Genomic DNA, 41,361 nt, shown 5'->3' on the forward strand with positions numbered 1-41,361 from the left:
CGCTCGCGTCGATCTCGTCGTACCGCACCGGTGCGGGCAGGTCACATGTCCAGGCCGATGTCGAGCACCCGGACGGAGTGGGTCAAAGCCCCCACCGCCAGGTAGTCGACGCCGGTGGCGGCGTAGGCGGCCGCACTGTCCAGGCTCAGTCCGCCGGAGGACTCCAGCCGCACGCCCGGGGCGCGGGAGTCGCGGCGTTGCACGGCGGTCTGGGTCTGCCAGACCGGGAAGTTGTCGAGCAGCACCAGTTCCGGCCCTTCGGCGAGCACCTCGTCGAACTGCTCCAGGGAGTCCACCTCGACCTCGCACGGGATGTCCGGCGCCGCGGCCCGGACCGCCCGCAGCGCGGCGGCCACCGACCCGGCTGCGGCGACATGGTTGTCCTTGATCAGGGCGGCATCTCCCAGCCCCATCCGGTGGTTCACCCCGCCACCGGCGCGCACGGCGTATTTCTGCAGGCCACGCAGGCCCGGCAGCGTCTTGCGGGTGTCGCGGATCTTCGCCGAGGTGCCGTCCACCGCATCCACCCAGGCCGCGGTGGCCGTGGCGATCCCGGACAGGTGGCAGACCAGGTTGAGCATCGTGCGCTCGGCGGTGAGCAGCCCGCGGGTCGGCGCCCGCAGCGTCAGCACCGCGGCGCCCGCGGCGACCCGGGCGCCGTCGTCCACCCGGCCGAGAACCGTGTACCCACCCTCGCCCAGCACCTCGTCGAGCACCAGCAGGGCCACGTCGATCCCGGCGATCACCCCCGATTCGCGGGTCACCATCGCCGCCTCGGCGACCGCGTCGGCGGGCACCGTCGCGATCGTGGTGATGTCGGGCCCGTAGCGCAGGTCCTCGTTGAGCGCACGGGTGATGAGTTGGCGGGTTTCGGTCACCTCCGCGTCGGACAGTCGCATCAGCAGGCCACCGCCATCGCGTCGCCGGCGAGCCGGTAGATCCGGCTGTGCGCCTGCGCCGGATCGGCGTCCGGTTGCTCGGCGCGGTGGTGGCAGCCCCGGCTCTCGGTGCGGGCGTCCGCCGCGGCGGTCACGACCCGCGCGGCCAGGGTCAGCGCCACGTTCTCGAAGTCGCTGCGGCCCAACACCTTCCGCGGCTCGGCCGAGGCCAGCAGTTCGGCGAGCCGGTGCAGCCCGGCGGCGTCGCGGACCACCGAGGCGTCCCGGGACATCGCCGCCTGCAGCACGTCGCGCTCGAGTGCGACGTGCTCATCCTCGGCGGGGACGCTGGCCTGCACCGGCCCGGCCGACGCCGCGTGCGCCGCCGCGGCCGCGCCGGCCCGGTCCCCTACCACCAGTCCTTCGAGCAGGCTGTTGGAGGCCAACCGGTTGGCGCCGTGCATGCCGGTGCGGCCCACCTCACCGGCGGCGAACAGCCCCGGCAGTTCGGTGCGCCCGGTGACGTCGGTGACGACGCCGCCGCAGCTGTAGTGCGCACCCGGGACCACCGGAATCGGCTGCCGAGTCGGGTCGACGCCAGCCGCCAGGCAGGCCGCCATGACGGTCGGGAACCGCCGCGGGAAGTCGTCGATGCGGCGGGCGTCCAGGTACACGCAGGGGTCGCCGGTCTGGCGCAGCCGGGTGTCGATGGCGCCGGCGACCACGTCGCGCGGAGCGAGGTCGCCCATCGGGTGCACGCCCTCGGTGACCGAGCGGCCGGCGGCGTCGATCAGGGCCGCGCCCTCGCCGCGCACGGCCTCGGTGATCAGTGGCCGGCGGCCTCCAGGACCGGGCCCGGTATCGGCGCTGTACAGCATGGTCGGGTGGAACTGGATGAACTCCACGTCGGCCACCGCGACGCCGGCCCCCAGCGCCAGCGCCAGCCCGTCGCCGGTGGCGCCGTCCGGGTTCGTGGTGGCCCGGTAGAGGTGCCCGAGTCCGCCGGTGGCCAGCACCACCGACGGCGCGTGGATGACGCCGATCCCGTCGGCGTTGGCCACCAGCACCCCGGTGACTGCACCGCCGTCGCGCAGTACGCGAAGTGCGGTGTGACCGCGCCGGATGTCCAGTGTCGCGGTCGCGTGATCGAGTGCCCGCTGCACCTCGGCGCCGGTGGCGTCGCCGCCGGCGTGGATGATGCGGCGCCGGGAGTGCCCGCCTTCGCGGGTCAGCGCCCAATCACCGTCGGCGCCGGCGTCGAACGTCGCCCCGGTGCCGACCAGATCGGTCACCGCCCGGTAGCCGTCGGCGATGATCGAGGTGACCGCGGCACGGTCGCACAGCCCGCCACCGGCGGCCAGCGTGTCGGCGACATGCGCCTCGACGGAATCGTCGGTGCCCGGCAGCACCACCGCGATGCCGCCCTGCGCGTAGTGGGTGGCGGTGACCCCGGTGACGCCGCCGGCCTTGTTGAGCACCGCGACACGGCGCCCGGACCGCTGCGCGACGCGAGCCGCGACCAGCCCACCGACGCCGGTGCCGATCACGACGACGTCGGCTCGGTCGTGCCAGGCCAGACCGGTGGTCACTTGCTGACCGGCGCCGAGTGCCCTATCGAGACCATCCGCTGCACGCTGCGCTCGGCCAGCTTCGCGGTCTCCGGGTCGACGTGGATCTCGTCGGCGCCCTCGGTCAGGCAGCGCAGCAGCGCGGCCGGGGTGATCATCTTCATGTACTTGCAGAACGCCTTGGAGTTCACGGCCTCGAAGTCGACCTCCGGCGCCGCTTTCTGCAGCTGGTAGAGCATGCCGATCTCGGTGGCGACCAGCACCTTGCTGGCGTTGGTCTTGCGGGCCTCCTCCAGCATTCCGCCGGTGGACAGGATCTTGACCCGCTCCTCGGGGAAGTGACCCTCCCCGACCAGGTACAGCGCCGAGGTGGCGCAGCCGCACTCCGGGTGCACGAACAGCTCGGCGTCCGGGTACAGCCGCGACTTCTCCTCGAGCTCGTCGCCGTTGATCGCGGCGTGCACGTGGCACTCGCCGGCCCAGATGTGCATGTTCTTGCGGCCGGTCACCCGCTGGACGTGCTGGCCGAGGAACTGGTCCGGCAGGAACAGCACCGGCCGGTCCGGGTCGATCGAGTTCACGATGTCGACGGCGTTCGACGACGTGCAGCAGTAGTCGGTGAGCGCCTTCACCGCGGCGGTGGTGTTGACGTAGGAGACCACGACGGCGCCCGGGTGCTCGTCGCGCCACTCCTGCAGGTCCTCGGCGGTGATCGACTCGGCCAGCGAGCAGCCGGCCCGGTCGTCGGGGATCAGCACGGTCTTCTCCGGCGCCAGGATCTTGGCGGTCTCGGCCATGAAGTGCACGCCGCAGAACACGATGGTGTCCGCGTCGGCCTGCGCGGCGACCCGGGCCAGGCCCAGCGAGTCCCCGACGTGGTCGGCGATGTCCTGGATCGGCGGCAGCTGATAGTTGTGGGCGAGGATCACCGCGTTGCGTTCTTTTTTCAGCCGCAGGATCTCGGCCACCCATTCCTCGTCCGCCTCGATGCCGCTGTAGCCGGCCGGCGAGTTGACGATGCGGTCGACCAGCTTGCCGGTGTCGGTGAGGGTGGTCATGGGGTGGCTCCTCTCGCCAATAGGTTTTCGACTTATAATCGAAAACATGGTTCATACTAGCACTGCGCATGAAGTGCTCACCGTCGTCTTCCGGGTTGGCGACCTCGGGAGCCGACAGCCGGGACTCAACGTGCTGCTGTGGCAGCGGGCCCGCGACCCCCAACTGGGCCGCTGGTCACTGCCGGGCGGCGTCCTGCGCGACGACGAGGACGTGATGGCCTCGGCCCGGCGGCAACTCGCCGAGAAGGTCGATCTGCGTGAGGTCGCCCACCTCGAGCAGCTAGGTGTGTTCTCCGACCCGGGCCGGGTTCCCGGCACGCGCACCATCGCCTCGACGTTCCTGGGCCTGGTCCCCGCCCCCGCCGACCCGGAACTGCCGGCCGACACCCGGTGGCACCCGGTCGACGCACTGCCGGAGATGGCGTTCGACCACGCCGTGATGGTGGCCGACGCCCGCGCCCGCCTGGTCGCCAAGATGTCCTACACAAATATCGGGTTCGCTTTGGCCCCAACGGAATTCGTACTGTCCGCACTGCGCGAGATCTACAGCGTGGTGCTCGGGTACCAGGTCGACGTCACCAACCTGCAGCGGGTGCTGGTGCGCCGCGGGGTTATCACCGGCACCGGCACCACAGCCCGATCCGGGCGCAGCGGCGGCCGGCCCGCCGCGGTCTACCGGTTCACCGATTCCGAACTGCGGGTGACCGACGAATTCGCCGCGCTACGCCCGCCAGGGTGAGTCGGACTGGATTCTTACTGGTCCCTTAAGCAACAATGCCTGGATGGACTACGACAGTCTGACTCGCGAAACGCCGGTTCCGTGGATCGGACAGGCCCCGCACCAGGAGTTGCAGCCGGGAGCACACCCGCTCGCCCCGGCCAATGATCCGTTCTACGAGCCGCCGGCCGGCTTCCAGCACGCACTGCCCGGCACGGTGCTGCGCTCCCGCGACGTCGAACTGGCGTTCCTGGGGCTGATCCCGCAGCGCCTGCACGCCACCCAGCTGCTCTACCGCAGCTCGGACCGCTACGGGCTGCCGCAGGCCGCGGTGACGACCGTGCTGGTCCCGGCCGAGTCGAACGCCACCGGCGCCCGCCCGATCGTGTCCTACCAGTGCGCGATCGACGGCGTCGACGCGCGAGCATTCCCCTCCTACGCGCTGCGCCGGCGCGCCGGCCTCAACGGCTCGTTCACCCAGCTGGAGTTCGTGCTGATCGCGGCGCTGCTGGAGCAGGGCTGGGCGGTCTCGGTGCCCGACCATGAGGGCCGGCACGGTCACTGGGGCGCGCCGTACGAACCCGGTTACGTCGTGCTGGACGGCATCCGCGCCGCACAGGCCAGCGACCGGCTGGACGTCGCGTTCGACGCGCCGGTCGGCATGTGGGGGTACTCCGGCGGTGGGCTGGCGACCGCCTGGGCCGCCGAGGTCAGCGCCGACTACGCGCCGGAGCTCAACATCGCCGGAACCGCGCTGGGCTCACCGGTGGGCGACCTGGGCAACACCCTGCGCCGGCTGGACGGCAGCTTCTGGTCGGGATTGCCGGCCATGATGATCGCCGCACTGACCCACAGCTACCCGGACCTGGATCAGGTCGTTCAGGAGCACGCCACCGCCGACGGTCGGGCGCTGATGAACTCGCTGGAGTCGATGACCACCGGGACGGCAGTGCTCAAGATGCACCACCGCACGCTGAACGACTACATCGATCGGCCACTCGACGAGCTGATCGCGACGGCCGCCGTCCAGCACGTCTTCGACGACACCCGGCTGGGGTCGACGGCCCCGTCATGTCCGGTGCTGCTGTTCCAGGCCACCCACGACCAGGTGATCTCGGTCGACGACATCGATGCGCTCGCCGACGCCTACGCGGCCGGCGGCACCCGGCTCACCTACCACCGCGACCAGATCAGCGAGCACATCCTGCTGCACCCGCTGTCGACGCCGATGGTGCTGGAGTGGCTGCGCGACCGGTTCGCCGGCCGGCCGATCGCGAGCGGCGCGGTGCGAAGCGGGTGGCCGGCGCTGCTGAACCCGAAGACCTACCTCGGCCTGGCCCGGCTGGGCCTGATCGCCGTCCGGGTGATCACCGGTCGAGCGGCGCAGCACTCTCCGCACTGAGCGCCGGAGCCGGGGCGATGCCGCCGGGTGGGTTGGCGCCCAGGTCGTCGCGGGTGCTGACGGCCGCACACAGGCCGTAGACCAGCGCCGCCACCGCGGCCGGCAGCAGCAGGGTGGCCGCGATCTGCAGCGGCGAATGCCCGAAGAACACCGGCGGGGCGTCGGCCACGTAGAACACCCGGTGCTCCGGCGTGACCGGCACGGCGTCCACGTCGACGACGCCGTAGCGGCGGTGCACCAGTTGCCCGCCGACCAGAACGGCCACCGCCGCGGCCCCGGTCAGACCGACCGACAGCGCCGCCACCATCCCCGGCCCGCGGTACCTGCGCCACTGCCAGGCCAGCGTCGCGGCCAGCACGGCGACCACGCCAAGGATGCTCAGCAGCAGCACCGGCGCGACGAAGAAATGATCGGCCTCGTTGCCCAGGTAGGCCTGCACGCGTTCACCGCTGCGGGTCAGCGCCACCACGCCGTGCACCGGCGGCGCCAGTTGCGCCCAGCCGAATCCGACAGCCGCACCGACGGCGATCGCCGCCACCGCGATGCCGCCGAACCCGGTCACCCGCAGGATCCGCGGTGCACCGGCATCCGGCACCGGGGCCACTACTTCGCACCCAGGTCCGCCGAGTCGACCGTGCCGTGCCGGGAGCAGCGCGCCCACCAGCCGCTGGGCCGGACCTGCACCGCCATCTTGCGGCCGCAGGCGGCGCAGAACCGGGGCGGCCGCAGGGCCAGCTGGGCGGCGGTCTGATGCACGACCTCGGTCGAGTCGCCGATCAGGGCGCCGTTGTGGACGTTGTAGACGCCGGCCCCGACCAACTCCGGCAGTTCTGCGCTCATCAACGCCTCGCTCATCAGTACCCGGGTCCCTTACAGGCTCTCGCTGAGGACCTTGATCGGCATCTTCAGCTCCTCGAGCATCTCCAGGTCGTCGTCGATGGAGCGGCCCAGGGTGGTCAGGTAGTTGCCGACGATCATCGCGTTGGCGCCGCCCATCAGGCTGCGCTTGGCGCCCAGGTCGCCCAGGGTGATCTCGCGACCGCCGGCGAACCGCAGCGTGGTGCGCGGCAGCACCAGCCGGAACGCGGCGATGATCGTGAGCGCCTCCACGGCCGACAGCGGCGGCATGTCCTCGAACGGGGTGCCGGGCTGCGGGTTGAGGAAGTTGATCGGCACGTCGTCGGGGTTCAGTGCGGCGATCTGGCTGGCGAACTCGGCGCGCTGCTCCAGGGACTCACCCATGCCGAGGATGCCGCCGGAGCACAGCTCCATGCCGTTGTCACGGACCAGTTCCAGGGTCGCCAATCGCTCGTCCCACTCGTGGGTGGTGACCACCGACGGGAAGTAGGACCGGGCGGTCTCCAGGTTGTGGTTGTACTTGTGCACGCCGATCTCTTTGAGCTTCTTGGCCGTGCGCGGGGTCAGCAGCCCCAGCGAGGCCGCGATCGGGATGTCGATCCCGGCCTCGCGGATCGCCTTGATGCCGTCGTCGACCTGCTTGAGCAGCTTGTCGTCGGCGCCGCGCACCGCCGCGACGATGCAGAACTCGGTGGCGCCGGTCGCGGCGGTCGCCTTGGCGGCCTCCACCAGTTCGTCCTTGTCGAGCCAGACGCCGCGCACCGGCGAGTCGTCGAAGACCGCCGACTGCGAACAGAAGTTGCAGTCCTCGGTGCAGCCGCCGGTCTTGAGGCTGATGATGCCCTCGACCTCGACCTCGATGCCGCACCAGCGCGTCCGCACCTCGTGGGCCAGGTCGAGCAGCTCGTCGAGACGCTCCTCGCCGAGTCGCAGCACCGCCAGCACCTGCTCCTGGTTGAGCCCTTCACCGCGGCCCAGCACCTGCTCGCGGGCGATCGCCAGGATGTCGGTGCTGTCGGTATCGGTGCTGGATACGGCTGCCTGAGTCACCTGATGCTCCTTGTTACTCGAGTGCGGCGGACCGGCCGCCTTGAACGCTGTTCAGGCTATGGTAGCGGTGTGCAACCGCACCAACGCGACCACCGTCACGATATCGTCACCGCGGCCGCCGCGATCCTGGACAACTACGGGATCGCGGACCTGACCATGCGCCGGCTGGCACGCGAACTCGGAGTCTCCCCCGGCGCGCTGTACTGGCATTTCGCCGACAAACAGCAGTTGCTCGGCGCGGTCGCCGACCGGGTGCTGCAACCGGTGTCCACCAGCGCCGACGCGGCCGACTGGCGCCAACTGGCTATCACGGTCTGCACGCAGATGCACGACGCGCTGCTGTCGCACACCGACGGCGCCGAACTCGTCGCGGCGAGTTTCGCGGCCGGGCAGTCGCAGCGCGTCGTCGCGATCCTGCGGGTCCTCGCGCAGGCCGCCGGCCTGGCAGGCCTGGGCACCGAGCAGGCGGCGCTGGCGGCCCGCAGCCTGGTCTACTACGTGCTGGGCGCCACCATCGACGAGCAGTCGCGGTTGCAGTTCGACGCCGCCGGTGCGCTGGCGCACGGCACCGCGTTCTCGCCGACGGCTGTGCCGGCCGCCGACTTCGCGTTCGGGCTGCGACTGCTGATCGACGGCGTGGCCGTGCACGGCGGTGTGCCGGTCAGCTGATCGGGTGCTCAGTGCGCGTGTCCCCCTGCCAGCGTCGCAGTCCGGCGAACCGGCCCTGAATCTCGCTGGGGCGCCCGGTGATTCGCGCGGCGCGGGCCAGGTGCGCCGGGCCGACGTGCCGGGCGCAGGTGACGTGCGGTGTCCACTGGCCGGGGGCGGTGTGCGGCAGCGGGTGCGGCACCAGGTGCGGCAGGCTCAACCGGTACACCTCGGCGTGCACAGCCAGCAGGTCGGCGCTCGGCACGACCAGTCGGGCGAGCACTGTTCCGCCCTTCCCGAACAGCACCGGCGGCCCCAGCGTGCAGGCCGGCGGATCGGCGACGACGCCTGTCAGCACCTCCTCGACCTGCGGATCGATGCGCTGCGCCACCACCAGGGTGACGTGCGGCCGGGCCGCCGGGGCCTGGCTGGGCACTCCGGCGCCGGCCAGGCCCGCCCAGATCCGCCGGATCGCCGCCTCGGTGTCGGCGTCGAAGACCAGCTCGATCGAGTGCACCATCGCTAGCCGGCCAGCGTCGCGACCCAGTCCGGTGCGAAGGCGGCGGCGCTCATCGCGGCGAAGTCGGCGACCGGCAGCGCACCGCTGCCCGCGGGCAGCATCGCCCGCACCGGTGCCAGCCGGGCCAGCGCCGTCCGATTCGACGTCTCCGCGGCGTCGGGCCGTTCCGGCCAGCTGCCGATCACCAGCCCGGCGCACGGGATCCCCTGCCCGGCAAGCGATTCGACAGTCAGAGCGGTGTGGTTGAGGGTGCCCAACCCGGCGGCGACCACCACCAGCACGGCCGCACCGCACTCGGCGGCCAGATCCCGCAGGGTGGTGCCGTCGGCGGTGAGTTCGACCAGCAGCCCGCCGGCGCCCTCAACCAGCGTCAGGCGGCCGGGGCGGTCGACGGCGTCGATCAGGGTCAGCAAATCCCGGCGGGTCGGCAGCGTCGCGCCGGCATCTTCTGCCGCGGCCACCGGGGCCAGCGGCTGCGGGTAGCGGGCCAGCCCGACCAGTTCGGTGACACCGGTGAGCCGACCGATCTCGGCCAGGTCGTCGTCGCCGTCGATTGTGCCGGTCTGCACCGGTTTGCAGACCGCGACGTCCAGGCCGGCCTGCCGGGCGGCGGACGCCAGCGCCGCAGTGGCGATCGTCTTGCCGACGCCGGTGCCGGTGCCGGTGACGATCAGCGCGGTCACGTCCGCGCCGCCGACAGCACGCCGGCCAGCACCCGCCCGGCCATGTCGAGTTCGTCGCGGGTCAGCGACGCGCGGGCGGTCAGCCGGAGCCGCGACGTGCCGACCGGCACCGTCGGCGGCCGAAAGCAGCCGACCCGGACACCCGCGTCCAGGCAGGCGGCAGCGGCGGCCACCGCCACCTCGGGGTCCCCGAGGATCACCGATATCACCGCTGATTCCGGCGGTTTAGCGAGGCTCGACGAAGGAGAGGCGAAGCTGGAACCGCCGCATTGACCCAGCGGTTTAGCGAGGCTCGACGAAGGAGAGGCGAAGCTGGAACCGCCGCATTGGCCCGGCGGTTTAGCGAGGCTCGACGAAGGAGAGGCGAAGCTGGAACCGCCGCATTGACCCAGCGGCTCACACACCCCGCAGGCCTCGGCCAGGACGCGCGCGTTGTCCAGCACCGCCGCCGGCAGCGCCGGTTGCGCCACCAGCACCCGCAGCGCCGCCAACGCAGCGCCGACCGCGGCCGGGGCCAGCCCGGTGTCGAAGATGAAGGTCCGGGCGGCGTCGATCAGGTGATCGCGCACGGCGGCCGGGCCGAGCACCGCACCGCCCTGGCTGCCCAGCGCCTTGGACATGGTGGTGGTCAGGACGATGTCGGGGGCACCGGCCAGGCCGACCTCGTGCACCAGGCCCTGTCCCCCGGCGCCGCGCACCCCCAGACCGTGCGCTTCGTCGACGATCAGCAGCGCCCCGTGCCGCCGGCACACCGCGTGCAGTTCCCGCAGCGGCGCGCGGGTTCCATCGGCGGAGAACACCGACTCGGTGACCACGACCGCACGCCGTTCGGTGCGGGCGGCGAGCGCTGCGGCGACCGCGTCCACGTCGCGGTGCGGGGTCACCACCACCCGTGCCCGCGACAACCGGCAGGCGTCGACCAGGGAGGCGTGCGAGTAGCGGTCGGAGACCAGCAGCGCGTCTGGTCCGGACAGGCTGACCACCGCGCCGATGTTCGCGGCGTATCCCGACGAGAACACCAGGCCGGCCTCGGCGCCGACGAAGGCGGCCAACTCCCGCTCGAATTGCTGGTGCAGGTCGGTGTCACCGGTGACCAGCCGCGACCCGGTGGCACCGGCACCCCAGGTCCGCAGCGCCGCCACCGCCCCGTCGACGACGGCCGGATGCGTCGACAGGCCCAGGTAGTCGTTGGAGGCGAGGTCGAGCAGGTCGCTGCTCGGCGGCCGCGGCCGCAGCGCACGGCGCAGCCCGGCTGCGCGGCGCTGCCGCTCCACGTCGGCCAGCCAGCTCAGCGCACCGGTCCCGTTCTCTGCACCCATCATCGGCTTGCAGCCTAAAGCGGCGACGGGTCCACACATGCGGCGACCTCGACCATCGCGGCGGCGATCTGAGCGGTTTCGGACGGCGTGCAGATCAGCGGCGGCATGGCGTAGATCAGGTTGCGGAACGGGCGCAGCCACACACCGCGGCGCAGCGCGGCCGGTGTGGCAACCGCCAGGTCCACCGGCTCATGGCATTCGATGACGCCGATCGCCCCGCACACCCGCACGTCGGCCACCCCGGGCAGCGCCCGGGCCGGCGCCAGTCCGGCGCTGAGTTCCCCGCTGATCCGGGCGACCGTCGTCCGCCAGTCCGAGGCCAGCAGCAGCTCGACGCTGGCCACCGACACCGCGCAGGCGAGTGGGTTGGCCATGAACGTCGGCCCGTGCATCAGGGCCCCGGCGGCGCCGGTGCTGATCGTCCGGGCGATCTCCGTGGTGCAGAGTGTGGCGGCCAGCGTGAGGTAGCCGCCGGTCAGCGCCTTGCCGACGCACATGATGTCCGGGCTGACCTGCGCGTGGTCGGCGGCGAACAGTTCACCGGTGCGGCCGAATCCGGTCGCGATCTCGTCGAAGATCAGCAGCACGCCGTGCCGCCGGGTGATGTCGCGCAGGTCGGTCAGGTAGCGCGGGTCGTGGAACCGCATCCCGCCGGCGCCCTGCACGACGGGTTCGACGATCACCGCGGCGATGTCGTCGGCGTGGGCAGCCAGCTGGGCCTCGAACGCCTCGCTGTAGGACGGGTCGTAGTCGTCGGGCACCTGGGGTGCGAAGATCTGCTCGACCAGGGTGCCCCGCCAGAGCGTGTGCATGCCGCCGTCGGGGTCGCAGACGCTCATCGGGGCGAAGGTGTCGCCGTGGTAGCCGCCCCGCCAGGTCATCAGCCGCCGTTTGCCGGGCCGGTCGCGTCCCCGCCAGTACTGCAGCGCCATCTTGATCGCGACCTCCACCGACACCGAACCGGAGTCGCTGAAGAAGACGGTCTGCAGGTCCGGCGGGGTGATCTCGACCAGCAGTTGGGCGAGCCGGGCGGCGGGTTCGTGGGTGAGGCCGCCGAACATGACGTGGTTCATCACCCCGAGCTGGGCGGTGATGGCCGCGTCGAGCACTGGGTGGCCGTGGCCGTGGATCGCGGTCCACCAGGAGCTCATCGCGTCCAGCACATCGACCGGGACATCGTCGACCAGCACCGTCAGCCAGGCGCCGTGCGCGGCCACCGCCACCACCGGGGCCTGCCCCGCGACGCCGATCGTGCTGTAGGGGTGCCACACGTGCGCGGCGTCGATGGCCCGGATCTGCTCGGGAGTCAGGGCGGACATGAGCACTGAGGGTAGGCGCAGACCCGGCCGGCGCCCGAACAGCCCGTCACCGTTCGGTCACGGAACTCCTAATTTCTCCCCGGCGAGACCGGACCGCGACTAAACGCCACTAACCTCTGTGACAGAAGTGATTGAAGTGGCCGTTGAGTATCGACGGCCGGGAGGGGGAACCACCGATGAAACGCATCTGCGCCACCGCGATCGCGCTGTCCGCGGCGCTGGCACCGGTCTGGGCCGCAGCCGGCCCGGCCACCGCCGATCCGCGCCCCGGGTCGACCGGCTACGGCCAGCCCATCGACACCGTGATCCAGCGCGCCCTCTCCCAGCGCGGTGTGCCCTACGTCTACGGCGGCGGCAACATCGCCGGTCCGACCGCCGGAGCCCCCTCGCGGCCGACCCTGGCCCCCACCACCTTGGGCCCCACCCTGGGCACCGCAGCCACCCTGCCCGGCCTGTCACCCGCACCGGCCGTCGGGGGACCGGCCATCGGGAGCCCGGCCCTGGGAAGTCCGGCCATCGGGAGCCCGGTCAGCGCTCCGGCCGGCATCCCGGGCCTCGGCCTGCCGCAGACCGTCGGATTCGACGCATCCGGGCTGATCCAGTACGCGTTCGCCGGCGCCGGGATCAAGATGCCGCGCACCTCTGGTGAACAGTGCAGCGTCGGCCACAAGGTGGCTCCGGCGCAGGCCCGCCCGGGCGACCTGCTCTGCTACGGCCCCGGCGGCACCCAGAGCGTCGCGCTGTACCTGGGCAACAACCAGATGATCGAGGGCACCAACCCCGCGGTCACGGTCTCACCGGCCCGCACCAGCAACATGGTCCCCTACCTGACCCGCGTCATCGGCCAGTAGGCGCAGCGGTCCGCAACGTGTGAGCGGGCGATCTCACAGCGCAGCTCACAGCGTTGGAATGCCGTTTAGACAGGCTGATTAGGTAGATTGTCGGGCGATCATGGTTGCCCTGTCCCCGCCCCGGCCGGCGTCAGCGCCCGTTGCGGGGCCGGCGTCGACCACTGCGATGGGCACCCGCAAGGCCGGTTTCTACCGACACGACCTCGACGGGCTGCGCGGTGTCGCGATCGCGCTGGTCGCAATGTTCCACATCTGGTTCGGCCGGGTCTCCGGCGGGGTGGACGTGTTCCTGGCGCTGTCCGGCTTCTTCTTCGGCGGCAAACTGCTGCGGGTCGCACTGAACCCGCACTCGTCACTGTCGCCGGTGCCGGACCTGATCCGGCTGGTCCGCCGGTTGCTGCCGGCGCTGGTGGTGGTGCTGGCCGCGTGCGCGGTGCTGACGATCCTGGTTCAGCCGCAGACCCGCTGGGAGACCTTCGCCGACCAGAGCCTGGCCAGCCTGGGCTACTACCAGAACTGGGAGTTGGCCCGCACCGCGTCGGACTATCTGCGCGCCGGTGAGGCGGTCAGCCCGCTGCAGCACATCTGGTCGATGTCGGTGCAGGGCCAGTTCTTCGTGTCGTTCCTGGCGTTGATCTTCGGTTTCGCGTTCCTGTTCCGCCGGCTGCTCGGCCGCCGCCTGCGCAGCGCGTTCGTGCTGCTGCTCGCCGGGCTGACGGTGGCGTCGTTCGTGTACGCGATCATCGCCCATCAGGCCGACCAGTCGCAGGCCTACTACAACAGCTTCGCCCGTGCCTGGGAGCTGCTGATCGGTGCACTGGCCGGCGCCGCGGTCCCCTACATCCGGTGGCCGCAGTGGCTGCGCACCACGATCGCCATCGTCGCCCTCGCCGCGATCTTGAGCTGCGGCGCCCTGATCGAGGGCGTCAAGGAGTTCCCCGGCCCGTGGGCGCTGGTGCCGGTCGGCGCGACGGTGCTGTTCATCCTGACCGGGGCCAACCGGCACGCCCACCCCAGCACCCGCGGGCAACTGCCCTGGCCGAACCGGCTGCTGGCCGCCGGACCGCTGGTCACGCTCGGCGCGATGGCCTACTCGCTGTACCTGTGGCACTGGCCGCTGCTGATCTTCTGGCTGTCCTACACCGGTCACCGGCACGCGTCGGTGCTCGAGGGCACGGTGATCCTGCTGGTCTCCGGCGTGCTGGCCTACCTGACCAGCAAGCTGATCGAGGAGCCGCTGCGCTCCCGCAAGGCGGCCGGCCTGGGCCCGACGCCGGTGCTGACCATTCCCTGGCGTACACCGTCGCCCGGCTGGTGGCGCCGGCCCACGCTGGCGCTGGGGTCGACGGTGGTGCTGCTGGGCGTTGCGCTGACGGCGACGTCGTTCACCTGGCGCGAGCACGTCACCGTGCAGCAGGCCAACGGTAAGGCGCTGGTCGGACTCAACCCGCGGGACTACCCGGGGTCACGCGCGCTGACCGGCCACGTCCGGGTCGCCAAACTGCAGATGCGCCCGACCATCCTGGAGGCCAAGAAGGATCTGCCGTCCTCCACCCGTGATGGCTGCATCAGCAGCTTCAGCAACGGCGCCCTGCTCAAGTGCGACTACGGCGACACCGAGGCCACCCGCACCATCGCGCTGGCCGGCGGCTCGCACGCCGAGCACTGGCTGCCGGCCCTGGATCTGTTGGGTCGCGAGCACCACTTCAAGGTCGTCACCTACCTCAAGATGGGCTGCCCGCTGTCCACCGAGGAGGTCCCGCTGATCATGGGCAACAACGCCCCGTATCCGCAGTGCCACACCTGGGTCGAGAAGACCATGGCGCAGCTCATCACCGACCACCCGGATTTCGTGTTCACCACCTCCACCCGGCCGTGGAACATCAAACCCGGCGATGTCATGCCGGGCACCTACATCGGGATCTGGAAGAAGCTGTCCGAGAACAACATTCCGATTCTGGCCATGCGGGACACCCCGTGGCTGGTGCACGACGACAACAGCCCGTTCGAACCGGCGGACTGCCTGGCGTCCGGCGGTGACGCGGTGTCCTGCGGGATCAAGCGCTCCGCGGTGCTCGCCGACCACAACCCGACCCTCGATTTCGTGAAACAGTTCCCACTGCTCAAGCCGTTGGACATGTCCGATGCGGTGTGCGACGTCGACATCTGCCGGGCCATCGAGGGCAACGTGCTGGTCTACCATGACTCGCATCACCTGTCGGCGACCTACATGCGCACGATGGCCGGTGAGCTCAGCAAGCAGCTCGGCACCGCCACCGGCTGGTGGTGAACCGGCCCGCGGTTTCATCCACCTACCGGCTGCAGCTGCGCAGCCCGGGCAGCGGCGCCGGTTTCACCTTCGCCGACGCCGAGAATCTGCTCGACTACCTCGACGCGCTCGGGGTGTCCCATCTGTACCTGTCGCCGATCCTGACCGCGGTGTCCGGGTCGGCGCACGGTTATGACGTCACCGACCCGACGACGCTGTCGGCGGAACTCGGTGGCGCACCGGGTTTCACAAGGCTGTCGGCTGCGGCACGGGCCCGCGGCATGGGGTTGATCGTCGACATCGTGCCCAACCACCTGGGTGTCGGCCGACCGGAGCAGAACCGGTGGTGGTGGGATGTGCTGCGGCACGGGCGATCATCAGACTACGCAGACTTCTTCGACATCGACTGGGAACTCGACGACGGCCGGATCGTGCTGCCCGCGTTGAACTCCGGCACCGACCTGGCCGGCCTGACCGTGCACGACGACAGGCTGGTGCTGGGCGGGCTGATGCTGCCGATCGCGCCGGGCACCGGGTCGGGCACCGCCGCGCAGGTACTGGACCGCCAGCACTACCGGCTGGTCGACTGGCGTTCCGGAGCCTGCGGCTACCGCCGGTTCATGACGGTCGATTCGCTTGCCGCACTGCGGCAGGAGGACCGGGCCGTGTTCGACGCGACGCACGTCGAAGTGGCCCGCTGGTTCGCCGAAGGCCTGGTCGACGGCATACGGATCGACCATCTCGACGGCCTGCCCGACCCGATCGGGTACCTGCGCTGGCTGCGCGAGTTGACCGGGTCCGACGCCTGGATCGTGGTGGAGAAACTGCTGGCCCCCGACGAGCCGCTGGAACCGACGCTGCCGGTGGCCGGCACCACCGGGTACGACGTGCTGCGCCTGCTGGACGGCGTGTTCGCCGACCCTCGGGGCGAACCGGCGTTGACCGCACTGGCGGCCGCGGCCCCGGCCGTGCCGCTGGCCGAGCTGAGCCGACAGGTGCTGACCGGCCCGCTCGCAGCCGACCTGCACCGGCTGCGACGACGGGTGGCCGCCGCGACCGGCGACGAGCCCCTCCTGCAGCAGGCACTGGTGGCGCTGATCAGCCGGATCGGTGTCTACCGCGACGACTATCCGATACTGGCACCGATCCGGGCCGCGGCGCTGGCCGAGATCGCCGCGGCCGCACCGGAGTTGGCGCCTGCACTGGCCCTGGTCGAGACTGCGGTGGGCACCGGGCGCGAGCTGGCGGCGCGGCTGGCTCAGGTGTGCGGGGCCACGCGCGCCGGCGCCGTCGAGGGGCGGCTGATGCACGGCGACGCCCGGCTGGTGTCGGTGAACGAACTCGGTTGCGATCCGACCCGATTCGCGGTGGACGCCACCGAGTTCCACACCCGGATGCGGGCGCGGGCCGCGCATCGGCCGCAGGCGATGTCGACGCTGTCCACCCACGACACCCAGCGCGGCGAGGATGTGCGGGCGCGCATCCGGGTGCTGTCGCAGGTGGCCGAGCGGTGGGCGGGCTGCGTGACCCGGTGGGAGGAGATGGTTCCCTCCCCCGATGCCGGCACCGGGTTGTTCCTGTGGCAGAACATCTTCGGGGTGTGGCCGGTCGACGGGGTGATAACCGGCACGCTGCGCGAACGGCTGCACGCCTACACCACCAAGGCACTGCGGGAGGCCGGGCGGCACACCTGCTGGGCGGATCCGGCCGTCGACTTCGAGGATGCGGTGCACCGGTGGCTGGCGGGGGTGTTCGACGGCCCGGCAGCCGCCGAGTTGACCGCGTTGGCCGCCGAACTGGCGCCGCACGCCGAGAGCGACGCACTGGGACAGAAGCTGCTGCTGCTCACCGCACCCGGTGTGCCCGATCTGTATCAGGGCACCGAACTGTGGGGGGACAGCCTCACCGATCCGGACAACCGCCGCCCGGTGGATTTCGCCGAGCGCCGGGCCGCGCTGAGCGCCCTGCGCCATCCGAAGATCCGGGTGGTGCACGCCGCGTTGCGGCTGCGGCGGGACCGCCCGGCGGCGTTCGGCGACGTCTACCGCCCGGTGCGCGCCACCGGGTCGTCCGCCGGCCACCTGCTGGCGTTCCGGCGTGGAGAGGACGTGCTGGTGGCGGTCACCCGGTTCACCGCCCGGCTGGGTGAGACCGGTTGGGGCGACACCGCTCTGGGGCTTCCCGACGGCCGGTGGACCGATCGGCTGACCGGTGCGGACTTCGCCGACTCCCCCGTCGCAGCCGCGCTCTTCGCTGAACTGCCGGTGGTGCTGCTGGAGCGCACCCCTGTGGATGAGTGACTGGCCGGATCGGCACCGTCCGCCGATGATGCGTCGCATGACTCATCCCGAACCACCTCCGATCCCGCCGATCGAGACCGCCGAAGATCCGATCCACTCCCCAGCCGACCTGCAGGAGCGCTGGCGGGCGCTGATGGGGCCACTGGGCTTCGGTGAACGACTGCTGTGGCTCGGCTTCATCGGGCCGGATCACCGATTCGTGAAGATGCTGAGCCGGGTTCCGCTGAGACCGCGACCGCAGGCCCGGGTGCTGCACGAGTTGATGTCCGCCGTGCACAGGCTGCTCGACCGGGACGACCTCACCGGCAGCAGGGTCGCGCTGTTGCTGACCGGACCCGGCCGCGGCGGCGTCAGCCCGGCGGACCGCATCTGGTCAGCCCGACTGGTCGAGGCCGCCGCACGGTTCGACATACCACTGGAGCCGATCTTCGCGGCGAACGACGAAGTGCTGCTCCCGGTCGATGCCGCCTGACCAGGAAGAATTGACTGTGAAACTGTGATTCGGTGATATTGTATGGACGTGCGGAACATCACGGTGGCGGTTCCCGACGAGGTGTACAGAACGGCCCGGATCCGGGCGGCAGAACTCGGAAAGTCGGTCAGCGCACTCGTCGGTGAGTTCCTGACCTCGCTGTCCGACCGTGAGGCGGAATTCGCAAGGCTGCTGGCCCAGCAGCAGCGTGTGCAGGGTGAGATCGACCGATTCCGGGCAGCCGATCGGCTGTCCCGTGACGAACTCCACGACCGTGCGATTCGTTGACACCAACATCTTGCTGTACGCGATCTCCACGGATTCCGCGGAAGCGGGGAAAGCCCAGCGCGCCAACGAGATCCTGACGTACCGCGATCTCGCCCTGTCGGTTCAGGTGTTGCAGGAGTTCTACGTTCAGGCGACGCGACAGGGCCGGCCCGACGCCCTCACCGGTGAGCAGGCCGGCGAGTTGGTGGAGTCGTTCATGCGCTTCCCGGTGGCGCCCTTGACGACCGCGGTGATGCAGGCTGCATTCACAACCCAGCAGCGCTGGCGGATCTCCTATTGGGACGCGGCGATCATCGAGGCGGCCCGGGCACTCGGTTGCGGCACCGTGCTTTCCGAGGATCTAGCCGACGGCGCCGACTACGGCGGGATCCTGGTGCAGAACCCGTTCAGCGGTCTCTAACGGCTCCGCCGAAGCGCCGACTTCAGAGCAGGTAGCGGTACGCCGCCGACCCCGGCTCGAGCGGTTCGACGTGGATCTCCGACGAGCGCATCCGGGCCACCAGCCCGGGCAGGTCGGCGGCCGACCCCAGCTGCACGCCGACCAGCGCGGTCCCGGTCTCCCGGTTGTTGCGCTTGACGTACTCGAACAGTGTGATGTCGTCGCTCGGTCCGAGCACCTCGTCGAGGAACCGGCGCAGCGCACCGGGCGCCTGCGGGAAGTCCACCAGGAAGTAATGCTTGAGACCCAGGTGCACCAGCGAGCGTTCCAGCACCTCGCCGTACCGGGAGACGTCGTTGTTGCCGCCGGAGATCAGGCAGACCACCGTCGAGCCGGGCTCAACCTCAGCCTCCAGCAGGCCGGCGACCGACAGGGCGCCGGCCGGTTCGGCGATGATGCCCTCGTTCTGGTACAGGTCGAGCATCGCAGTGCAGACCGCACCTTCATCGACGGTCGTGACCGACACCATGTCGCCGGCTGCGGCCAGCGCCGCATACGGTTGCGCGCCAGCCCGGGCGACCGCGGCACCGTCGACGAACTGATCGACGTGATCGAGCGTGACCGGTTCGCCCGCAGCCAGTGCGGCCATCATGTCGGCGGCGCCGGCTGGTTCCACCCCCAGCACCGCGGTGTTCGCGGTGCGCTCGGCCAGGTACGTGGTGACGCCGGAGATGCAGCCGCCGCCGCCGACCGGGACGATCACCAGATCCGGGGCGGTGTCGAGCTGCTCGAGGAGTTCGACGGCGATGGTGCCTTGGCCGGCCATCGTCCGCAGGTCGTCGTAGGGCGGCACCAGCGTCGCCCCGGTGCGGGCGACGTCGTCGCGGGCGGCTTCAGCCGCCAGGTCGTAGGTGGCGCCGCCGACGATCAGTTCGATGAAGTCGCCGCCGTGGTAGCGGATCCGGTCGCGCTTCTGCTGCGGGGTCTTCGCCGGTACGTACACCCGACCGTGGATACCCAGCGTGCGGCAGGCGTAGGCGAAGCCCTGAGCGTGGTTGCCCGCCGAGGAGCACACCACCCCGGCCGTGGTCTCGGCCGCCGACAGCTGCACCATCAGGTTGTAGGCGCCGCGGATCTTGTAGGACCGCACCGACTGCAGGTCCTCACGTTTGAGGTACACCCGCGCGCCGGTGATCATCGACAGCCGGTCGTTGAACTGCAGCGGGGTCGGGCTGACCACGCCAGCGATCCGCGCCGCCGCCGCGTCGATGTCGGCCGCGGACAGCAGCGGGCCGGTCACGGACTGGTTCGGTTCGGCGGACACCGGTTCATGGTGCCACCCAACCGGCGGTTCACCCCACCGGGGTCAGCACGAACACCGGGATCTGCCGCTCGGTCTTGGCCTGGTACTTGGCGTAGTCCGGCCAGACGGTGACAGCGCGCTCCCACCAGATCGCCTTCTCGTCGCCGAACACCTCGCGGGCGTCGTAGTCGCCGGTGACGGTCTTGTCCTGCAGTTCCACCCGCGGATGTGCCGTGATGTTGTGGTACCAGACGGGGTGGGTGGGCTGCCCGCCCATGGACGCGACGACGGCGTACTCGCCGTCGTGCTCCACCCGCATCAGCGGGGTCTTGCGGATCTTGCCGGTCTTGGCCCCGATCGTGGTCAGCAGGATGACCGGCTTGCCCTGCATCTCGGTGCCCTCGGTGCCCCCGGACGCCATGTACTGCTCGGCGTTCTTGCGGGCCCAGTCCACCGTGCTCGGTGCGTATTCTCCGGAAAGTGGCATGTCGACCAGCCTAGACCTCTGGAGGCGACGGGCGGTCGTAGACGAGCACGTCACCGTCGACCCGCGCCTCGACGGTCGGCCGGTGTTCGCGCAATTTCCCGTCGTGCATCAGATGGCGCACGTCGACGCCCCGCACCAGGGTCAGATAGTCCGCGATCAGCTTGCGATGGCAGCGCCACCACACCGTCTCCGCGCACATCACCGCGACCTGCTCCACGGCGGCGAGTGTCAGCAGGTCGTCGATTCCGGCCCGGAACTCCGGTGTGCGCATGTAACCGGCGTACGAGCGGAACGACTCGTTGCGCAGTCCGACATCGGGGCTCTCCCCCTTCACCCGACGCCACCCGCCCAGTCGCGGCTCCCACTGGTAGGCGATCCCCGCCTGCGGCAACCACTGCCCCATCGCCTCGCGGGAGCTGTCCGGGTTGTGCCGGCTGCCCGGCGCGGTGCGGACGTCCACCAGACGCGCGACACCGGCGCCGGTGAGCAATCGGGTGATCTCACCGGCGTCGGCGGTCCCGTGCCCGAAGGTGAAAACCGTTGGCGCCGTGGCACTCCCCCTTCAGACAGTGACCGGGGCGGCCGCGGGTTCCCGGACGGCCGGACCGGGGTCGGTCGCGTAGAGTTCGTCGATCTCCGCGGCGTACTTGGCGGCGATGGGACGGCGTTTGAGTTTCATGGTCAGCGTCACCTCGTCGCCGCCCGGCTCCCACAACGCCGGCAGCACCCGGAACCGCTTGATCTGCTCCACCCGGGAGAGCCGGGTGTTGCCCTCGGCCACCCCGGCAGCGATCAGCGACAGCACGCCCGGATCGGCGGCCAGCGCCGCCGGGGTCGCCTCGGTCAGTCCGTGCGCGGCCGCGTACGGGGCGATCGAGTCAGCGTCGAACACCATCAGCGCGGTGTTGTACGGCCGGGAATCGCCGATCGTGACCATCGCGCCGATCATCGGGCAGGCCGCCAGGATGGCGTTCTCGATGTTCGCCGGCGACATGTTCTTGCCGGCCGCGTTGATGATCAACTCCTTTTTGCGGTCGACCACCCGTAGGTACCCGTCGGCGTCCTCGACGAGGATGTCGCCGGTGTGCAGCCAGCCGTCGGCGTCGATCGCCTCGGCGGTCTTGGCCGGCTCCCGGCGGTAACCGCGCATCACCAGGGGGCCGCGGACCAGGAACTCGCCGTCGTCGGCGATGCGACTCTCCAAGCCGGGCAGCAGCTTTCCGACCGTCCCGAGGCGGGCGTCGCGCGGGTGCGCGGTGGACGCGACGCAGCTCAGTTCGGACATCCCCCACACCTCACAGATCGGGACGCCGATGCCGGCGAAGAATCCCAGGGTCTCCTTGGGGATCGGCGCCGCCCCCGACACCGCGTACCGCAGTTGGTCCAGGCCGATCTTCTCCCGCAGTTTCGACAGCACCAGGTCGTCGGCGGTGGCCCATTCGGCGGCGATCGCGTCGGAGACCGGCTCCCCGGCGATCAGCGCCGCGGAGCGTTTCGCGCCGACGCCCAGCGCCCACTGCAGGGCGGCCTGCCGATTCTGGTCGGGTTCGGCGGCCACCGCGAATTCGATTGCGGCCTTGAGCTTCTCCCACACCCGGGGCACCGCCGCCCAGGTGGTCGGCCGCACGTCGGGCAGTGCCGCGGCGATCTCCTTGACGTCCGGGACGACGGTGATCTGGGTTCCGAACACCTCCTGGTTGTACAGCGCCATGACCCGGTCGGCGATGTGCGCCGACGGCAGGTACGACGTGGTCCGGTCACCGAACTGAACGCCGAGGACCTCGTCGACGGCGGCCGCCTCGAACAGCAGATTCGCGTGGGTCATCTCCACGCCCTTGGGCGCGCCGGTGGTGCCGGAGGTGTAGATCAGGGTGACGACGTCATCGGGTTGCACTGCCCGCCAGGTGGATTCGAAGTCGAAATCCTCCCGGCCGGCGGCGATCAGATCCTCCACCGACATCGTTCCCGGCGGCGTCCCGTCGATGCAGATGATGTGCTCGAGCGCCGCATCGCTGGCCCGGATCCGGTCGACGTACTGTGCTTCGCAGATGACCACCCGGGTGCCGGCGTTGGCGAAGACATAGCTCAATTGTTCGGCGGGCAGCGTGTTGTACACCGAGAACGACGTCGCTCCGACGTGCTGGGCGCCGACCTCCAGCGGGTAGAACTCGATGCGGTTCGCCATCATCAGCGACACCGTGTCGCCGCGCTGCACTCCGATGCCGGCCAGACCGGCTGCCACCTGACGGACCTGCGCGGCGTACTCCCGCCAGGTCAGCGTCTGGGTACCGCCGACCGTGCGCAGGGTGACCGCGTCCGGGTCGATCGTGGCGGTGCGCTGGAAGGCCTCGCACAGCGTGACCGGCGCCTGCATACTGCTCATCGCTGATTCTCTCCTGATGTCCGATTCGGTCAGCGACGGCTGACCCGCTCCAGATACGCCGTTGCCGCCGCCCGTGATTCGGGATCGTTGACCGCAGTGACCAGCGCGTCGGCGTCGTTCCAGCAGCGGGCCGTGGCAACCATGCCCTCGGTGACCGCGTTGGTGTGGCGTTTGGTTCCCGTCAGTGTCAGGGCGGACTTGGTGACCAGCAGCCCGACCAGGTCTTCGACCTCGGCGTCGAGGTCGGCCGCGGGTACCACCCGGTTGACGAACCCGGCCGCTTTCGCCTCGTCGGCGCCGAACGGCCGGCAGGTCATCACCAGTTCCTTGGTGAGCGCCGGGCCGATCTCGCGCACCAGGCGGGGAATGCCGCCCCACGCCAGCGGGATGCCCAGGTCGACCTCGGGGATCGAGAAGCGGGTGTCGGCGGCCGCCACCCGAAGATCGCAGGCGGCGGCCAGCACCAGCCCGCCACCGACGCAGTGGCCGTGCAACCGGGCCACGGTCACCGCCCGCATTGCCTCCAGCGCGTCGGCCATCCGCCGGCCGGCGTCGGCCGCCTCGCGCATGGCGCCGGCCCCGTCGGCCACGGCGGCGAACGCGGCCAGGTCGGCGCCGGCGGAGAAGGCCCGCCCGGCCCCGGCGACGACCACGACCTTGACCTGCGGCCGCTCATCGAACCAGCGGGCGGCCGACACCAGTTCGGTGAGCGTCTGGGTACCGAGCGGGTTGAGTTTCTCGGGGCGGTTCAACGTGATCGAACCGCGCGCGCCATCGGCGATCACCTGCAGGCTGCTCGCCTGCTGCGTTTCCATGCGTTCGACGTTAGCGGCCGCAGCGCGACTGCGGCAGGTGTTTGACTCCGCGTGTCCGGGTGGATCCGGGCGGTAGCGTTGCGGGCATGTCGATTTCGATCACCGATTTCACCCCGCTGGAGCAGACGGCACTGCTGACCGAGTACGCCCGCGCCCTGGACAGCCGGGACGCGCACTCGATCCTGCACGACACGCTGGCCGATGAGGTCGTCGGCCAGATCGACTACGACTTCGCCGGTTTCCGCATTCCGGCGAACGTGGTGCGTCAGACTGCACTGCGCGCCAAGCTGCTCGACACCAGGGTGGCGAAGTTCATCGCCCAGCACCCCGATGCGGTGGTGGTCGACCTCGGCGCCGGTCTGGGCACTCCCCGGCAGCGGGTGGCGCCGCCGGCCGGGGTCGACTGGTACAGCATCGACCTGCCGCGGGTGATCACACTGCGCACCAGGCTCGTTCAGCCCGCTGCCGGCGACCACCCGGTGGCGGCCGATCTCACCGGCGGGGAGTGGGTGGACGCCGTACCGGCGGGCCGGCCCACGATCGTGATCGCCGACGGCCTGTTCGCGTTCCTGTCCGAACAGCAGGTGATCGAGCTACTGGGCCGGGTCATCGACCGATTCGGTTCGGGCCAACTGGCCTTCAACGACTACGGCCGGATCGGCCTGCTCAGCCGGCTCTCGATGAAACTCGCGCCGCGGGGCATGTTCCGCATGCTGAATCAGGTGTGGGCCAACCCCGGCTTCAGCGATCCGCAGACCCCGCAGCGCTGGGAGCCGCGGCTGCGCCTGGTGGAGCAGGCGTGCCTGGCGCACGCCGCGGAGGTCGACGACTTCCCCGGCGCGGCCCGGCGCCTGACCAAGCTGTCCGGGAAGGTCAAGTCGATCGCCCAGCGAGCCCGGGTGCTGCGCTACCGGTTCTGAGCCGGGCCGCTACAGGTTCGCGAGGATGCCGCCAAGGAAGTCGTTCGGGTCGAAGTCCAACCCGGCGAACGGGTCGGCGGGCAGCAGGTAGTCCGGCACGGTGGGGATGTCGGAATGGAACAGGCTGTTCCACAGCAGTTGCGGGGCCGCGTCACCGATCTGGACGAAGTCCGCCGACACGTGGTTGACGTTGTCGGTCACCACGGTGTTGGTGTAGTCGCCGAACGTGAAGACCCAGTAGCTCAGGTCGTGCTCCCCGACGTTGTTGATCGTCAGATTGCTCATCAGGCCGTCGAGCATGGTGACCTTGTACATCGAAGCCCCGGACAGGAATTCGAACTTGCCCAGATCCAGGTCGTCGGAGGCGTCGGGGTTGGCCGTGAAGTCGCCGAACTGGTAGGCCGAACTGGTGAACGTCGGGTTCCAGAAGTCCTCGATCTTGACGTTGTAACTGCCGGCGTCGGTCACGGTGCCGTCTTCGTGGGTGTACTCGACGGTGTAGGCCTGGTGGTCGGCCTTCCAGTCGGTGAGCAGCGGGCGGATCCCGCTGTAGGTCCAGCCACCGTCGCGCGGGTTGTCCATCACCAGGCAGACCGCCCCGTCGCAGTTCTCGAACGGCCCGGCGTCACCGCCCCACGGGTCCACCGCATGGGCGGTCGCGGTCGGCAGCACGATTGCAGCGAACGCGGCGGCGGCACCCATCCCGACAAGTGTGAGGACACGACGGGGGTTCAACATGACGGCTCCCAAAAATTACTGTGACAGATGCGAACGATGAAACCAAATGTATCAGACGTTACACCGATGACATCCAGCAGATACCCAGGTTAGATGTAAATGCGCTAAACCGCCGCGAATGCCGGCCGTCGGCTATAGCGACGCGACCGACCCGTCGAGGAACTGACTCGGGTCGAAGTCGATACCGGAGTACGGGTCGTCGGGGATGAGGTAGTTCGGCACCGAGACGAAGGTGGGATCGGTCAGGCTGTTCCACAGGAAGCTCGGGGCGGCATCGCCGGTGTGCTGGATGTAGTCCTGCGAGGCGCCGTCCATGGTCACCACGGTGTTGACGAAGTCCGGTGTGGTGACGATCCAGTACGTCGCGCCGTTGGAGGCGTCGATCGTCACCTGGTGGAAGTCGCCGACGGTGGTGGTGTAGACCGACGTCCCGGTCAGGTCGGCGAATGCGCCCAGGTCGGCGCCGGTTTCGCCGGCAGCCGGAGTGAAGTCGCCGTAGTGGTAGGTGCTGCTGGAGATCAGTGGGGTCCAGAAGTCCTCCACCTTCACGTCGTAGCTGCCGGCGTCGGTGGACGTGCCGTCGGCGCCGCTCAGGTCGACGTTGTAGGCCTGGTCACCCTTCCAGTCGGTGAAGTACGGCCGGAAGCCGCCGTAGGTCCAGGTGTCGGGATTGTCGACACCCATCACCAGACACGTGCCGTCCGCACAGGTCTCATAGGGACCGCCGCCCGCAGTGTCGGCGTGAGCGAGTGCCGCGGGCACAGCGAACAGTGCGAACGCCGCGGCAGCGGCTCCCCCGATCAATGCCAGCACACGGCTTTTCTTCAGCACTGGAACCGCCCCTCCCCGGTGACAGAACATACAAACCAAGCGTGAAGTTTCAGACGTTACACCAGGGATGCCGGACCGTTACTGGGAATTGATCTAAAGCTCCACTGGAGGTGCAGCCCAACCGGTTCACGCCCCGTCTGCTACCCGCCGAGGCAGCCCGGCCCCAGCAACGCTTTCAGATCGCCCATCAGCGCCGAGGACGGCGTGACCCGCAACGACGGATCCAGTTCCAGCACGGTGATCCGGTCCCCGCTGATCAGTCGCAGCTGCACCTGCGCGGTGCCCGGGTGCCGCGTCAGCACCTGCTTGAGGGCGGTGACCTTGTCGATCGTGCACTGCCGGGTCGGCAGGCTCACCGCCAGCGGCCGGTTCGCCGAGGCGCTGGTGAAGTCCGGTACCACCACCTCGTTGGCGATCAGTGAGATCCGGTCGTCGCGGATGTTGACCTTCGCCCCGACCAGCACGACGGCGTCGTCGGTGATGTCGGCGCCGTAGGCGGAGTAGGTCTGCGGGAAGAACATCACCTCCACCCCGCCGGTGAGGTCTTCCAGCTGCGCCGACGCCCAGGGCAGCCCGTTCTTGTTGACCCGCCGGTTCACCGACGCCAGGATGCCGCCGATCCGGACCTGGCTGCCGTCCTTGACGTCGCCGTCCAGGATCGCCGGTATCGCGGTGTCGATCTGGGCGGCCAGCAGGTGCGCCACCCCGTTCAGCGGGTGCCCGGAGACATACAACCCGAGCATCTCGCGTTCCAGCGCCAGCTTGTGCTTGTCGGCCCATTCCTCGTCGGGCACCTTGACGCCGAACACCGAAACGGACTCGCCGGCGTCGTCGTCACCACCGCCGAACAGGTCGAACTGGCCCATCGCCTGCGCCTTCTTGGTGCCCAGCACCGAGTCGACGGCCTCGGTGTGCACCAGGAACAGGCCTTTGCGCGGATGCCCCAGCGAGTCGAACGCACCGGCCTTGATCAACGACTCGGTGACCTTCTTGTTGCAGGCCGCGATGTCGATCTTGTTGAGGTAGTCGGAGAAGTCGGTGAATCTTCCCTTCTGCGTGCGGGTTTCGATCAACGAACCCACCACGTTCGCGCCGACGTTGCGGACCGCGCCCATCCCGAACCGGATATCCTCGCCGACCGAGGCGAAGTTCACCACCGACTCGTTGACGTCCGGCGGCAGCACGGTGATGCCCAGCCGCCGGCAGTCGGCGAGGTACACCGCGGCCTTGTCCTTGTCATCGCCGACAGAGGTGAGCAGCCCGGCCATGTACTCGGCCGGATAATTCGCCTTGAGGTAGGCCGTCCAGTACGACACCAGGCCGTAGCCGGCAGCGTGCGACTTGTTGAACGCATACCCGGCGAACGGAAGGATGGTGTCCCACAACGCTTTCACGGCCTTCTCGGAGAACCCGTTGGCCGTCATCCCCTCATAGAAGCCCTTGTACTCGGCTTCGAGCACCTCCAGCTTCTTCTTGCCCATGGCCTTACGCAGCGCGTCGGCCTTACCCATCGTGTAGGAGGCGACCTTCTGCGCGATGAACATGATCTGCTCTTGGTAGACGATCAGGCCGTAGGTCTCCGACAGGATCTCTTTCAGCGGCTCTTCGAGCTCGGGGTGGATCGGCTTGATCGCCTGGCGGTCGTTCTTCCGGTCGGCATAGTCGTTGTGGGCGTTCATGCCCATCGGCCCGGGCCGGTACAGCGCCAGCACCGCGACGATGTCGTTGAACTCGGTGGGCTGCATGCGGCGCAGCAGGTCTCGCATCGGGCCGCCGTCGAGCTGGAACACCCCGAGAGTGTCGCCGCGGCTGAGCAACTCGTAGGTGGCCGGATCGTCGAACGGCAGCGCATCGAGGTCCAGGTCGATCCCGCGATTGGCCTTGATGTTCTGCAGGCAGTCGCCGATGATCGTCAGGTTCCGCAGCCCCAGGAAGTCCATCTTCAGCAGGCCGATGGCCTCACACGACGGGTAGTCCCAGCCGGTGATGATCGCGCCGTCCTGCGGGCGCTTCCACAGCGGGATCGCCTCGATCAGCGGCTCGGAGCTCATGATCACCGCGCAGGCGTGCACGCCGGCGTTGCGGACCAGGCCCTCCAGGCCGCGCGCGGTCTCGTAGATGGTGCGCACATCGGGGTCGGTGTCGATCAGGCCGCGCACCTCGGCGGCTTCCTTGTACCGCTCGTGGTTGGGGTCGGTGATGCCCGACAGCGGGATGTCCTTGGCCATGATCGGCGGCGGCAGCGCCTTGGTGATCCGGTCGGCGATCGCGAAACCCGGCTGCCCGTAGTTCACCCGGGCCGAGTCCTTCAGTGCCGCTTTCGTTTTGATGGTGCCGAAGGTGATGACCTGGGCGACGCGGTCGCTCCCCCACCGCTCGGCGGCGTACCGCACCATCTCACCGCGGCGGCGGTCGTCGAAGTCGATGTCGATGTCGGGCGCCGACGGCCGCTCCGGGTTCAGGAAGCGCTCGAACAGCAGCCCGTGCGGGATCGGGTCGATGTCGGTGATCCGCATCGCGTACGCGACCAGTGAACCGGCCGCCGAACCGCGGCCCGGCCCGACCCGGATGTCGATCGAGCGGGCGTAGCTGATCAGGTCCGCGACGATCAGGAAGTAGGACGGGAAGCCCTTGCCGCAGATGACGTCGATCTCGTAGTCGGCGCGGCGGGTGTACTCCTCCGGCACACCGCCGGGAAAACGCCGCTCCAATCCGGCCTGCACCTCGTGGCGCAGCCAGGACTCCTGGTCGTGGCCGTCGGGCACCGGGAAGATCGGCATCCGATCGCGTGGAGCCCACACGTCCTCGTAGGACTCGACCCGCTCGGCGATCAGCAGGGTGGAGTCGCAGGCGCCGGGGATCTCGTCGTCCCACAGCGCCCGCATCTCGGCGGCCGACTTGAGGTAGTAACCGTCGCCGTCGAACTTGAACCGGGTCGGGTCCGACAGCGTCTTGCCGGTCTGCACGCACAGCAGCGCCTCGTGGTTGTGCGCGGCTTCCCGCGTGACGTAGTGGCAGTCGTTGGTGGCCAGCGCCGGGATGTTCAGCTTGCGGCCGACCTCCAACAGCCCTTCGCGCACCCGGCGTTCGATGGACAGGCCGTGATCCATCAACTCCAGGAAGTAGTTCTCGGCACCGAAGATCTCCCGCCACTTCGCTGCCGCCTCCAGCGCCTCGGCGTCCTGGCCGAGCCGCAGCCTGGTCTGCACCTCCCCGGACGGGCAGCCGGTGGTGGCGATGATGCCCGTCGCGTTCTCGGCGATGATCTCGGCGTCCATCCGCGACCACTTGCCCAACTGGCCCTCGAACGACGCCAGCGAGGACAGCTTGAACAGGTTGCGCAGCCCGGTGGCGTTCGCCGCCACCATTGTCATGTGCGTGTAGGACCCACTGCCGGAGACGTCGTCGCTCTTCTGGCCGGGGTCACCCCAGAGGATCCGGCGGGTCTCGAACCGCGACGCCGGCGCGATGTACGCCTCGACCCCGATGATCGGTTTGATGCCCGCCTTGGTGGCGGCGTTGTAGAACTCGCTGGCACCGAACATGTTGCCGTGGTCCGTCATGCCGATCGCGGGCATTTCAAGGCGCTGCGCCTCGGCGAGCATCGGGGAGATCTTGGCCGCCCCGTCCAGCATCGAGTACTCGGTGTGGTTATGCAGGTGCACGAAGGACCGCGAGGCAGAACTGTCCATAGGACCGCCAGTCTATGACCGGCCACCGACGGGTCGCGGCGTGTCGGCGGGTGTGTCCGCCGAACGGTGTAGCCGCGGACACGGCCGCCACCCGTTGTGCTGCATTTTCACCGTACGGCGGTGCACAGTGATTAACGTTGCGCGTGGGGGGCGATGGGCGAAGGGACCTTCACCATGCACCTCGCAACGATGACGACCGCCCTGCTGATCGCCGGCGGTATCGGTGCCGTCGGCCCGGTGCCGGGCCCGGCCGTCGCCGCGATCGAGTGGACGCTGACCGCGGGCCTGGGCGACGGCGTCGCGCTGATCCTGGGCCCGATGGGCACCGTGATGCCCAACGACACGCTGATGGCCAGCGCCGACCGGATCTTCCTGGAACCGCTCGGTTTCACCGGTCACACCGAAGGGGTGGCAACTCCCTACTCCTTCAGCTTCAGCGGCTACGACTGGGACGCCACGGTCGCGCAGGGCGTCACGAATCTGGTCGACGCGGTCAAAACGCAGATCGCCGACGGCCACGTCAGCGCCGAGGATCCGCTGGTGATCTTCGGCTACTCGCAGGGCACGACGATCGCCACCCAGGCGATGCAGCAACTCGTCGACGCCGGGGTGCCCGCCGACTACCTGCATTTCGTGCTGACCGGGCACGCCGCGTCGGCGTTCGGCGGGTTCCTGAACGCGTTCGTGCCGTCCCTGCCGGACTGGCTGCAGGAACCGGTCCGGCAATTCCTGGACTTCATCAACCTCGGCGACCTGATCGGCGCCACCACCCCCGATGGTCCGTACGCCACCGACGTGTACACGCTGCCCGGCGACGGCTGGTCGGACTGGCCCAGCAGTGTCACCGCCGACCCGTCAGCGACGTGGGATGCCCTCATCGGCGCGTTCAGCGTGCATCTCGCGTACTTCGGGCTGACCCCGGAGCAGGTCGGTGACGCGGTGCTGACGCACACCGACGGCACCGCCGACTACTTCACGATCCCCGATGCGCACATCGATTGGCTGACGACGCTCTGGAACTCGGCGATCAACGTCGGGGACATCCCGGCGTGGCTGGCCGGGCTCTGAAAAGCGGGGCGGGGAAACCGTTTCCGGGACAGCGGCGACTGGTGTGCACTACGTTGAGTTTTCGTGGAGCGGAGGAGACACACATGAGCGTGTACCGGGTGATCGACATCATCGGGACCAGCCCGTCGTCGTGGGAGAACGCCGCAGCCGAGGCGATTCACCGGACCAAGCAGACCATCGATGACATCCGGGTCGCGCAGGTCGTCGAGCAGGACCTCACCCTCGACGACAAGGGCGGCATCATCTACCGCACCAAGCTGCGGGTGTCGTTCAAGATCCGGCCGCCCAAGGGCTCCTAGACCACCTCCGCAGCGGACCGCCTGACGCGTCGGCTGCGGCACTGGCGAATAATGCCGGGCATGGCGCGTAGCTTCGATGAACTGGTGTCCGAGGCGGCCGCCGCCGCGGTCGACGGATGGGATTTCTCCTGGCTGGACGGGCGGGCCACTGAGCAGCGCCCACCCTGGGGCTACCAGCGGATGATCGGCGAACGGCTCGCCGGGGTGTCGGCCGCCCTTGATCTGCAGACCGGTGGCGGCGAGGTGTTGGCCGGGGCCGGCCAGTCCGGCGGATTCCCGCGCACCATGGTGGCGACCGAGGCGTGGCCGCCGAACGCCGCCCGCGCCACCGCCCGGCTGCATCCGCTGGGCGTCGCGGTGGTGTCGGTGCCGGAACGGCCGCCGCTGCCGTTCGCCGACAACGCGTTCGACCTGATCACCAGCCGGCACCCCAACGAGATCTGGTGGACCGAGATCGCCCGGGTGCTGCGATCCGGCGGAACCTACCTGTCCCAGCAGATCGGCCCGGCGTCGATGATCGAGCTGACCGAGTTCTTCCTCGGGCCGATGCCCGGCAAGGGCGCCGGCTACGCCCCGGACGTCCAGCGCGCGCAGGCGGTCGAGGCCGGTCTGGAGGTCGTCGACGTCCGCGCCGAGCGGCTGCGGGCGGAGTTCTTCGACGTCGGCGCCGTCGTCTATTTCCTGCGCAAGGTGATCTGGACGGTGCCGGGCTTCACCGTGGAGCCGCACCTGGACCGGCTGCGCGAACTGCACCAGCGAATCCTCGACGACGGCCCGTTCGTCGCGCACGCCACCCGGGTGCTGATCGAGGCCCGCAAGCCGTAGGCCGCGGCGTTGACTCTGCGCCCACGGCGGGGGCCACTCGCACTTGTGCGCCGTGGCCGCAGAGTCAACGCGAAACGTCGCGCAGCACGTCCAGCGCGTGCTGCAGGTCCGCCGGGTATTCGCTGGTGATCTCGATCCACCGCCCGTCGTCGGGGTGGGCGAACGCCAGTGAGCGGGCGTGCAGCCACTGCCGCTCCAACCCCAGCTTCTTGGCCAGCGTCGGGTCGGCGCCGTAGGTCGCATCACCGCAGCAGGGGTGGCGCAGCGCGGCGAAGTGCACCCGGATCTGGTGGGTGCGGCCGGTTTCCAGGTGCACGTCGAGCAGGCTGGCGGCGGTGAACGCCTCCACCGTGTCGTAGTGGGTGATCGAGTGTCGGCCGTCGGCGGTGACGGTGAACTTCCACTCCGGCCCGTGGTGACGGCCGATCGGCGCGTCGATGGTGCCGCTGGACGGATCCGGGTGGCCCTGCACCAGCGCGTGGTAGCGCTTGTCGACGGTGCGTGCCTTGAACGCGCGCTTGAGCACGGTGTAGGCGCGTTCCGAGATCGCCACCACCATCACCCCGGACGTGCCGACGTCCAGCCGGTGCACGATGCCCTGCCGCTCCGGCACCCCGGAGGTGGTGATCCGGTAGCCGGCGGCGGCCAGCCCACCCAGCACCGTCGGCCCAGTCCAGCCCACCGAGGCGTGCGCGGCGACCCCCGGCGGCTTGTCGACGGCCACGATGTCGGCGTCGGAGTACAGGATCTCCATGCCCTCGATCTCGACCGGGGTGTTCTCGATCGGCGCCGGCGCCTCCGGCAACCGGACCTGCAGCCAGGCGCCGGCGGCCAGTCGGTCGGATTTGCCGGCGGGCGCCCCGTCGAGTTCGACGTCACCGTTCTCGGCGAGCGTCGCCACCACGGTCCGCGACAGGCCCAGCAGTCGGGACAGCCCGGCGTCCACCCGCATCCCGGCCAGCCCCTCCGGCACCGGCATCGACCGCGAACTCATCAGGGCTGGTCGGCCTTCTGCCGGCCGACGCTGTCGAAGTCGAAACCGAACACCGAGAGCCCGACCAGCAGCATCGCGCCGCCCACCACGGCCGGGTCGGCGACGTTGAACACCGGCCACCAGCCGATCGACAGGAAGTCCACCACGTGGCCCTGCAGGTGGCCGGGGGCCCGGAAGAACCGATCCACCAGGTTGCCCAGCGCCCCGCCGAGGATCATGCCCAGGCCGACCGCCCACCACGGCGACACCAGCCGCCGCGACATCCAGATGATGCCCAGCACCACCGAACTCGCGATCAGCGTCAGCACCCAGGTGTAGCCGGTGGCCATCGAGAAGGCGGCGCCGGAGTTGCGCACCAGCGTCCAGGTCACGGTGTTGCCGATGATCGGCACCGGCTGACCGGGGGTGAGCATCCGCACCGCGAGCACCTTGGTGATGACGTCGGCGACCAGCACGACCGCGGCCACCGACACCAGCAGCGCCAACCGGCGGCGCGGCTTGGCGGGTGGTTCGGCGGCTTCGGCCGCGTCATCCACCACCACGGCCGGCTCGCTGGAGTCGGTTGTTTCCTCGGTCACGCCACCATCATCCATGAGTCCGGGTGCGGCATGATCACGGCATGGCGCCGCCGTCCCCATATCTGACAGTCATCACCACCGGCGGAACCATCGCCACCAGCACCGATGCGGCCGGTGTGCGCCGGCCCACCCGACACGGCGCGGACCTGATCGCGGGCCTCGGGGCGGGGCTCGAGGTGCGCGTGCTGGACCTGATGGGCAAGGACAGCTCCGAGCTGACCCCGGCCGACTGGAACCGGATCGCCGCGGCGGTGCGCGACGCAGTGGAAGGCGGCGCCGACGGGGTGGTGGTCACGCACGGCACCGACACCTGCGAGGAGACCGCGCTGTGGCTGGAACTCGGCTACGCCGGGGACGCGCCGGTGGTGATCACCGGGGCACAGCGCAGCGCCGACGCCCCCGACGCAGACGGCCCGGGGAACCTGCGCGACGCGATCATGGTGGCGGCGAACCCGGCGGCCCGCGGACTGGGGGTGCTGGTCTGCTTCGCCGGGCGCCTGCTGGCGCCGCTGGGCCTGTACAAGGCGAGCACTCGGGATCTGACCGGATTCAGCGGTGACCTGATCGGTACCGTCGCCGACGGCCGGGTGGAGTTGACGGCCGGCAAGACCCGGCCTCAGCTGGGTGCGGTGGCCCCGGACCCGCGGGTGGACGTCGTCGCGCTGTACGCCGGCGCCGATGCCGTCGCCCTGGATGCGTGCGCGGCCGCCGGGGCGCGCGCGGTGGTGCTGGAGGCGCTCGGCTCCGGCAACGCCCCGGCCGCGGTGATCGACGGCGTGCGGCGGCACTGCGCCGACGGACTGGTGGTCGCGGTGTCCAGCCGGGTACCGGGCGGGCGGATCGGACCGGATTACGGGCCGGGCCGGGCGCTGGTGGACGCCGGCGCGATGGTGGTTCCCCGGCTGCGGCCGGCGCAGGCGCGGGTGCTGCTGATCGCGGCGGTGGCCGCCGATGCGCCGGTGGGCGACGTCGTCGACCGGTGGGGCTGAGCCCGCCTCAGTCGTCGTGGTCGGCCAGCGCGGCGAGGTAGTCCGGCCAGGCCAGGCTGTCCCGCGGATCCGCGTCGGCGAGGTCGGGGGTGTCGGCGGGGAACGTTCGGGCGCGGCCCGGTCCGGTTGCCCGGGTCTCGAACCGCACGGTCACCACCCCGTGGCCGGCGCCCTGCACCCAGCCGTGCCCGAACTCGGGGTGTGCGACGTCGTCGCCGATCTGCCAGCCGCCGTCGTCCCCACCGACCTCAACAACCGCATCGGGGGCCGGCCCGGTGTCCGGCGGCGGCACCTGGTCCGGTTCGGTCGGATCCCCGGCCGCGTCATCGGAGGCCTCGGGGGCCTCGAACAGCGGTTCCTGACGGACCTCGTCGAGCCGCGTCAGCCCGGAGAACCCCACCCCGAGCAGCCGGATCGGGCCGACCTCCCGCGGGTCGAGCAGCAGGCGGCGGGCCGCGGCGATCAAGGTGGCCGCATCGGTGGTCGGCAGGCCCAGGGTCACCGACCGGGTCAGCACCGACATGTCGGATTTGCGGAGTTTGACGGTGACGGTGCGCGCCCCGCGGCCGTCGGCCAGCAGCCGCCGGTGGGTGTGCTCGCCGATCGGCCCGACCGCGGCGTGCAACTGATCGAGCGTGGTCAGATCGGCCGGAAAGGTGGACTCGGCGCTGATCTGTTTGGCCTCCGCACGTTCGGCGACCGGTCGGTCGTCGACACCGTGCGCCAGCCGGTGCAGGGCGACGCCGGTGGTGGCGCCCAGGATGCTGCCGACCTCGGCCTCGGTCAGCGCGGCGAACTGGCCGATGGTGTCGATGCCCAGCCGGTGCAACCGCTCCTCGGCGACCGGGCCGATCCCCCACAGTCGGCGCACCGGCAACCCGTGCAGCAGCGTGCGTTCCTCGGCGGGGTCCACCACCGTGATGCCGTCCGGCTTGGCCAGGTCGGAGGCGATCTTGGCGATCTGCTTGCCCGAACCGGCGCCGACCGAGGCCACCAGCCCGGTCTGCGCGCGGACCCGTCGGCGCAGGTCCTCGCAGAACGCTGCGACGTCGTCTTTCGCAGTCCCGGCCAGCTCGGCAGGCTCACCGAACGCCTCATCGAACGAGAGTTGCTCGACGATGGGGATCACCGCCCGCACCGTCTCGAAGACCCGCCGGCTGGCGACCCGGTACACCCCGCCACGCGGCGGCAGCACCACTGCCGGCGACCCCACCAGCCGGCGCGCCTGATGCATCGGCATCGCCGACCGGGCGCCGAACACCCGCGCCTCGTAGCTGGCCCCGGCCACCACGCCGCGCCCCCCGAGTCCCCCGACCAGTACCGGGCGGCCGGCCAGCGTCGGACGGGTCAGCTGCTCGACGGACGCGAAGAACGCGTCCATGTCCAGGTGCAGGACCCAGCGATCAGCCACCGTTCAATGCTATTGGGCTAGCGTGGAAATCATGGCGATGAACCTCCTGCACCGGAAATGCTGTAGTTCCCAGCGGTGGGCCAAGCAGGTCGAAGACCAGATGATCCCGTGGGCACTGCACGGGGTGGACCTCGGCGACGACGTCCTGGAGATCGGGCCGGGCTACGGGGCCAACATCCGGGTGCTGATCGAACGGGCGCAGCGTTACACCGCCGTCGAGATCGACCCGGTGATGGCGCAGCGGCTGGACGCCGAGTTCGGGTCCCGCGCGACGATCATCAACGGCGATGGCACCGACACCGGGCTGCCGGCCGGACAGTTCAGCTCGGTGGTGTGTTTCACGATGCTGCACCACGTTCCGACCGTCGAGTTGCAGGATCGGCTGTTCGCCGAGGCGTTCCGGGTGCTGGCCCCCGGCGGGGTGTTCGCCGGCAGCGACGGAGTGCCGTCCTGGCATTTCCGGCTGATCCACTTCCGCGACACCTACAACCCGATCCCACCGTCGACGCTGGCGGATCGGTTGCGGGCAGCCGGCTTCGCCGAGGTGCGGACCGATGTCGGCGCCGGCCGGCAACGCTGGCGGGCGGTCAAGCCCGGGTGACCCATGCACGCACGGGTGCCGTAGCTTTGCTGCGGCGTCAAGACAGGCACTACCAGCGAACAGGAGATGGAATGACCGGTCCCTCAGCGGCAGCCGACGGATTCCCTTCGTGGATCGGCCGGTTCGCCGACACCTCGCCCACCGCCGTACCGACCCTGGTGTTCCCCCACGCGGGCGGTGCCGCGGTCAACTATCGCCCGTTCGCGCTGGCGTTGACGGCCGCCGGCGCCAACGCCTACGTCATGCAGTACCCGCACCGGGCGGACCGGTACCGGGAACCGGCCGCCGAGACGCTCCCCGACCTGGCGGCCAGCCTGTTCGACGCCGCGCCGTGGCACACCCTGGGCCCGCTGCGTCTGTTCGGCCACAGCATGGGATCGGTGGTGGCGTTCGAGTTCGCGCGACTCGCCGAAGCACGCGGCGTCGAGATTCAGCGGCTGTGGGCATCCGCCGGTCCAGCCCCCGCAACGGTCGCGGGCCTGCGCAAGCCGTCGACCACGGATGCGGCACTGCGCGCCGAACTCACCGAACTCGGCGGCACCGACCCGCGCATCCTGGCCGACGAGGAATTCCTCGCCATGCTGCTGCAACCGGTGCGCGCCGACTACCTGGCGTTCAACCGCTACCAGTGCGCCCCCGGTGTGACGATCGGCGCCCCGATCAGTGTGCTCGGTGGCCGCACCGATGACCGGATCCGTCCGGATCTGTTGCAGGGCTGGACTGATCACACCACCGGCGACTGCACCGTGACGATGTACGACGGCGGGCACTTCTACCACTACGAGCACATCGAGACGCTGGCCGGGCGGGTCGTCGCCGACTCCTGACCCGGGGCTCACGCCTTCGCGATCGACACCCGCACCCCGTCGCCGATCTCGGCGGCGCCCTCACCGGGTTCACCGAACTCGAAGCCGGTGGCGAGGATCTCCCCCGCCATCAGTTCGCGATGCGTGCGCGCGCACTCAGCCCGCGCAGGCGGCACCGCCATCACCACGGTGATCCGGTCGGAGACGTCCAGGCCGGAGGACTTGCGCAGTTCCTGCAGTTCCCGAATGCGGTCCTTGGCCCAGCCCTCAGCTTCCAACTCCGGGGTGACGGTGCCGTCGAGCACCACCAGGCCCGCGCCGGCGGGCAGTGCGGTGGTGAACTCCGGGTCGGCGGCAACCAGTTTCGAGGTGAACTCACCGGGTTGCAGGGTGACCGGCCCGGCGGCCAGGGTGCCGTCGGCGTTGACGACGCCCTCGCCGGCCTTCACCGCCTTGATCGCGGCCTGCACGTCCTTACCGATCCGGGGCCCGGCGACCTTCGCGTTCACCGCCAGTTCGAACCTGGCGTAGCCGGCGACGTCGTCGGTGAGCTCAACGCCCTTGACGTTCAACTCGTCGGCGATCAGCTCGGCGAACGGTGCCAGTCGCTGCGAATCCTCCACGGCCACCGTGATTTTCGGCAGCGGCAGCCGGACCCGCAGCTTGTGCGCCTTACGCAGCGACGACGCCGCCGAGCACACCTCGCGCACCTGGTCCATCGTGGCGGCCAGGTCCGGGTCGGCCGGGATGATGCCGGGCTCCGGCCAGTCCGTCAGGTGCACCGACCGCTGCCCGGTCAGCGAGCGCCAGATCTTCTCGACGGTCAGCGGCAGCAGCGGGGCCGCCAGCCGGCAGATCACCTCCAGCACAGTGTGCAGGGTGTCGACGGCGTCGGCGTCCTCGTCCCAGAACCGTTGCCGTGAGCGCCGCACGTACCAGTTCGTCAGCGCCTCGGTGAACAGCCGCAGGTCCTCACACGCCCCGGAGATGTCGCAGACGTCGAGCCTGGCGGTCAGGTCGTCGCGCAGCACTGCCAGCTTCGCGAGGATGTAGCGGTCCAGGACATGCTGCGAATCGGTGCGCCACACACCGACTTTCGGGGCGTAGAGCGCCAGGAAGCTGTAGGCGTTCCACAGCGGCAGCATCACCTGCCGCACGCCCTCGCGGATACCGGGTTCGGTGACGATCAGGTTGCCGCCGCGCAGGATCGGCGAGGCCATCAGGAACCAGCGCATGGCGTCGGAGCCGTCGCGGTCGAAGACCTCGCTCACGTCCGGGTAGTTGCGCAGCGACTTGCTCATCTTCTGACCGTCGCTGCCGAGCACGATCCCGTGCGACACACAGGTTTTGAACGCCGGCCGATCGAACAGCGCGGTCGCCAGCACGTGCAGCGTGTAGAACCAGCCGCGGGTCTGCCCGATGTACTCCACGATGAAGTCGCCCGGATAATGCGAATCGAACCAATCGGTGTTCTCGAACGGGTAGTGCACCTGGGCGTAGGGCATCGAACCGGAGTCGAACCACACGTCGAGCACGTCCGGGATCCGGCGCATCGTCGACTTCCCGGTCGGGTCATCGGGATTGGGCCGGGTCAGCTCGTCGATGTAGGGCCGGTGCAGGTTGTCCGGGCGCACCCCGAAGTCGCGCTCCAACTCGTCGAGGCTGCCGTAGACGTCGATGCGCGGATAGGCCGGGTCGTCGGAGCGCCACACCGGAATCGGAGTGCCCCAGTAGCGGTTCCGCGAGATCGACCAGTCCCGCGCCCCGGCCAGCCACTTGCCGAACTGACCGTCCTTGACGTGTTCGGGATACCAGGTGATCTGCTGGTTGAGCTCGACCATCCGGTCGCGGAACTGCGTGACCTTGATGAACCACGACGACACCGCCTTGTAGATCAGCGGATTCCGGCACCGCCAGCAGTGCGGGTAGGGGTGCTCGTAGGTCTCGTGACGCACCAGCACCGCGCCGCCCGCCGCGGCAGGACCGGCCGAGTTCTTCAGGTCGGCGATGATCGCCTTGTTGGCGTCGAAGACCTGCTGGCCGGCGTAGTCGGGAACGGTCGCGTCGAAACGCCCCTTGGCGTCCACCGGGGTGACCGGGGTGATCCCGACCGGGTCGGTCGTGGCCTTGTCGTCCTCACCGTAGGCCGGGGCCAGGTGCACGATCCCGGTGCCGTCCTCGGTGGAGACGAAATCGGCGGCGAGCACCTGAAAACTGTTGGCGGCGTCGGCGAAGAACGGAAACGGCGGTGTGTAGCGCCGGCCCACCAGGTCGGCGCCGAGGTAGCTGCGAAGCACCTCGGGCTCCTCACCGAGTTCGCGGGCGTAGTGGCCCAGGCGGGCCTCCGCCAGCAGGTAGCGGTGCTCCCCCGCCGCGACCAGCACGTAGGTCACCTCCGGGTTGACCGCGACCGCCTGGTTGGACGGCAGCGTCCACGGGGTGGTCGTCCAGACCAGCAGGTGCGCCCCGGAAAGGTCCGGATCATCGGCGGCGAACGCGAACCCGACGGTCAGTGCCGGGTCCTGCCGGCTCTGGTAGACGTCGTCGTCCATCCGCAGTTCGTGGTTGGACAGCGGGGTCTCGTCGCGCCAGCAGTACGGCAGCACCCGGTAGCCCTCATAGGCCAGGTCCTTGTCCCATAGCTGCTTGAACGCCCACAGCACCGATTCCATGAACGGCAGATCCAGTGTCTTGTAGTCGTTGTCGAAGTCGACCCAGCGGGCTTGGCGGGTGACGTAGGCCTGCCATTCGTCGGTGTAGCGCAGCACCGAGTCGCGGCACGCCTGATTGAACGCGGCGATGCCCATCGCGTCGATCTGCGACTTGTCGGTGATGCCCAGCTGACGCTCCACCTCGAGCTCGGCGGGCAGGCCGTGGGTGTCCCAGCCGAACCGGCGCTCCACCTTGTATCCGCGCATGGTCCGGTACCGCGGCACGATGTCTTTGACGTAGCCGGTGAGCAGATGTCCGTAGTGCGGCAGCCCGTTGGCGAACGGCGGGCCGTCGTAGAACACGTACTCCTCGGCGCCGTCGCGGCCGGCGATGCTGGCCCGGAACGTGTCGTCGGCGGCCCAGTAGGCCAGCACCTCGGTCTCCAGCGCCGGGAAGTCCGGCGAGCCCGAGTGTTTGGGGTATGCGTCGTGGGTCACGGTGTCGTCTCCGGTCTGCGACTGCCTGCAGCGGGGACGACGACGCGCGGGCTGCGCGAGCGCCGCGGTACCACCCCGCTTGCCGCACGCACCGTACGACCGCTCGAAATCGGCTGTGACGGGCCGCCCCGTTCGGTTCTACTGGGCTCGGCGGTAAGACGCTGAGCTGTTCTTCCGAAGGCTCCCCGGTGATGGCCGGATCAACGCCGCTGGCAGTGATCTTAGGGCCTGGATGCCGGCCTTGCGCAGCCCGCCCGGCTCCTGCGACGCTCGTGGGTGTGATCGGGCTCCGATAAGTTCGCTGCGCCCCGTCGGCTGAGTTCGCCGATTCGCGTTCCTCGGTAACAGCCAACACGAGAACCACATCATCGCTGGCGCTCGTCAGGCCGCGGACACGAACGTGAACGACGTCGTGGCCTGCTTCGGTGAGGAAATCGGCCGCCTCGGCCGTGTATCGCTGCGAGTCGCTCGTCGCTGCGCCCGACCCGAAGTGCATACCAAACCGGTACCGTTCCGTGAAGTGAGTACACAAATCGCTGTCCGTCTACCCGACGACATCGTCGGCTTCATCGATAAGGAAGTGCGGGGGCAGAATGCTCGCAACCGCGCCGCTGTCGTGGTGCGGGCGCTGGAACGGGAACGCCGCCGGCGGCTCGCCGAACGCGACGCGGAAATCCTCGCTGCCGACACAGCAGTACCGAGCGATCTAGATCCGTTAGCCGCTCACTCCGCTCGCACAGTCCTCGATATCGACTGATGAGACCTATCCACATCGCTCAGCTCGACAAGGCTCGGCCCGTTCTGATTCTCACCCGCGAGGTCGTGCGCCCGCATCTCACCAACGTCACCGTCGCCCTGAGGTGAGCCCCTCGTAGTGGTCCAGTTGTTGTGC

General features: G+C 69.9%; 39 protein-coding genes and 1 pseudogene. 18 read left to right on the forward strand and 22 right to left on the reverse strand.

Features of this window, described 5'->3' with window-relative positions; genetic code table 11:
* Positions 1 to 41: 41 nt before the first annotated feature.
* The 3 genes from nadC to nadA are packed head-to-tail and all read right to left on the reverse strand — an operon-like array spanning position 42 to position 3,504.
* Positions 42 to 899 carry a carboxylating nicotinate-nucleotide diphosphorylase gene (nadC, locus tag KIH27_RS11955; RefSeq protein WP_214093165.1) on the reverse strand — a complete coding sequence of 286 codons (858 nt, stop codon included), beginning with the start codon at positions 897 to 899 and terminating at the stop codon, positions 42 to 44.
* Positions 899 to 2,467, reverse strand: coding sequence for an L-aspartate oxidase (locus KIH27_RS11960; protein WP_214093166.1), 1,569 nt, complete (start codon positions 2,465 to 2,467; stop codon positions 899 to 901). Before KIH27_RS11960 ends, nadC begins: the two co-directional genes overlap by 1 nt.
* Positions 2,464 to 3,504, reverse strand: coding sequence for a quinolinate synthase NadA (gene nadA / locus KIH27_RS11965; RefSeq protein ID WP_214093167.1), 1,041 nt, complete (start codon positions 3,502 to 3,504; stop codon positions 2,464 to 2,466). The genes KIH27_RS11960 and nadA overlap by 4 nt, the downstream gene beginning before the upstream one ends.
* A gap of 46 nt (positions 3,505 to 3,550) precedes the next feature.
* Between nadA and KIH27_RS11970 the strand changes: the two genes are divergently transcribed.
* Both KIH27_RS11970 and KIH27_RS11975 read left to right on the forward strand, forming a co-directional pair.
* Positions 3,551 to 4,243: an NUDIX hydrolase gene (locus tag KIH27_RS11970; protein ID WP_214093168.1), complete on the forward strand. Its 693-nt coding sequence runs from the start codon at positions 3,551 to 3,553 to the stop codon at positions 4,241 to 4,243.
* Between the two features lie 43 nt (positions 4,244 to 4,286).
* Entirely contained in the window at positions 4,287 to 5,624 is a 1,338-nt protein-coding gene (locus tag KIH27_RS11975) for a lipase family protein (RefSeq protein WP_214093169.1), read from the forward strand.
* Here KIH27_RS11975 and KIH27_RS11980 read toward each other — a convergent pair.
* Genes KIH27_RS11980 through bioB form a run of 3 tightly spaced genes read right to left on the reverse strand, consistent with a single transcriptional unit; the run spans position 5,590 to position 7,532 of the window.
* Positions 5,590 to 6,228 (reverse strand): DUF2567 domain-containing protein, encoded by a 639-nt coding sequence (locus KIH27_RS11980; RefSeq protein WP_372451358.1) that lies wholly within the window; start codon positions 6,226 to 6,228, stop codon positions 5,590 to 5,592. The genes KIH27_RS11975 and KIH27_RS11980 overlap by 35 nt on opposite strands.
* On the reverse strand, positions 6,228 to 6,464 hold the full coding sequence (gene bsaP / locus KIH27_RS11985) for a biotin synthase auxiliary protein BsaP (protein WP_214093170.1): 237 nt from the start codon (positions 6,462 to 6,464) through the stop codon (positions 6,228 to 6,230). The genes KIH27_RS11980 and bsaP overlap by 1 nt, the downstream gene beginning before the upstream one ends.
* Before the next feature lie 30 nt (positions 6,465 to 6,494).
* Positions 6,495 to 7,532 (reverse strand): biotin synthase BioB, encoded by a 1,038-nt coding sequence (bioB, locus tag KIH27_RS11990; protein WP_214093171.1) that lies wholly within the window; start codon positions 7,530 to 7,532, stop codon positions 6,495 to 6,497.
* 69 nt (positions 7,533 to 7,601) lie between these two features.
* Between bioB and KIH27_RS11995 the strand changes: the two genes are divergently transcribed.
* Positions 7,602 to 8,201 (forward strand): TetR family transcriptional regulator, encoded by a 600-nt coding sequence (locus tag KIH27_RS11995; protein WP_307856855.1) that lies wholly within the window; start codon positions 7,602 to 7,604, stop codon positions 8,199 to 8,201.
* On the opposite strand, the gene KIH27_RS12000 is transcribed toward KIH27_RS11995, so the two are convergent.
* Genes KIH27_RS12000 through KIH27_RS12020 form a run of 4 tightly spaced genes read right to left on the reverse strand, consistent with a single transcriptional unit; the run spans position 8,194 to position 12,021 of the window.
* Entirely contained in the window at positions 8,194 to 8,700 is a 507-nt protein-coding gene (locus KIH27_RS12000) for a 2'-5' RNA ligase family protein (protein WP_214093173.1), read from the reverse strand. The two genes, KIH27_RS11995 and KIH27_RS12000, sit on opposite strands and share 8 nt — an antisense overlap.
* 2 nt (positions 8,701 to 8,702) lie before the next feature.
* The gene (bioD, locus tag KIH27_RS12005; protein WP_214093174.1) at positions 8,703 to 9,383 is read right to left on the reverse strand and encodes a dethiobiotin synthase; all 681 of its coding nucleotides are present in this window, start codon (positions 9,381 to 9,383) and stop codon (positions 8,703 to 8,705) included.
* Entirely contained in the window at positions 9,380 to 10,705 is a 1,326-nt protein-coding gene (locus tag KIH27_RS12015; RefSeq protein WP_250149992.1) for an 8-amino-7-oxononanoate synthase, read from the reverse strand. The genes bioD and KIH27_RS12015 overlap by 4 nt, the downstream gene beginning before the upstream one ends.
* 11 nt (positions 10,706 to 10,716) lie before the next feature.
* Positions 10,717 to 12,021, reverse strand: coding sequence for an adenosylmethionine--8-amino-7-oxononanoate transaminase (locus KIH27_RS12020; protein ID WP_214093175.1), 1,305 nt, complete (start codon positions 12,019 to 12,021; stop codon positions 10,717 to 10,719).
* Positions 12,022 to 12,197: 176 nt separating this feature from the next.
* Between KIH27_RS12020 and ripD the strand changes: the two genes are divergently transcribed.
* The 6 genes from ripD (at position 12,198) to KIH27_RS12050 (ending at position 18,601) form a co-directional block, all read left to right on the forward strand.
* Entirely contained in the window at positions 12,198 to 12,872 is a 675-nt protein-coding gene (gene ripD / locus KIH27_RS12025) for an NlpC/P60 family peptidoglycan-binding protein RipD (protein ID WP_214093176.1), read from the forward strand.
* 100 nt (positions 12,873 to 12,972) lie between these two features.
* Positions 12,973 to 15,162: an acetyltransferase SucT gene (gene sucT, locus KIH27_RS12030; protein ID WP_214093177.1), complete on the forward strand. Its 2,190-nt coding sequence runs from the start codon at positions 12,973 to 12,975 to the stop codon at positions 15,160 to 15,162.
* Positions 15,159 to 17,441, forward strand: a complete 2,283-nt coding sequence (gene treY, locus KIH27_RS12035; protein WP_214093178.1) for a malto-oligosyltrehalose synthase — start codon at positions 15,159 to 15,161, stop codon at positions 17,439 to 17,441. Before sucT ends, treY begins: the two co-directional genes overlap by 4 nt.
* Before the next feature lie 37 nt (positions 17,442 to 17,478).
* The gene (locus KIH27_RS12040) at positions 17,479 to 17,913 is read left to right on the forward strand and encodes a hypothetical protein (RefSeq protein ID WP_250149993.1); all 435 of its coding nucleotides are present in this window, start codon (positions 17,479 to 17,481) and stop codon (positions 17,911 to 17,913) included.
* Between the two features lie 48 nt (positions 17,914 to 17,961).
* Positions 17,962 to 18,201 (forward strand): hypothetical protein, encoded by a 240-nt coding sequence (locus KIH27_RS12045; RefSeq protein ID WP_214093180.1) that lies wholly within the window; start codon positions 17,962 to 17,964, stop codon positions 18,199 to 18,201.
* A complete protein-coding gene (locus KIH27_RS12050; protein WP_214093181.1) occupies positions 18,188 to 18,601 on the forward strand; it encodes a PIN domain-containing protein in 414 nt (137 codons plus the stop codon). The genes KIH27_RS12045 and KIH27_RS12050 overlap by 14 nt, the downstream gene beginning before the upstream one ends.
* Before the next feature lie 22 nt (positions 18,602 to 18,623).
* Here the strand turns inward: KIH27_RS12050 and ilvA are convergent, their stop codons facing one another.
* The 5 genes from ilvA to KIH27_RS12075 form a co-directional block, all read right to left on the reverse strand.
* Positions 18,624 to 19,904, reverse strand: a complete 1,281-nt coding sequence (ilvA, locus tag KIH27_RS12055; protein ID WP_214093182.1) for a threonine ammonia-lyase IlvA — start codon at positions 19,902 to 19,904, stop codon at positions 18,624 to 18,626.
* 28 nt (positions 19,905 to 19,932) lie between these two features.
* Positions 19,933 to 20,370, reverse strand: a complete 438-nt coding sequence (locus KIH27_RS12060; protein WP_214093183.1) for a nitroreductase family deazaflavin-dependent oxidoreductase — start codon at positions 20,368 to 20,370, stop codon at positions 19,933 to 19,935.
* Positions 20,371 to 20,380: 10 nt separating this feature from the next.
* Complete coding sequence (locus tag KIH27_RS12065) at positions 20,381 to 20,860, reverse strand: DUF488 domain-containing protein (protein WP_250149994.1); 480 nt, start codon at positions 20,858 to 20,860, stop codon at positions 20,381 to 20,383.
* A gap of 72 nt (positions 20,861 to 20,932) precedes the next feature.
* Positions 20,933 to 22,753 (reverse strand): fatty acid--CoA ligase FadD11, encoded by a 1,821-nt coding sequence (fadD11, locus tag KIH27_RS12070; protein ID WP_214093184.1) that lies wholly within the window; start codon positions 22,751 to 22,753, stop codon positions 20,933 to 20,935.
* Between the two features lie 29 nt (positions 22,754 to 22,782).
* Complete coding sequence (locus tag KIH27_RS12075) at positions 22,783 to 23,568, reverse strand: enoyl-CoA hydratase/isomerase family protein (RefSeq protein WP_214093185.1); 786 nt, start codon at positions 23,566 to 23,568, stop codon at positions 22,783 to 22,785.
* A gap of 86 nt (positions 23,569 to 23,654) precedes the next feature.
* Between KIH27_RS12075 and KIH27_RS12080 the strand changes: the two genes are divergently transcribed.
* Positions 23,655 to 24,488 carry a class I SAM-dependent methyltransferase gene (locus KIH27_RS12080; RefSeq protein WP_214093186.1) on the forward strand — a complete coding sequence of 278 codons (834 nt, stop codon included), beginning with the start codon at positions 23,655 to 23,657 and terminating at the stop codon, positions 24,486 to 24,488.
* Between the two features lie 9 nt (positions 24,489 to 24,497).
* Here KIH27_RS12080 and KIH27_RS12085 read toward each other — a convergent pair whose 3' ends face one another.
* The 3 genes from KIH27_RS12085 to dnaE all read right to left on the reverse strand — a co-directional run bounded on the left by KIH27_RS12085 (position 24,498) and on the right by dnaE (position 29,749).
* Positions 24,498 to 25,190: a hypothetical protein gene (locus KIH27_RS12085; protein ID WP_214093187.1), complete on the reverse strand. Its 693-nt coding sequence runs from the start codon at positions 25,188 to 25,190 to the stop codon at positions 24,498 to 24,500.
* Positions 25,191 to 25,358: 168 nt separating this feature from the next.
* Positions 25,359 to 26,039, reverse strand: coding sequence for a hypothetical protein (locus KIH27_RS12090; RefSeq protein WP_214093188.1), 681 nt, complete (start codon positions 26,037 to 26,039; stop codon positions 25,359 to 25,361).
* 158 nt (positions 26,040 to 26,197) lie between these two features.
* Positions 26,198 to 29,749, reverse strand: a complete 3,552-nt coding sequence (gene dnaE, locus KIH27_RS12095) for a DNA polymerase III subunit alpha (protein ID WP_214093189.1) — start codon at positions 29,747 to 29,749, stop codon at positions 26,198 to 26,200.
* A 174-nt stretch (positions 29,750 to 29,923) separates the two neighbouring features.
* On the opposite strand from dnaE, the gene KIH27_RS12100 reads away from it, so the two are divergent.
* The 3 genes from KIH27_RS12100 to KIH27_RS12110 all read left to right on the forward strand — a co-directional run bounded on the left by KIH27_RS12100 (position 29,924) and on the right by KIH27_RS12110 (position 31,941).
* A complete protein-coding gene (locus tag KIH27_RS12100) occupies positions 29,924 to 30,817 on the forward strand; it encodes a PE-PPE domain-containing protein (RefSeq protein WP_214093190.1) in 894 nt (297 codons plus the stop codon).
* Positions 30,818 to 30,900: 83 nt separating this feature from the next.
* Positions 30,901 to 31,116, forward strand: a complete 216-nt coding sequence (locus tag KIH27_RS12105) for a dodecin family protein (RefSeq protein WP_214093191.1) — start codon at positions 30,901 to 30,903, stop codon at positions 31,114 to 31,116.
* Positions 31,117 to 31,176: 60 nt separating this feature from the next.
* A complete protein-coding gene (locus tag KIH27_RS12110) occupies positions 31,177 to 31,941 on the forward strand; it encodes a methyltransferase domain-containing protein (protein WP_214093192.1) in 765 nt (254 codons plus the stop codon).
* A 64-nt stretch (positions 31,942 to 32,005) separates the two neighbouring features.
* Here KIH27_RS12110 and KIH27_RS12115 read toward each other — a convergent pair whose 3' ends face one another.
* Together KIH27_RS12115 and lspA are read right to left on the reverse strand one after the other, a co-directional pair.
* Positions 32,006 to 32,935 carry an RluA family pseudouridine synthase gene (locus KIH27_RS12115; RefSeq protein ID WP_214093193.1) on the reverse strand — a complete coding sequence of 310 codons (930 nt, stop codon included), beginning with the start codon at positions 32,933 to 32,935 and terminating at the stop codon, positions 32,006 to 32,008.
* Complete coding sequence (gene lspA / locus KIH27_RS12120; protein ID WP_214093194.1) at positions 32,935 to 33,513, reverse strand: signal peptidase II; 579 nt, start codon at positions 33,511 to 33,513, stop codon at positions 32,935 to 32,937. Before lspA ends, KIH27_RS12115 begins: the two co-directional genes overlap by 1 nt.
* A gap of 41 nt (positions 33,514 to 33,554) precedes the next feature.
* On the opposite strand from lspA, the gene KIH27_RS12125 reads away from it, so the two are divergent.
* On the forward strand, positions 33,555 to 34,502 hold the full coding sequence (locus tag KIH27_RS12125; RefSeq protein WP_214093195.1) for an asparaginase: 948 nt from the start codon (positions 33,555 to 33,557) through the stop codon (positions 34,500 to 34,502).
* Positions 34,503 to 34,509: 7 nt separating this feature from the next.
* Here KIH27_RS12125 and KIH27_RS12130 read toward each other — a convergent pair whose 3' ends face one another.
* Complete coding sequence (locus tag KIH27_RS12130; RefSeq protein ID WP_214093196.1) at positions 34,510 to 35,913, reverse strand: DNA polymerase IV; 1,404 nt, start codon at positions 35,911 to 35,913, stop codon at positions 34,510 to 34,512.
* 31 nt (positions 35,914 to 35,944) lie between these two features.
* On the opposite strand from KIH27_RS12130, the gene KIH27_RS12135 reads away from it, so the two are divergent.
* Positions 35,945 to 36,514, forward strand: a complete 570-nt coding sequence (locus KIH27_RS12135; protein WP_214093197.1) for a class I SAM-dependent methyltransferase — start codon at positions 35,945 to 35,947, stop codon at positions 36,512 to 36,514.
* Positions 36,515 to 36,585: 71 nt separating this feature from the next.
* A complete protein-coding gene (locus tag KIH27_RS12140) occupies positions 36,586 to 37,341 on the forward strand; it encodes a thioesterase II family protein (protein WP_214093198.1) in 756 nt (251 codons plus the stop codon).
* A gap of 8 nt (positions 37,342 to 37,349) precedes the next feature.
* Here KIH27_RS12140 and ileS read toward each other — a convergent pair whose 3' ends face one another.
* A complete protein-coding gene (gene ileS / locus KIH27_RS12145; RefSeq protein ID WP_214093199.1) occupies positions 37,350 to 40,469 on the reverse strand; it encodes an isoleucine--tRNA ligase in 3,120 nt (1,039 codons plus the stop codon).
* Between the two features lie 400 nt (positions 40,470 to 40,869).
* On the opposite strand from ileS, the gene KIH27_RS12150 reads away from it, so the two are divergent.
* Together KIH27_RS12150 and mazF3 are read left to right on the forward strand one after the other, a co-directional pair.
* Positions 40,870 to 41,226, forward strand: coding sequence for a YlcI/YnfO family protein (locus KIH27_RS12150; protein ID WP_372451359.1), 357 nt, complete (start codon positions 40,870 to 40,872; stop codon positions 41,224 to 41,226).
* Positions 41,226 to 41,324: pseudogene (gene mazF3 / locus KIH27_RS12155) on the forward strand (type II toxin-antitoxin system toxin endoribonuclease MazF3); the annotation flags it as partial. The gene KIH27_RS12150 and the pseudogene mazF3, both read left to right, overlap by 1 nt.
* Between the last annotated feature and the right edge of the window lie 37 nt (positions 41,325 to 41,361).

The organism is Mycolicibacter acidiphilus (assembly GCF_018455725.1).
In the GTDB taxonomy this organism is placed as follows: domain Bacteria; phylum Actinomycetota; class Actinomycetes; order Mycobacteriales; family Mycobacteriaceae; genus Mycobacterium; species Mycobacterium acidiphilum.

What these genes read in the sequence shown, in the direction of transcription:
- KIH27_RS12085 (WP_214093187.1), bottom strand. Translation starts at nt 25,190, where the DNA reads ATGGGTGCCGCCGCCGCGTTCGCTGCAATCGTGCTGCCGACCGCGACC.
- KIH27_RS12140 (WP_214093198.1), top strand. Translation starts at nt 36,586, where the DNA reads ATGACCGGTCCCTCAGCGGCAGCCGACGGATTCCCTTCGTGGATCGGC.
- ripD (WP_214093176.1), top strand. Translation starts at nt 12,198, where the DNA reads ATGAAACGCATCTGCGCCACCGCGATCGCGCTGTCCGCGGCGCTGGCA.
- KIH27_RS12100 (WP_214093190.1), top strand. Translation starts at nt 29,924, where the DNA reads ATGCACCTCGCAACGATGACGACCGCCCTGCTGATCGCCGGCGGTATC.
- KIH27_RS12105 (WP_214093191.1), top strand. Translation starts at nt 30,901, where the DNA reads ATGAGCGTGTACCGGGTGATCGACATCATCGGGACCAGCCCGTCGTCG.
- fadD11 (WP_214093184.1), bottom strand. Translation starts at nt 22,753, where the DNA reads ATGAGCAGTATGCAGGCGCCGGTCACGCTGTGCGAGGCCTTCCAGCGC.
- nadC (WP_214093165.1), bottom strand. Translation starts at nt 899, where the DNA reads ATGCGACTGTCCGACGCGGAGGTGACCGAAACCCGCCAACTCATCACC.
- bsaP (WP_214093170.1), bottom strand. Translation starts at nt 6,464, where the DNA reads ATGAGCGCAGAACTGCCGGAGTTGGTCGGGGCCGGCGTCTACAACGTC.
- KIH27_RS12115 (WP_214093193.1), bottom strand. Translation starts at nt 32,935, where the DNA reads ATGAGTTCGCGGTCGATGCCGGTGCCGGAGGGGCTGGCCGGGATGCGG.
- KIH27_RS12110 (WP_214093192.1), top strand. Translation starts at nt 31,177, where the DNA reads ATGGCGCGTAGCTTCGATGAACTGGTGTCCGAGGCGGCCGCCGCCGCG.
- KIH27_RS12060 (WP_214093183.1), bottom strand. Translation starts at nt 20,370, where the DNA reads ATGCCACTTTCCGGAGAATACGCACCGAGCACGGTGGACTGGGCCCGC.
- KIH27_RS12000 (WP_214093173.1), bottom strand. Translation starts at nt 8,700, where the DNA reads ATGGTGCACTCGATCGAGCTGGTCTTCGACGCCGACACCGAGGCGGCG.
- KIH27_RS12135 (WP_214093197.1), top strand. Translation starts at nt 35,945, where the DNA reads ATGGCGATGAACCTCCTGCACCGGAAATGCTGTAGTTCCCAGCGGTGG.
- KIH27_RS12015 (WP_250149992.1), bottom strand. Translation starts at nt 10,705, where the DNA reads ATGATGGGTGCAGAGAACGGGACCGGTGCGCTGAGCTGGCTGGCCGAC.
- dnaE (WP_214093189.1), bottom strand. Translation starts at nt 29,749, where the DNA reads ATGGACAGTTCTGCCTCGCGGTCCTTCGTGCACCTGCATAACCACACC.
- KIH27_RS11975 (WP_214093169.1), top strand. Translation starts at nt 4,287, where the DNA reads ATGGACTACGACAGTCTGACTCGCGAAACGCCGGTTCCGTGGATCGGA.
- KIH27_RS12080 (WP_214093186.1), top strand. Translation starts at nt 23,655, where the DNA reads ATGTCGATTTCGATCACCGATTTCACCCCGCTGGAGCAGACGGCACTG.
- KIH27_RS12075 (WP_214093185.1), bottom strand. Translation starts at nt 23,568, where the DNA reads ATGGAAACGCAGCAGGCGAGCAGCCTGCAGGTGATCGCCGATGGCGCG.
- KIH27_RS12125 (WP_214093195.1), top strand. Translation starts at nt 33,555, where the DNA reads ATGGCGCCGCCGTCCCCATATCTGACAGTCATCACCACCGGCGGAACC.
- KIH27_RS12040 (WP_250149993.1), top strand. Translation starts at nt 17,479, where the DNA reads ATGACTCATCCCGAACCACCTCCGATCCCGCCGATCGAGACCGCCGAA.
- nadA (WP_214093167.1), bottom strand. Translation starts at nt 3,504, where the DNA reads ATGACCACCCTCACCGACACCGGCAAGCTGGTCGACCGCATCGTCAAC.
- sucT (WP_214093177.1), top strand. Translation starts at nt 12,973, where the DNA reads ATGGTTGCCCTGTCCCCGCCCCGGCCGGCGTCAGCGCCCGTTGCGGGG.
- KIH27_RS12020 (WP_214093175.1), bottom strand. Translation starts at nt 12,021, where the DNA reads ATGTCCGCCCTGACTCCCGAGCAGATCCGGGCCATCGACGCCGCGCAC.
- KIH27_RS11970 (WP_214093168.1), top strand. Translation starts at nt 3,551, where the DNA reads ATGGTTCATACTAGCACTGCGCATGAAGTGCTCACCGTCGTCTTCCGG.